This is a genomic window from Paenibacillus sp. J45TS6, assembly GCF_018403285.1.
In the GTDB taxonomy this organism is placed as follows: Bacteria; Bacillota; Bacilli; order Paenibacillales; family Paenibacillaceae; genus Paenibacillus.
Window position 1 is genome coordinate 57,672 of sequence record NZ_BOSJ01000013.1, and the last position, 57,671, is coordinate 115,342.

A 57,671-nucleotide genomic window follows, 5' to 3' on the forward strand; every position below is an offset into this window, starting at 1 on the left:
CTTAATGGGAAAAACTGGACCGCTAAAACCACTGCAAAGCCAGTTGTCATTAACGGTACGACATACTTGCCGGTTGGTGTAGTAAAGGAAGCGACGAAAACAAACATTACCGTGGATTCGAAGACTGGCAAGATTAATATCGGGGAGAAGGGCGCAAAGACACCGTTCCAACAAGTAAGTTTTGATTATGATGACTTCAGTAATACAAGAAATAAGAGTCATACAAATATCGAGGGCAAAGAATACAAAGAAGTGCTGTATACCAAATTTACTGCTTTTGCTCATGATTACTCCACACCAGATAAGAAATATCAAACTTTGCATCTAGATCTATTTGCTCCAAAAGAAACGGTCGAAGTAACTGTATTCGAAGATTTAATCGATGATAGAAGTTTAGGGAATGTCTCTGTCGAACCAGGAAAGGTAACATCATTAGAAGTTAACGTAACAGATGTTAAAAAGATTATGATTAGCCTCAAGAACTTCGATAACGGTGAACATGAATTTGTAATTTTGCCAACCTCATATTACAAATAAAGTACATAATCATTGAGGTCATTTCTTAGTATAGGTGTATAACGCGTAAGGTCCTATTTTAGCGGCTTTTTTCATTGTAATCTTATGGTATAGCCAGTTAAGCGTGTAGAGATGAGTAAGGTTTGTAGGGGAGTTCAATCCGTACTCTTCGTTACAGTTTTTGCCGAATAATATCCAATATATTGAAGAAAAAGGACAATAGAGTTATAGTCTATACTGTAGAAAGGAAGTGTTAGTATTAATATCAAGAAGGTATTTGTGGCTATTTTATCTCTTGGGCTTATTATTGGACCAACGATAGGATCAACTGGCGTAGCAGAAGCAAAAGAAAAAGTAGTTACATATAAAAACTGCACAGAGCTGAATAAGGTGTATAAAGGCGGCGTAGCTCGTTCATCATCAACCAAAAATAAAGGTGGAAAAACAAAATATAAACCTCATGTTTCTAAAGCTCTATATGAAGCCAATATAAAAAGTGATAGAGACAAAGACGGTATAGCCTGCGAAAAATAAGTAGATTGATTAGTAATAGACTCTTCTCATGTTGAAGGGTCTATTTTATATTGCGGGTTAGCGTTGCAAAATCACTTATAAGCGGCCATGTCAATTTTTAACTTACCTTTTCTTGTGATTTATAGAATAATGACAGGTGCAATAAGTAATTTAAGTATGGGGGATTCTCTACGGGCACCACACGAAATCTAATAGGAGATGAAGAAGCACAGAATTTCCTTTGTGTAGCTGGTAGGGATGTTTTGGAAAGGTATAATTTTATAGAACGGGTGGAATCTTTGGAGACGGAAGTCCCAGAGGATCTACAGAGTGGTGTAATGTGTATCGGGGAGAATATTTACAAAGGTAAATCACAAAAAGCATACCTTAGTAATGATATTGAATTTAGAAATCTCCTCACATTGTTAATAGGACCCAGTAGGGCAGGGAAAAGTACATTAATCAGCAATTTATGTGTTGATGCTATTGAAAATGGAGAATGTTGCATAATTTTTGATTTCATCGAAACATGTCAGATGAGTGATGAGGTTGCAAAGTGTTTTCCCAAAGACAAGGTGTTAGAAATCAGATGTGACAATATAGAAGCTTTACAAGGCTTAGGCTATAACGAAGTGAATTCTGGTAATTCAGACACTCCATTTAAACAATATGAAAATGCAAAACGTCAAACCACTAACTTATTAACCTTGATAAATTCGATCAATGCTGACGACAGCCGATTAAGTCCTAAAATGGAACGATATTTAGAATCAGCTAGTTTAATCGCCTTTATCAACAATGGAAGTATCAAAGACGTGTTTGGAGTGCTCCAAAATCACAAAATACGTGGAAGATTCATACACAATGTTCCAAGGCATCAACTTGAGTTCTTGGAGGAGTATATTGAAAATCTACGTGAATTAGATGATTACAATAAGCAGGATATAGTTGAGGGAACTAAGACTAATCTAATCATAGGAATTCTTGATCGACTAAACGTACTAAAAAGAAATAGCTACACAGAACTAATGCTTAAAAAGGATACATCCAATAACATAGATTTTGTTGAAGAGATGCAGAAGAACCAATTGATTACGATCAAGCTCCCTCAACACATGTTCACTGTGGAGTCAGAAAAGGACACTATGGTCTTATACTTTCTCACGAAAGTATGGTTGGCAGCACAGATTAGAGCTGAACAAATAAAGGATAAATCGAAAAGAGTTAAGGTAAATATCGTTATCGATGAACTTTATCAGTGCAATCATTCTGAAAAGTTTCTTACCAGTAAACTGTCTCAAATGTCTAAATTTATACTCAAATCGATCATCAGTTGCCATTATCTCCTTCAACTCAAAATAATGAGAGATGAGCTCCGCAGTGCCAATGCATCTTATATTATTATCGCAGGTTCCGATAAGAAAAATTTCGATGAATTAAAAAGCGAATTACATCCTTTCACTGAAGAAGATTTGATGAATTTACCTCGTTATCATGCTCTGAATTACGTGAAGAATGTAAATGGCTATGCACGTTTTATAACTAAATTGCCTGGAGATGCCTCCAAAAGAAAAAGACCATCAACTGAATGATGGTCTACTCTTTATTCTTCTGATGCAGATATAATGTCCTTAATATAAATCCATTTCCAATCATCTTCTGCAGTTAAAAATTTAATTTCACGTTTATAAGTGTTTAAAGCAACTACTATACCTGTAATTTCTTTATCCTCGTATGGATCGAATAAGACAAGCTTTATTTTTTCTCTTCTATTATACGAACGCACAATTTCATACTCTATTCGTTGTATTTCCTGATCGTCTAAAGTTGGTTTAAATCTTGCTAATTTAGTGTTCGCCATTCTTATCCAGGCATCTCTGTGTTCAGGCAATATCATACGTGAGCTCTCAAACAATCCATTATCAAATAGTTTTTTCGCCATAATTAATACTCCGTCCAATAATCTATAGTTCCATGTGGAGATGTGTAAGTTCTTGGTCTATTGCTTTCATCTTCCCACTCTTTTAATAAGATAATATTCTCCAGTGTAGATTTATCTTCCCACAATATAAACTCCTCTGATTCAAGCAGAAGTAGCGCTTCTTTTATACGACTAGTACTCTGTCCTGTTTTAATCTCCAGCTCCCGTATAGTTGGAGTTCTTCCACGTTGGCTTATGTAGTTGTATAGAATCCTATGCACTTTCCGTTCATAGTCAGGTAACATGTTGCATCACTCCTATAAGAACATTTGTTTGCTTTGTTTATTATAACCAAACATCCGTTCCTATATCAATGTATTTTATTGCTATTTGATTTCAAATCGTTTTTTTGATAAATCACATCTTCCAAATGCTCACTTATGCTCCCTTATACTCCCGTTTCCTCACTCGTTATTATCATAAAACACGCATTTTATTCAATGAATAATTGAGCAGTGTCATATTTACAAACTAAAAAGACGGCACCGGTTATAGTAACGTCTTTTTGATAGATTAATATTTATTTATTATTATTTACTCTTTATGCTTATAAGCCCCTCCAGTACTTCCGTTCTGTTTTATTTCACCGTCTTCTTCTAATTTGTAAGCATATAATTTGTCAAGTTCATCTGAGAATTCAACAAAGGTTTCATAGCCGGAAGATTTCGGCATCTTTTTAGCTTCAATACTAGCTATATCGCTCTCAGAATAACCTTTGTCCTCAATCAAGTACTTCATTACTCTTTCCTCGTTATATGCGACAATTTCTGGATCACTCTTTGGTGGAGTATTAAGAGAGTACAGAGTAAAAACAACAAAACCAATTGCAATGCATACAAGACCAAAAATGGTCCATGCGCTAATTAATCCTAATTTTTTCAAATAAATTTCCCCTTCAGTTTTTTTATTAATAAAATATTAATCTTTTCCAATAAAAGTATACCAAAATTCATATTAATATAATATACTAATTTAATACAATGTAGAGGAGCAATTATTAATATGAAGAAAATTAAACTATTAACTGGATTTATGGTGTTTATTGTTTTGTTAGGCTCTTATGCACCGCAAAGTTTTGCAGATGAACTTCCAATCGGTAATTACGGATTTACACAAGAAGAAAATAATATGTATTCGCAATTTTACACACCTGAAGAAATTAAAGAGATGGAACAGCAGTTTAACTCTATAATGAAAGATATAGAAAGTAGAGGAGCAGTTGTCACTGCAGATGAATATATTAATGGTGGCTCTCGTGCAGGAAGCTATAATGGAATTGTAGCTCGTTCAGGTGATATCTTGGTAGCTAAGAAGAATGGAGGACCTAAACCTGCTAATTGGGTAGGACATGCAGCAATAGTTACTAATGCTGGATCAAGTATTACACATTTCCCAGGTGTAGGAATTGACCCTAAAGAAGAACCTTTGAAAGTATTCTTTGAACAGAATAGCGAAATTTATGTATTAAGACATAATGACTATAATGCCTCTATAGCTGCAGCTCAATGGGCAAATTGGTACATGGATAAATATCCAAAAGCAGAATACGATGTATTAAGTGGATACTTAGTTTTGGATCCAAATTACTGTTCTAAATTTGTATGGCAGGCTTATTATTTTGGAGCCGATACAACAATTTCACCAATGTTTGCTTGGAAACCTTTAGCACCGATGGAGTTAGTATTATCAGCTAGGGATACTGCCCAAATTACATACGTACCATAATATAAGTTTCATAAAAAGATGATACTGTTAAGAATACAGTTATCATCTTTTTATATTTTCTATCCTCTTATCTTTATTTTTTCTTAATTCAAATTTTTCGTTCTCAAGAAGGTATGTTGGAATTTGTCCCCTCTTGACACAACACTTAGCTTTGGTTTCTTACAAAATTCTCAGATGTTGCCTATCTGTAATAAGCTCTACTCCTTCAATCACTACACCATTCTTCACATCACTCAGCAGTTTCTTACTATCAATCTTAGGTTCTTGTGCAATCTTATATGTATCTGGAACTTTATTGCTATCTAAAACATTGATTGATGGAGGATTCTTCTGTAGTTTTACTTTAAACATTCCTGCATTTACCTTATCAATCTTATTCACTTCTAGGACGCTCTGAGTGTATGACTTAAGTCCATTATTTTTGTTCTCAAGATATTTACGTTTCTTTGCTAGTCGCTTTTCTTCTGCCTTAAATGCTTCGATATCTGATTTTTAGCAAGAATAGTTACTTTGTTTTACTAACGTGTTTAGTGTTTCTTATCCTTAGTGGATGCGGATCAACAACAATAACACCGGTAGACAATAGTAGCACTATTCCACAGACAACAGATCCAGCATTAAGTAAGGACGATAATAACTCTTCCAATAGTACTTCTTCAGATAAAGATTCATCAGAGACAGAAACAACAAAAGATGAAACAACGAAAGATGAAGAAAAAAAAGAGGAAACAACTACACAAGCAGCCAAACCTTCCACAGCTACTCCTACAGGTAAACTAACCGTTCATTACATAGATGTAGGGCAAGGTGCTTCTCAGCTTATACAGACACCAGGTGGTAAAACGATGCTGATCGATGGAGGAAATAATGATGATGAGCAGCGTATGGTTAGCTATCTAAAAAAACAAGGTGTATCGAGAGTCGATGTTCTCATTGGAACGCATCCCGATGCTGACCATGTTGGAGGACTTGATGCGGTAGTAGATGCTTTTGATATCGGTAAGATCTATATGCCAAAAGTGTCTTCCAACACAAAAACATTTGAATCCTTACTTACCTCAATTCAAAATAAAGGTCTTAAAGTTACGACAGCAAAAGCAGGTGTAACGATCGATTTAGATGATCAGCTTGATGTTAAGATGGTTGCTCCCGTTAAAAGCTATGATGATAAAAATGAAATGAGCGCAGTTGTTAAGCTTGCTTTTAGCAAAAACTCGTTTCTATTTACGGGAGATGCGGAGTCTGGAAGCGAAAGCGATATGATAAACAGCGGTGTGAATTTAAAATCAGATGTGCTATTAGTAGGCCATCACGGATCCAATTCATCGACCAGCCAGGCTTTTTTAAATGTGGTTAATCCTACGTATGCTGTCATTCAAGTAGGTGACAATAGTTATGGCCATCCGACGGATAACATTTTAAAGAGACTTCATAATAAGAATGTGAAAATTTATCGTAACGATCTGCAGGGAACGATTGTATTTACGTCCGATGGAACGACCATTAAGCCATCTGTTAGTGAATGGAAATATACTACATCGGTGAAAGATAAAGAAACAAACAGTCAAAAATCAGATACCACTTCAACTAAAAAGGAACCTGCAGCAACGACGAGTAATAAGGACACTGCAGTAACAAAGACGGAAACAAACACGAATGTTTATTATAAGAACTGTACCGAAGTAAGAGAAGCTGGGAAGGCACCGCTTTACGAAGGTGATCCTGGTTATAGCACGAAACTCGATCGAGATAAAGACGGTATCGCTTGTGAAAGATAAGAAGGAGGCAGGTACATTTGAGGGGAATCGTTGATCGGTTTGAAGGTGACTTTGCGGTAATTGAAATCGATGGCCAGACACATGATGTTCCTATGTCTGCTGTTGATGCTTCTGTGAGTTCGGGGGATGTCGTTACTTTAGTAGAGGGAGTATGGAAGCCAGATCATACGGAAACAGAGGATCGTAAGAAGCAGATTAAGAAGCTTATGGACGATGTTTGGGAAGATTGATTGGTAATTTATTTCTACATGTATAGTTTGCTTATAAAAACCCGATTTCGTTTGTAGAAGTCGGGTTTATTTTATTTCATAGTATTTGGACTAAACCCTTGGATACGCTTGTCATCTTCAGTTCGTTTCCTAAGTAGGAGGGTTACAGGCTCTGGATTAAACTAGTATTCCCTAAGCTGAATGAAGCTATGTTTTTGTTTTACGTCACACTGGCCATCTACTTCTTCTAATCTTTCATTTTTATCATTTTGATTATCTAGTTGGCAGACTTATAATTGAATTAAAATGTAAAATATGAGATAATATGACAAATGATAAGGGGATAGGTCGAATAATAAGGACTTAAAGGTATATCAATATGCTGGTCTAAAGGAGTTTTGGACACAAACCATGTAGAGGGACAACAGTAATCCTATTAAGATAAAAAGACATGTCTCTAAATTAATTCCTCAGCTATTTCATTAAGATCCGCTCGATATAATCAAATTTTTCAGTAACGGGTAACGATAGCTCCCAATAGAACAAGTAAGCATGTTGTTTGCTCATTGTTAAGTAGCAGGCTTTTATGTACTGAGTTACCTATAATGAAAAAAGAGAGGTGTTTTCTTGCATACTTTAGGGAATTTATTAGACAGTTTTATTGATGAATCCGTTTTTAAATTGAATGGGGTACAGATTGTGAATCAGTATCCTAATTTGGTGGACATTGTTGCAAATTATAAGAATGAACTGGCAAGTGCAGATAATAGTCAGCCATACCTTTTAAACAGCCATCATATGTTTGAAGAGACAATGTACTTTCCTCACTGTAACGGTGAATACACAGTGACGTGGGATATCAATAGAGCGAGGCACCTTATTAACCAAATGATACAAAATAGAAGATTGATTGCAAACGAAGTCAGCGTGGAACTGATACATCTTTTTTATTGAAAAAATTCAAGTGCTGGTTTATTTGTTTCTTATTTAGGGAAGAATTACATTTATAGACCAAAAACCACACCATAATTTTATATAAATAATGTGCACTCAACTCAACTAACTGGCTAAAGCCGGAAATAGGATTACAAGTTATAAATCTTAACATGTGTACAAAATCCTAATTTTATGAATATATATTTTATGCTTTTTTCATTATCCTTGAACTTTTTGTTTTAGAATACATCCATCACAACAGCGAAACCTCTTTCTCATTTTGAATTTTAACCATGTCAGAGCTTGATCAAATACTCTCGATCAGATTGGGTATCCGGGTGTACCTTCCGCACAACCTAATTATTTTATCTTAGTAAAATCCTTTATATCATTTAGCAACTAAGTATTGCCTTATTTTCTGTCCGATCGAATTAGCAATGTCATATGAACCTCTTTTGCCTGCTTGTAATTTTTCCTCTACAGTATATTTAGCCATAAAAAACTACACTCCTATTGTTAGGAGTGTAGTTTTTTTAGAACGTCTATCTACGGGGTTTTAGTTCACAATAAGCATTAATTTTCTTTATATTTTCATTGGGGCATCTTAGCATTAACTGCTCTTACTCCAGAAATAATTTCAGTTGCTAAAGATTGGGAGTTACTGGTATAACTTTGTAAATTCCCTGTTGGATTTATTGCAAGATCAACATAGCTTTCATAATTTTTATAAAGTTGAAAAAGTTCATCATAAAGACTTTCATATTCTGTAGGTGGAGAGGCTAATTCTTTTATTAGCGATTGAATATCCTTTCTTAATGTGTTTAACGTTTTAATCTCACCAGTATTTTCGTAGTACTTCCCTGCTACGATAATTGCTTCATTAAAGTTTGTAACTTTCGAATAGGTATTATTTTCAAGAAGTCCAATACCGTTGTGAAACTCACTATATGCAGAGTTAACTTCAGAAGTTGTCGTTTCCAATATATCAGCAAAATCTTCTACTGTAATACCGTTCTCAATCGTTTTAAGCCAGAGTCTTGAGTAACTATTAATTATTTTTTCGGAAGTTGCAGAGGAGACAGTAATTTTTTGAGTCAAAAATGAGACATTAGCAATATATTCCTCCCTCTCCACTTTTGAATTACACCCTACCAATAATGTTAGTATCAAAGTTATAAAGATCAATAGTTTGCGTTTCATTATTGTCTCCTTCATAAGTGTACTCACTAACCCGCTATCGTTTATTCTCTACAATTATATTGGTATTATAGAATGACTGAACAAACTTTTAGCAAAACTTGAACGGCTAACATCAATATGAAAAAGTGAATTTTAGCCAACTAATCATAGTGCCTGAGTTAATACTGAAATTATGGATTGTCAATCCGAGTGCCACACTCTTTCTATTCATAAAAGAGCCAAACAAATCGGGTTCATTGACGCTCTTGTGGTTAGCGTCAAAATGCAAAGTGGTTAGTAATAATAACTTACCGATTTCTAAATACAGAAGACTGCCTATGAGTATAACTTATCCAGCAGATCACTAAAAGAATTACAAACAAACAGCACATTTGCTCTTCCGTCAACTAATTGTTCATGATCCCAAAATACAATAGAGGGATTGTTTCCTTCACGGTAATCAAAACACAGATAGTTACCAAACGGGTCATCAGCAAACGGAAAGACGTTTCCAGGAAGGCGGTTCTTCAAATTATTATGTACCTCTAGAACGTTTCGTTTCTCCCTTACGTTAAGATCAATTAAAGAATTGAACACGGCTTCCTTTCTATCTTTAAAATCAAAGGTATCCGGTACTGGTTGTCCGCCATTCCTCAGTAACACGCATTCGACATAATCAGACGGAAAAGAAATGCCTAGTGCTTCCTCCACTTTCAATACATCCGCTCGAGAAAGCTCACTCTTTGCAAGAATCCACTTTACATTATTCATTTATAAGCCTCCTTTTTATCTATTATCGGAACCGCCGCCCCAAATGGACCTTCCACCTGTGTGTGCAGTATTTTCATGAAGTGAACGTTCTACCAATTGCATCATCCCTGGCTCCTCATTATGATGCCAGACATAGCCTTCCGGCACTTTGCCGTTATTGATTTGCTCGATTTGCCGTTCATCAAAATTTGCCTTCAAGTCAGGGTTGCTGCTAATTGCTTCATTCAGCGATTGTGTTGCTATTTTAAATTGCTTAGCATCCGATTCAAGATATAATGACTCATCTAATTCCATCTCATATGTAACAGGAAACTCAGGAAAGACACCGGTAAAGGTACCCTCCGAGGTCAGTATTACTTTTTCTTGGAAGGGGATATTCGTCTCAGGATGCCTCTCTCCATCCAACCCCTCATTTCTGGTCTTCAAATAAAGTGGTTCATTGGCCTCGTCAAAGGTTGTAATGGAACTTGGTTTTAGATCTTTTGCGAAGCTAGGAACATCAGAGGAAACCTTACTTACCTCTTCCTTCATTGTCTCCCAGTTCATACTTATAGAAGAAAGCGTCTCTAACATACGCGAACCTCTCCTTCCTTCTGCTCTTCAATCCATAGATAATAAAAATCTTTAAATCTTGGGTCCTCCTGGGCTTTATCTTGAAGCAGACACTGCATTACTGCTGAATCATAGGCTTCCGGATTCGAGAACGAAGTATACTTTCTGAGTCCTTCAATAAATCTTCTATTCCATTCCGTAAGATTTTCGGAGGTTTTGGCATATTGAATGAGGCCTATTCTTTGCGGAATCAGTGAGGATACAATTCGTGACAATTCCTCAAAGTTTTTCTGTTCCCATAACTTCATTTTATGATTCAGTTCAAAATACTCTAGATCATGGAGAAGGTATTTCCGGATAGAGTGATCTATAGAACAACCCATTAGCCATTTTTTCAGGCGGTCAGTTTCAAAGGAGGCGAGATTACTTCGGTTGTTCTCTGGGACCCTTTCCAGTAGCAGTAATTCGAGCAACTGGCTTAACATTTCCCGATTTGAAGTCTGAATTGAAACATCTAATCTTTTTTCTAGCAAATACGGCTGAAAATTGTTAAATTCACTCACTTCACATAGTACCGGCTGCAGCCAGTTGTTTTGATACACAGCAGCAACGCCGGTGCGTAATTTAGGAAGCTCATTAATCTGATGTTCATTTAGATTGGCAGTTTTACCGACCTCCGATCGGTCCAATTCATCTGGCAGTCTTAAAATGATTTTTGTATTGGTGTTCCTGATGACCGACCTGTCCAATAAATTAGGTGCTTGATCTGCAATGATAAACCCTTCCCCATAGGTTCTCATTTCGGCAATTGCATTAGCAATCATTTCAACCGACTTGCCTTGCAGATTGGCTCCTTCCTGGCTTTGCTCAGAAGTAACGCGTCGTAGCAGGTGATGCGCTTCTTCAATAACGGTCACATGCTGCAGTTCACTGTTGATAGGACTGTCATTTGACATTCTGTACTCTTGAAGCCTCATAAACAGAATCCCCATAATTAGTGCTTTCGTCTCAACCGAACCCACCCTGCTTAAGTCGATAATGCAGTTCTGGTCAAATAAAACTTCGCTCGCGACTTCATTATCAGTGAATATTTTACCGAATAAGCCGTTGGTCATTGATTTCACTCTAGTCACGAGTGCACCGGTGTAGTTGCTCTTTACCTCTTCGGAATATGCAGACTCGCGAATGATGACTGGCAGAATTGTTAATAGATCATAGAATGTCGGGTATTGAGCCTCTTCTCCAAAATAAAAGGATTCTTCTAAATCCCACCCGATGGAGATGTATGTCCGTTCAATTGCTTCTTTCAACACCGCTGGCATAGCCGCATACATTGGCCAGCAAGCATTAAAGATCTCAATTATCCGGTCTATATGCTCCAACACATGCACCTGAGAGGGAAATCGGAATGGATTAATCCGGAGCAGCTCCGTGAAATTTGCATTGGTGCCAAATACAGATACGTCCTTTCGGCCGCCAAATATTTTTTTGTATTCACCTTTAGCCGGTTCGATGACTAGAAAATGAATGTTTTTTCTGACAAGCTCATTTAGCATCTGGTAGATCGTATTCGATTTCCCGGAACCTGTAGAACCGGTAACAAAAGTATGCAACGCAAGGCTATTAACATCAATCTCGATGTTTGTACTTTCCGGCCTCCCCATGTGAAACACGTTACCCAGCTTAATCGTATTTTGATATTCTTTAGCCTCGTTATAGGTAATGATGTCTCTTCCGAATTCAGCAGTTTCAATGACAGGAAGCCCACTTAGCGATTTCTGGGGAAATCCCATTTGAAGCGCTAACTCCTTGCCATTGATTAACGATCCTGGGGAGATATGTGGTAATTGCAGGCCAGTATTAACTTTCATCTCAATTAGTGGATGATTGAATTTCTTTAGGTACTTTCCAACTTCCAATAGATTAGCTTTATTGTTGTTGTCCCATGTATTAATAAATGAGTTCTCAACCGCTGAGTTTTCACCACGCATAATAGCTTTATATGTACTTGCTGCTACTCGAGAAGTTTGAACACTTGGTGCAATGAAATAACAGGCACAACTCCACATACCGAAATCTTCGGAGCTTTTCAGCCGGAGTAATTGTTCATCGATCTTTTGCAGCAAATTGGTTACCGTCTTATTTTCAAATTGTATTTGCAGGTTTCTAGAGTTACCGAAGGTCTGTGTCTCAGATGAGCTTTCCTGGGTAGAGGTGGAGTCGGATTTTCCACGCGTATCAGATTCTCCCTCATTCTTCGACTGATTGGTAGTTTTGGACTGCGAATGAGATGTGCCGTCTGTCGAACTGCCTATTAATGATCCGGCCGCACCAGATATTCCGCCTGCTATCACAGCCCCGGCCGGTCCACCAAGTAAAAATCCTCCCGCTGCGCCTAATCCTCCAAGCGCCCCCCCCCAATTGGTTGTCTTGGTGTCAGACTCTGTTTGGTTCTCCGTTTCAGATGATCCCTGGGTATAGCTCTGCGTTTTGGTCAGACTCTCGTTGATTGTTGCCGTAACACCTTTGCTCATCCCTTCTGAAATCGCCATACTGTCGCTTGAATTAAAGCTCAGATCACATTTTGCGAAGGGGACTAATTGTGAGTATAAATTTTCGTAACCGAGTTTAATTTCATCAATGTTCCTGTGTAGGACTGGGTCTGCTATAAAAACGGCGGAGAATTCTTCGCCCTTCATCGCATCGACAAGTTTCTCAAGCCCCTGAACAAACTTGGTTTTATCCTGATCCTTCAGCGAAGGAATACCTGAGACAGAAGAGATGATGTTCTCATTCTGTGACAACTCCGAAGTGAATATGGAAGATATTATTTTCTCAATTTCACTATTATTTAAGTTCTCAATATCACTTCCCGGAAAGTTTCCTTCAAAGCTTTTCTTAAGAGCTTCTTTCGCTGAATTCACATCCTGTTCCTTGGAACTCGTCCGGGTACCTAGGTAAAGATTGGTGTGGTTACCGTCGCTATTGATAATCATAACTAGCGAACCGGAAACATTCCCAAGTGTGTTGTACACAGTCATAATCTTATCGAGATTGTTCTCCTGTCTGTCAAAGGTCAGTTTATTCATCTTGAACAGCCGGATATTGTTTCGAGTCGTTAATTCGCTAATATGCTTGGGAACAGGAACAACGTTGCGTAGATGCAGTTCATCCAAATAATTCTTCTGTACTAAATCGAGGGAAACCTCAAATGCCTCTTCTAAATCTTTGAAGTTCCTACCGTCTATTTCTACCATATCAGAAATATTGTTCATCCCATTCACCTTCTATTTTAAGTTACGGTTTGATGTTTTCGATTTCTGGCTTTGTGAGTTGTAATTTTTTCTGTTTTTCTCTGTCCAAATTTTGGACAGATTGAATCGGTTTTTCTTTTTAATTACAACATTAAGTAAGGCGTGCCCGCTATTTTCATTATAGCTGTGGTTAGTAGTTGTATTACTGGCAGGATCGTGGTTGCCTGGCGCAGGCACAGACTCTGTTCCTAATTGTGATTTCTGGTATACAGGAACAGAGCTACTCCCAGTATCGCTATTCCTCCAAGTCCCGCTATCACTAGCCATTTTGTATTCGGCTTTCCCATGTCGGTAACCCTTACAGGTATATTTGTTGTATTTATTGTTTCGGGTGATGATGAAGCTTGTGAGAAGTTTCGTTTTAAGGGTCTGACCTTTTTCCCGACTTCAAGGATGAATTTGAACCGTTCCTTAGAGAAATTATAGCCAAGGTCGCTCTTCAATTGACCCAGATAATCTGTGGTCCACTTGCTGGAGTCCGGTTCGATATACAGACCGTCATGCTCTACCCAAAGCGGATCAGACAGTCGGCTTTCAGCATATTCTGCTGCCTGCATGACTTCATTTTGCTCATTCGTCGGATTTTTGGATAGATATGTGCTTAGGGCAATTTTTACTTGTTCTATATCACGTTTTTTTACAGCATCTACTAGATAACTTTGCGGTTCAAACACTATTCCAGTCACATCCTTTTCTAAATTTCTAAAATTTTCTCTAGACGTTCAACAAAGCTATGAAGCCACTTTCTTTTTTCTCGGTCCTCTTTGATCCTGGCATTCAGCACTTCACTGTCATTTGACAGTTCCTCCATTTCATTTACCTTCAGTAATAACAATTCTTCCAGACGGTGAATCTCTATATTAAAAAACACCTTTAACTTGGTAACTTCATTGTCTAGGTAAGCCTGTGCTTCATTAATGTTATCTAACAAATCCTGTTTTGCTGGATTAATTACTTCTTCTGCGATCCGGTCTACATTTACAAAAGTTTTGGTGGCATATTTAGGCACACTGTATCCTGAGCCCCAGGTTAAGGGATTCCACCAAGTTGATGTCTTCACCCACCTTTTCCCATCAGCAACTGTTTCCTCATATTTCAGATTTTCTACCAACGTTTCTGCGTCAGGAATATCAGCAGCAAAAATTCGGAACTCATCTCGCTGGAGGCTATCACCACTTACTTCAATTAGGTCCTTTACATAATTACGATACTCTTCTAGCAATTGTTCTGCGTCATTTTGCATGGTTGCTAGAATGATAATCTCTAGATCAGTCTTAATGTCGCTTTGTAGGGAGGAGATGTCCTCTTTTAATTTAGTAATAATTTTGTTGGCTTTGGATACCTCGATGCTCCCTTCGTTATTAAATAGCGACGCAAAATCATCAATTTTGGTATGTACCTTGCCCTCGATCCTTCTCGTTACAGATCGAATATCATATTTCTTATTGTTGATCCGTTCTTTAAAGGCACTTGCATTCTGTCCTTTAGAAATTTCTTCTTGAATGCGTTTCATTTGTGCATTAATTGTCTTCCGTAATCCCTCGTTGCTGGACATTTGTTCCTGTAACTGCTGCTCTATTTTTTTACCTTCAACAACATCTTTGAAGGAGTTCACAGCCGCTGTAATTTTTGAAGTTTCCGCATACTTGTCTAAATACTCATTGATTGCTTCTTCAATGGACGGAATCCCGGAATGGATCAAAGCTTCGGCGTAAGTATCATTTTCACTTTGTGCATGTTCGATTTGACTTAAAAGTTTTCGTTTCTTTGTATTGCTCAACGGAGCATATTTAACTAGGTGCATCTGAGGCTCTTCAATAAAAAAGTCATGCGCATTAAGTGTCTGCTGCTGCTTGCGCGTCAGAGTATCCCCGTTTTGTTCCATCCGGATCAGCTTTGCTGTCTCTGCGGAGACTGGAAAGATATTAGGATTTATGATCCCATTATCTTGCAGGTAGTCTCTGACTTCCTTTAAGGTATCCTCGATAGTTTCTCGTTCAGGATCGAACAAATCGATTTTGTTAACTGCAAAAATAAATCGGTCCTTTGATTGTTTTCCCCCGCTTTTCATCTGCTCCGCCACAGTAGAAAGCAAATTATTATCATCATCTGTGCTTAGCTGGGTGGAATTCAGCACGTAAAGTACTAATGGTTTGGACTCATTTTTGATAACCCGGTAAGTATGATCTTTGTGAGCACTGTTTCTGGAATTGTTGGGACCAGGAGTATCTACTAGAATCAGATTCATACTATTAGAAGATATATATGGAATAGTCCCTTCTATTTCAATATGCGAGACCTCTTCATTGTTATTGAAATCCTTCATGAGGTTACTGTCCAAAGTCTGTAGCGGAATAATCTCGTTCCCTTCTATATCACTACAACGTCCGATAAATTCATTGCAACCGGGAACGTTTTTAATGCTTGCAATTGTTGCAGTACAGGCTGCCTGTTTAGAGGGCATCAATTCTTTACCGAGCAAGGAGTTAATTAGTGTCGACTTACCCGAGCTCATTGTTGCAATTACTGCAATTTCAAAATCTGAGCTGAGAGCCTTTTCAAAGTTATTCTTAATGGCATTACTGCGAAGCTCTTCGAACGGTCCATGCTGCATATCATTCACAAGTTGCGTTAGTTGGCTGATTTTATCGTCATTGTTCTCAGCTGGAATATGTGCTAACTGAATATTGATATCCTTGCTCTGATTATATTTCTCACAGGCCTCGATTACATCATCATAATCAGGTAGTGTTCCATGGAACACTACCTGGAATTCTGTCTCGTTAAGCTCGTATATCAATATATCAATAAGTTGGTCCAACCAAACCTGCAACCTCTCATTTTTGAACTTGAACAGTTGACTTTCTTGGCTAATCTCCTCATTGTCGTACATTATTTGTGTTTCAACTTTATAAGGGTTGTAGCGGATAAATACTTCAGTCATTTATATGAACACCTTCCATTATCGGATATACTTGATTCTTTGATGCTTTGTAGCAGCAAACGTTCCACAATATGAATACCTGTCTTCTTAATTGCTTCATCTATTACTTTTGAATTTATATAATTGTTTCCTATTTGAATATTCCGATGCAATTTAAAACGAACCACGGATGGCGGTAACGATTTTGTTAGGTTTCTATCAATGTATTGATTCATATCATATAGCGGAATCCGGAACAGCTCTAACAGGGTAAGAGCATCTCTCGTTTCCCTCTTTGTTAAAGCTCTGTTATCGAGGATGTCCCTGAATAATCCGGCAGCATACGAGGATATTGGAACAATGACTGGAGAAGCGACACCTAACTCCATCAAATGGCTTTTGGCAATATTTAAAGACTCAGCAATACTGTCTTCTGCCTCTAGATCAAGTTGATCGGTCTTATTCAATAAAAAGATGATTTGTTGGTCTCCTAAATGTTTTATTACTTGCTGAAGTAGGATTTTATCATCTTCTGGAGCCAAATTTGCAGCATTCAGGACATACAAGATAACGTTACTTTTCTTTTGTTCAAGAATTTCTTGCGTAATTTCTTCGTGATGGCGGTTTCTTGAATTATTTGTACCTGGTGTATCAATAAAAGATATGTTGAATTTTTTCAACATTGAAATGCTGTTCATATTTCCTTCTACTTCGATCTGCTCGATACCAGAATCGCCATTCCATCTCGCAATATCATCATATGTAAGATTCCATCGGGTATCTGTATGTTGACCTGTAGCCAAACCTATCTCTCTGACTTGTTTAGGTCTGTTCGTAAATTTCAAACAAGTTGATGTGCAAGCTTTATTTTCAGAAGGGAAGATCTTCTTGCCAAGCAGTGCGTTCAGAAGAGTCGATTTACCTGAACTCATGGTGGCAATCACTGTAACATTAAAGGATTTCACCTGTTCTTGTAACAAATATGCGTTGACTGCATTCTGAAGATACTTAAACACTTTTAATCGTTTTAATTTAAATAATCCCTCAACTTCTTCGCCTGCAATCATTTTAATCAGCAATGATTTGATTTCTACTTCCATTGACTGAGGAAATTTACAATAATCAGCATACAAACGAATGATAGAATTAAAGTTAAATTCATCGTTACCATTCAATTCAAAGAACAGCATCTCTCCGAAGAGCAACTTACTATAAACAGATTGTGTAAATTTTTCATCTTCTATGAGACTTCTCAAATAGTCAAAGAGTTTCTCATTTCCTTCATCTATAAAAGTTTGTATTTGGTAATAATCACTGTCCTTAATAATAAAGTACTTTCTGTATGTATTTAATATATCCTTAACTTGCTCTTCATTCCTGGCCCCCGCTTGCAAAGCAGCATACAAGAGTGTGAAGTATGTCACTCTGAATTTATAATTCTTTCTTCTTACCGGATGATTCTCCAAATTTAAAAATCCGCTGATTCTCTCAGCTCTATTGGTCAATGCACCTAAATTCATTTATGAAATTACCTCCAGTTTGCAACTTTAGGTTTAAACTCACTTTCTGGCCTACTTGGTACTTTTAAAGTGAACCAACTTCTTCTCTCTTTCTCTGAGTTGCTCTTTTGCAAAATTTAAAAAGCTGTATTGCTATCATTTTTGCATCTGAAATCTTTAATTTCTCCATTTCTTATATCTCTTCTATTTATATCGGTTATAATTCCTTAAATTTGTTGGTTTTTCTTGTAATTTTCAAAGTCTATGTTCCCCAATCAATACAAAATGTTAATGAGTTTATAGAAATATAATACTAAGTACATAAATAACAAGACTCCTAGCCGTCAAGAATTATTGTTCTTGAGAAAAGGAGTCTAAATATGTCTTATTCTTTTTAAATTACTTAAGAATCAAAAGTTTTTTCAATGTCTAATTCAAATCCTGGAACTGCCAAGGAGCGAATCGTTCCGCTTTTCTCATTTGCCAAAATCTCATATTGACCATCTTCATTTAAAGTAAACACCTGTACATACTTTTGTAGAGGATTAACAATCCAATATTCTTGAACTTTATATTTTTGATAAAGATTCAGCTTAAATACTAAATCGTGAGCTTGATTAGATGGGCTAATGATCTCAATGATCAGTTTAGGAACGCCAACATATCGCTGTTCGTCAAACCCAGAAGGATCACAAATAACAGATAAATCAGGAATTACGACTTTCTGATTGTTTTCTTCGTCAGACAGAACAACATCAAATGGGGCTGCTAGTACTTCACATTCTTTGCCCATTAATAAACTACCTAACTGAACACTTAATTTCATGGAAATACGCTGGTGACTCGTACTAGGAGATGGCGACATGTAAACAACGCCATCGATATATTCTAACAATTTATTTGATGCACTTTTCAACTCTAAATATTCTTTATATGTGATGGGTGATTCATTTGGAATCTTCATTTTATTCACCATCCTTGTAAATATCTCGCTACTTACAGTATATCATTTAACATTCACATGTTGACGTCAATATTCATAGACTTACTAGTCAATAAATGAAAGAACCTCAATTTAAATTGCAGTTCTTTTCGTTTCTTTTCGTAATAATTCTGTAGTTTTTAGCACAATCTTTTTAAGAGCTTCTAAGTTCTCTAGATCTATATTATTACTAGGTAGAAGTATTTCAGCTTCCTTTATCTCTTTTATTTCATTGTCAATGCTATCTATTTTATCTCTCAGATCCTTTATCGACCAAAGCATCTGCTCATATTCATCGTTCAAGGAGATTACAGAATAAATAATCTGATTTAATTGCAATTGATCTGTATTAATTTCTTTAGTCTCATTAAGAATGTTTCTTTGAACTGATAATATTTTTTTGTTATTTTTCGCCTCTCTTATTTGATTATCAAACTTAGCACGTAGTTTTCCATTCCACCTGAAGCCAACTGCAGCAGCCGATCGATTTAACTTTTCACCTACATATTCAAACGCATCTAATTGTGTTTTACCCTTAGATATATTTTATTACTGTTTGTAAAAGTAATATGTCCTCTTCGGTTTTCCAGGCATCTCTTCTCTTCATCCGGCATCCTCCAAATATACGTTCTTAATCTCATATATATCCTATTGCATATCATTTTATTCTGCTGCCCACTAGTTTGATTAAAATACTTCAAATAGTGAGTTTTGTTTTGGTTTATTTCATTTACTTTCTTTCGTTCGGTATATTGAAATCATGAATGTCGAAGAAGGGAGTAAAAAATCTGCTTGCTCTTTTCATTGTAGTAAAGACCAGTGTTGAGATTCTCGTTAGATTTAGTGAATCGATCAATTAATACACTTTGACATGCTAAAAATTTTTAAGACGGGAAAAATCAGCTAAGTACGGATGAAAAATCTATTTCTAATTTTTCATATACTGTAAAAATATAATTAGTGATCAATAACGATTTTAGTTCCGTCATTGTTGTACTTAGTGAGTAAACCAAAGCTAATTGATATCAACAGAAGCACCTAAACGCCACTTTTTGTTGTGGATTCGTAAAATGGAAGCTAGATCTAGCATGGCTAAAATAAGGTCAAATGGTCTCGATCCAATTAATATCAATCTTGCTGGGAAAACAGACTCTAACATCAAACAAACCTTGTCACAGTTGGAATCTTTGATAGATTAACCAGGATCTCCTCCTTTACAATAATCAATTAAATATATACGCTCTCAATTTTCTTTTTGTGATTTATACAATTTAAAATAATATAAAAAAAAAGAAACGACATTGAAAAATCAGATGCCGTTGCTCCTCTATATCAAATACCGATTGTTCTCCTACCGTTGTTTATATACTTAAGACTACAGACTACCAAATACTGTTTGTTTTTATAATGAGTTATGAAACTTAATCGAATAACATTAGAAGCTAAATAAACTAATAGGTTCCATATTTATCTATATCGTTTATTAATGTTATACTAAATTGCATTAAATAAGAATTTAACGCAATTTCATTTTAAATCGATTTTTAAGGTGGTGGGCTGATGGATTATGCAGAAGTCTTTGAGCAATATGACCATGAAATTAGGCTTTTTATTGCCTATATGAAAGATCGTGAATATTCGAAAGAAACTCAGAAAGGTTACCTACATGATGTAAAACACTTTTTAATAAGTTTGGATGGAAAGTCTGTAAAAGAGGTAACTGATATCGATGTCATGTATTATCTGACTGAGGTCCGTGAAAAAGGTGCTGGCCCGCGTTACCGTAACCGTTGTCTATCAGCTATTCGGCTTTTCTATAAAGTGATGGTAAAGTTTAAAGTTGCTATGAGCAATCCAGCAGTGGAAATCGAAAAAGCAAAAGTGGAGAAAAATCGGCAGCCTACGTATCTTCAAAAGGAAGCTTTAGATGTGTGTTTAGAACTTGTCCATGGTAGACACATTATCCGTGATATAACCATCATTGCTCTTATGGCTTATGCGGGGCTTCGAGTAAGTGAAATTGTGAAACTAAACGTTACGGATTTTGATAAAGATAATTCTAGGATTGCAGTTTTAGGAAAAGGCGATAAATGGAGATACATTCCCCTTCCAATTGAATTAAATCAGTTATTACAAGCCTATTTAGCAAGTCGCTTAGAACCTTGGTATAGTAAAGAAACTGCATTTTTTATATCACAGCGCCGGGGTAGAATCAGTAAGCGTATGGTGCAAACGATCGCCGAAAAAACTTTCACAGCATTATTGGAACAATATCCTCAATTTGCTGGAAAGAGGCTTTCTGCCCACAAACTAAGACATTCATTCGCAACTAGTTTAATGCAAAGCGGTACAGATTTACGCACTGTTCAAGAGCTTCTAGGTCACGAAGATATCTCTACCACTCAAATTTACACACATGTAACTGATGAAGTTAAAGAGCTTGCAATGAGTAAGATTCATCCTGCTATTCCCTTATTATTAAAATCTGTTAAATGTTAATGTTGAAAATTATTAAATTAATTTTAAGATAGAAAAATTTATGATTTTTATAAAAGGTGTGAGTGATTTTGCGTTTCTTTTTAACTTTTTTATATTTTGTTATTAGTTGCATGATCTTAGCATTTGTAGACGCTGTTTGGGCACTAGGTTACGCACCAAAATCGTTTATTAAGATTTTTCTTTTCGGTCTAGTCCCTTTCGTTTTATTGTGGAAATGTAAAAAAGTGGAATTGCTTGGTCTATTTAAGTTTTCGAAGAGTTCTTTTAGAAAATCCTTGAGCTACGGGGGACTTGTGTACGGGATCATCGTAGGTGGATATTTTTTATTAAAGCCTTTCATCGATTTTTCTAATATCACAACCAGTTTAAATGATTCGGTTGGCGTAAGTGCATCTAATTTTATAATAGTAGCTTTGTACATTTCGTTGATTAATTCGTTTTTAGAAGAATTTTTCTTTCGAGGATTCGGGACCGTATTCTTCAATGTAAGCAACAAGTGGTTAACATATATAACAAGCGCCGCCTTATTTGCTCTCTATCATGTAGCGATGATGATTGGTTGGTATGACTGGTGGGTCTTTGTATTAGCTATAATCGGATTGTTTGTTTCTGGTATTGTATTTCACTTATTAAACCAAGCATCGCGTTCTTTATATACTTCTTGGTTTGTACATATGTGTAGTAACTTGGGTATTAATACCGTAGGGTTAATCCTTTTTGGCATTTTATAATAATTGGCGCGAAAAAATCAGCATCCCCTTCAATAGTGGTTATTTAAAAAATGGAATACAGAGATTTAATTCTCAACATTAATCTTTAATAGAGCCCATTATTATTCAAAAATTGAAATAGCCACTTTTGATTGAATAATCAAAAGTGGCTATTTCTCAGCTGCTTTTACATTATTATTCTATTAAAGTTTTTTTAAAATATGCCTATTTTATTCGTAAAATTTAAAGTGGTTATATGAATTATCTAACTTCAATAACCAGTGACAAAACGATAGCTCAGTTTTGGTTGTAATAAATAATAAAATGGCTTTTGTTTGTTCTTATACATCGAGTTTTATTTGTGATTGTAATATGTATAAAACAATAACTCTTTGAACATACTTTTAATAAGATGATCAAGCCGTAACAGATAGCAATTATTTCGTAACTAATTAAATTGATAGACTTGATGTCATAAATGAGATATGAGATTATTGGATCTATTTATTTACTATGAAGTAAAGCTTCTAAATTTATAGATACACTATAATGAAGTCATTAAATATTATTTAGAACTGGTAACTTAAACTCTTAAGAAATCTTTCATTTACTAATATCAATATTTTCTTCCATAACCTCTTCAATCCATTCTAAATCTGTAAGCACTTCGTACACATCTTTTTTCACTAATATCTTTTCCTTGTTATCATAATCAATACTCAAAAGAAGTCGCCCGTCAAATTCAGTAAGAACGAGGTACATTAAGTCTCCAATCTCCTTCAATATTCCACGATGGTCTTTGAAATTTGCTTCTCTAAAACATGTGAGGTTGTAACTATAAAGTGTATTAATAACCAGTTCATGGTCCCATACACCTTCAAAAACAAAAAAATAACCTTCTTCAGTTATCTTGTTCGTAACCGAGATAAGAAAATGATTACTTTCTCCAACATGAAGTGCGTACATTGTAATTCCAACCTGAATACCGCCATACTTCATAAAAGTAACAGTAGAAGTTCTTCCTACTTCTCCAATTAACAGTCTTTGAATAGAATCAGAGTATCTTTGTATCTCGATAAGCATATCAGACTTCTTTCCATCAAAATTCAGTATTTTTTTCATAATATAAATTTCTCCTTTAGAAGCATGCTCAGTTAGTTAGAAACATTTCCTACTATTATATATCGGTTCATACGATCCTATTTGACTAGTCTTTGAAAAAGAAAATTCCACTCATATGTCTTTAAGAAGCTAAATTAACAATGTATATAACGATTACACGTACGTACACGTATACGTATACGTACGTGTAAATTATTTGAATAAAATATGAGTTGAAACTCTCATTGGTTCTACTCATATCAATATTGCTTCACTCTTTTTGACCTAACGTCTGACAACAAACTTTATCCTGTTATCTATGCCTAGCTATGGTAGTGATATAACCAGTCAAAACTCAGCACATGTACCTTTCGATCAGTGTTCTGAGGAGAGGGGCTTCTTCCATTACCATTTCTAAACAAATTGGTTGTGAATAGAGGTATGATTTATAGCTAAAAAGCGAATTATTGACTATGTTGATTCTACTTGAGCATTTTGGACACGTACATGTAAGAGATTGATCAGATAATTATTTGATCTCTTACACGTGAATTATCTTTTTGTGCTTCCTTGTACGAAGAGGGAGCTAGGTTAGACACATTCCCAGCAATAAATTCATAGTTGTATCGTCCATAACAATATCTTGCTTATGATCTATAGCTAACTTAATTTAGAACACGTACGTACGTGTAAAATGTATAAACCGAGAGGACTTTCGTTATTTGAATTATAGAATATCGTTTTTTAAAAAGTTAAATATGTTTCTTACCTTTTCATTATTTCACTTATGTCACCCAGGAGATTTCGTTCTACCTGCTTAATGTCTAATACTTATACCTCAACGTTTACCGCTTAGAGAAGGCATTTCTGGTGATAACTAGAGAACAGTTAACTAGTAGGTAGGTTTTTTATAGCATCCTGCTAATAACTGAACCTAATTTCATAGCTGTATAACCTATGACAAAAAACTCAGCCAATATATGTCCCTTTCTATAATAATGATCTAGTTCACTTCTTCTAATCCTGCACGTACGAATACGTACGTGTTAGTTTTTTTAAAATTATTAGTGGAATTATCTTTGTCGGTTCTCATCAATATCACTTAGAGCAGATGTCACTTCCCTGATAATCTTAGAGAACAGTTAGAACAGTTAACTAATGGGTAGTCCTTTTAGCTTCTATAGCTTCTATAGCTACCACGGCTGCTTTCTGAATCTTGCATATCTAACCAGTGAAAATAGACCAGCTTTTGTCTTATCTCTATAATAATGATCTAATTTTATTTACATCATCTACACGTACGTATACGTGTACGTACGTGCTAATTAATTTGCAGATATGAAAAGAGTCCTTTTCGTTGGTTCAGCTCTTATCAATATCGCTTAGAGCGTAGCAATCACTGCGCCTGATTTTACAGTTTGCTAGTGGTTAGTTTCTATAGCCTCTACAGCGTCCCTAGCTGTAGTAAGCATGTAATTCAGTCCATCTGCTACTACACGTACGTATACGTGTACGTACGTGTGATTTATTTGAAGGATGTTAGTATAATTTCTTCATTTGTTCTGCTCAATTTTATGGCTACCCCATCTGCTATCTGAATCTTGCTATATTTTTTGAATTGAATAGCAATGATGTCGCGATATGACCTTTGAACCGCTCGATGCAAACTTTCATACCGTATCGTCCATGACAACAAACCCAGCTCTTGTGTTCTTCCTAATGATGATCTAATTTAGTTTATCTTCTAATACACATACGTATACGTGTACGTACGTGTAGATTATTTTAAGGCTATAGTGGAACCTCCTCGTTGGTTCTGAACTTATCACTATTGCTTAGAGCAGGTATCACTTCGCCTGATTACCTAAAGAACAGTTAACTAGTGTGTAGTCCTTTTAGCTTCTATAGCTACCATGGCTGCTATCTGAATCTTGCTATATCGTTTTAAATTTACTAGCAATGATGTCGCGATTATGACCTTTGAACTGCTCGATCGTTTACTCTACAAACCTTCATACCGTATCGTCCATGACAACAAACTCAGTTCATGTGTCTATCCCTATGATAAGCCTCTAATTCTGTTCACCTCCAACTACACGTACGTATACGTGTACGTACGTGTAGATTTGTTTCATGGATATCAGTAGAGTGTCTCGTCGTTGGTTCTGCTCTCATCTATATTGCTTAGAGCAGGTTTAACTTTTCCTGATTACCTAGAGAACAGTTAACTAGTGGTAATCCTTAAAGCCTCTGAAGCGTCCCCAGCTGTTACCTAAATCATACAGCAATGATATGGCCCTTCGAACTGCTCGAATGTTTATTCTGCAGACATTCATAATCGTATCGTATGACAACAAACTCAGCTCATGAGTTTATTCCCTATGTTAATGATCTAATTCTGTTCATCTTCTACTACACGTACGTATACGTGTACGTACGTGTAAATTATTTCAATGAGTTAACTAGTGGGTAATCCTTTTAGCTTCTATAGCTACCACAGCTGCTATCTGAATCTTGTTATATTGTTTTGAATTTACTAGCAATGATGTCGCAATACGACCCTTTAAACTGCTCGATACTTTAGTCTGCAAACATTCATAGTCGTATCCTCTATGACTACAAACTCAACTCATTCGTCTACTCTAGCTTTAATAATGATCTAGTTCTGTTCATCTTCTATTACACGTACACGTAATTTATTTTCAAGGATTTGAGCAGAATTCTCTTCGTGCTGCTCTCATCAATATTGCTTGAGCAAGTATCACTTCTCCTGATTTACCTAGAGAACAGTTAATTAGTTGGTAGTCTTCTATAGCCTCTATAGTGTCCTAAGCTAGTATCAGATTCACACATCCATGGTTATATCGTCTATGACAATCAACCCAGCTCATAGATCTATCCCTAGTTATGATAGTGATCCAATTCAGTTCATTTTCTATTACACGTACGTGTACGTGTACGTACGTGTAATTTATTTCAGGGATATCAGTAGAATGCTCGTCGTTGGTTCGGCTCTCTTCAATATTGCTTAGTGTAGCTATTACTTCGTAGCTTGTATAGCATCCACAGTTGCTGTCTGAATCTTTCTATATTGTTTTGAATTTACTTGCAATGATGTCGCGATATGACCCTTTAAACTGCTCGATACTTTACTCTGCAAACCATTCATAGTCGTATCCTCTATGACTACAAACTCAACTCATTCGTCTATTCTAGATTTGATAATGATATGATCCATTTCATCTTCTAATACACGTACGTATACGTGTACGTACGTGTAAATTAATTCAAGGAGGTGAGAAGAATACTCTTCGTTGGTTCGGCTCTCATCAATATTGCCTACTTCGCCTGATTTACCTAGAACAGCTAACTAGTAATTAGTTTCTATAGCCTCTATAGCGTCCACAGCTGCTATCTGAATCATACTAAGCAATGTGTCGTCATATGACCCTCAGCAAACATTCATAGTCGCATCCTCTATGACTACAAACTCAGCTCATTCGTCTATTCTAGCTTTGATAATGATCTGATTCAGTTCATCTTCTACTACACGTACGTATACGTGTACGTACGTGTAAATCAATTCAAGGAGATGAGTAGAATACTATTGGTTGGTTCTGCTCTCATCAATATTCTAAAGTAAGTATCACTTCGCCTGATTTACCTAGAGAACAGCTACTAGTAGGTAGTTTCTACAGCCTCATAGCGTCCACAGCTGCTATCTGAATCATACTAAGCAATGTGTCGTGATATGATCCTGTGAACTGCTCGATCGTTACTCTGTAAACATTCATTAGATTTATCATCCATGACAACAAACTCAGTTCAAGTATCTATCCCTATGATAATGATCTAATTCTGTTCATCTTCAACTACACGTACGTATACGTGTACGTACGTGTAAATTATTTCAAGGGTGTGAGCAGTATTCTCTTCGTGCTGGTCTCATCAGTATTGCTTAGAGCAAGTATCACTTCTCTTGAGTTACCTAAAGAACAACAGTTAATTAGTAAGCAGGGGTTCTATAGCCTCTATAGCGTCCTATGCTAGTATCAGATTCACACATTCATGGTTATATCGTCTATGAAAACCAACCCAGCTCATAGATCTATCCCTAGCTATGATAGCGATCCAATTCAGTTAACTTTCCATTACACGTACGTATACGTGTACGTACGTGTAATTTATTTCAAGGATGTGAGTAGAATTCTCTTCGTTCAGTTCTCTTCAATATTGCTTAGAGCAGGTATCACTTCTTATTGCTACCTAGAGAACAGTTAACTAGCCAGTAGTCTTTTATAGCCTCTATAGCGACCACAGTTGATATCTGTCATATTCGATTGTATAAATTGATTAGCTTGATTAGAGGTTATGGTTTTGAGATGTTCGGCATCAAACACACGGTGTACATGACTACAAACTTAGCTTAGTACACGTACGTACACGTGTACGTACGTGTGCTTTATTTGAATAATATACTAGTTTAAAGCTCTATTGGTTCTGTTCAACTTAATATTAGCTTATAAGTAGCTATCAATTTGATCTAGAGTGGGTAGCTGTTATATCGGTACTAAGCTGCTTTTTGAAGCATACAAGATTGTTTTGTATTGACTAACAATGATCGAGATACGACCTTTTGAACTGGTCGATACTTTACTCTGCAAAACATTCATAATCGTATCGTCCATGACAACAACCCTAGCTCATATGTCCATCCCATGATAATGTTCTTATTTAGTTCATCTTCAACTACACGTACGTACACGTATACGTGTACGTACGTGTAGCTTATTTCTATACTATTAGTAGAATTCTCATCATTGATTCATCAATTTTGCTTAGTGTAGCTATCAGTTCTCCTGATCAAGTAGAGGACAGTTTACTAGTGAGAGGTTATGGTTAGAGAATACTCTTCATCGGTTCTGCTCTCATCAATATGCTTAGTGTAGCTATCCCTAGAGAACTATAAATTACTAGATAGTTTCTATAGCTTCTATAGCGTCCTAAGCTAGGAACTGAATACACAAACTCAGCACATACGTCTGTTCTAGCTATACTAATGATCTAATTCTGTTCATCTTCTGTTACACATACGTATACGTGTACGTACGTGTGAATTACTTCAAAGAGATGAATAGAATTCTCTTCGTTCGTTCCGCTCTCATCAATACTACTTAGTGCAGCATCACTTCTCTTGTTTACCTAGAGAACAGTTAACTAGCGGGTAGTCCTTATAGCTTCTATAGCTTTAGCTACCACAGCTGCTATCTGACTCTTGCTACATTGCTATATAGCAAGGATGTCGCAATATGACCCTTTGAACTGCTAAATCGATTTTTTACTCTGCAAACAATTTCGTCCGTGACAACAAACTCAGGTCAGATATCTATCCCTATGATAATAATCTAATTCTGTTCATCTTCAACTACACGTACGTATACGTATACGTGTACGTACGCGTAAATTATTTCAAGAGTATGAGTAGAAAAACTTCGTTGATTCTATTCTCATCAATATTGCTTAGAATAGCTATTAGCTATCTACCTAGAAAACAGTTAACTAGTGGGTAGTTTCTATAGCCTTTATAGCGTCCTAAGTGTGACATGCACATTCATAGTTGTATCGTCTATGACAACCGACCCAGTTCAGATATCTATCCGTAGCTATGATAATGATCCAATTCAGTTCACCTTTTACTACACGTACGTATACGTGTACGTACGTGTTAATTATTTCAAGGAGATGAGTTGAATTCTCTTCGTTGGTTCAGTTTTCATCCATATTGCGCTAGAGCAGCTATCACTTCTCTTGGTTACCTAGAGAACAGTTAACTGGTGGGTAGTTCTTATAGCTTCTATAGCGACCAATCTTGCTATATTGTTTTGAATTTACTAGCAATGATGTCGCGATATGACCCTTTGAACTGCTTGATCGTTTACTATGCAAAACGTTCATAGTTTTAACGTCCATGACAACAATCTCAGTTCATGTATCTTTCCCTATGATAATGATCTTACTCTTGACAACTACACGTAATACGTACGTATAAATTACTTCAAAATTCTTAGTGAAATACTCGTCGTTGATTCTGCACTTATCAATATCCCTGAGTGTAGCTATAAATTCTCCTGAACTATTTACAGAACAGTTAGCTCGCGGGGTGATCTTTATACATTTATAGTTGTATCGTCTATGACAACACTCAGCTCATATGTCTATCCCTAGCTATGATAGTGATCTAATTCTGTTCATCTTTAACTACACGTACGTATACGTGTACGTACGTGTAAATTATCTCAAGGATACCATTATCCAGCTGCTAACTGAAGTATATTAGATTGTTTTGTATTGACTAGCAATGATGTCGCGTATGATCTTTTGATCTGCTTAATCGTTTACTCTGCAGACATTCATAATCATATTGTCTATGACAAACCTAGCTAAAGTGTGTATCCCATGATAATGATCATATTTAGTTCATCTCTGACTACACGTACGTACACGTATACGTGTACGTACGTGTAAATCATTTCAAGGGTATGAGTAGAATAATCTTCGTTGATTCTGTTCTCATCAATATTGCTTTGAGCGCCATCACTTCTCCCCTTAAATAACAGTTTACTAGTGGGTAGTTTATAGCGTATACAAATACTGTTTGACTCATACAAGATGGTTTTAATTTGAATAAAGCAATGATGTAGAGACATAACACTATGAATGTTCGACATCATTTACTCTGCAAACATTTGTTGTTGGATCGTCTATGACAATAAATCAGTTAAACAATCTACTACACATACGTACACGTATACGTATACGTGTACGTATGTGTAACTGTTTGTAAAATAAAAGAACCCGCCCCGTAGGACTGGCTCCACTTTAATCTTCTTCATATTTATAATTACTAAGTTCTTCAAGTAATTGCTTGAAACCCGATGGACTGAGTGTAACTGTACCGTGACCAAAAGCAAACGTATGATTTGATTTAGTGGATTCCCCCGTTACTATACAGGGTTCAAGGTTATCATACTTCTCTAGTATAATTCTCTCACCATCACTGTACACTTCAAACATTTGTTTTTCTCCCAAGTGAAGTTCATTACGAATCTTCTTAGGAAGTACAATTCTCCCTATATCATCAAGACTCCGAATATACTTTTTTTGCAAATGATCAACCCCTGCCCTTAGTCAGATTCTGTTTATGTTAGTTTTAATCTGATTGATTTTCTGCTTCAGCTCCTTCACCTCTTTTTCATCACCCTTGTCTTGAGCAGTATCTAAAGAGTTATTCAAATCTTTAATTTTTTGGCTACTTGATTCAAATTGACTCACTTTTTTTATCATTTTTGAGTCATCCCCTGCTAATTCTCGAGCTTCTTCAAGGAGTCCTGACCAAAGATAGGAAACTAACAGCTGACTTTTTCTTCTTTCTGCCAGTTCACTATCTGTTAAATCAATATCACTTGCTAGACTAATTACCGTATCGTATTTAGCCGTCATATAGGCAACCTCATAGTTAATTGGTGCATATGCTGGGAAACGTGACTGAAGCTCCTTTAGTTGCTTTATCTCTTTTTTCTCTATCATTTTCTTTACAACCATATCAATATCGGCCTGACTTGGATCCAACTGCAAAATCTTATGATACTGTCCTTCTTTTTCGTATAACTGAACTAATTGCTTCCTTTCTGTATCAGCTAAGTGTTCAAATCCCGCTGTCTCAAGTATGGTTATAGCAGCTTCATTTTCACCGTTTATTACCTTACGGTAAATATCAGCAACCTCATCTGAGCTTAGAACCGATTTCTCTTCTTTTTCAACCTGAGAATTGTTCAACGCTGAAGCATTTACATTTGGATCGGTAGGGGAGAGTATGTTCACTGTAAGTAGAACAGCAGCTACTCCGGCAGATCCTAAGAAAAAATATTTTGAATTGAAGAAACCTTGTTTTTCTTCATGATTGGCCTGCTTCTTTGGATTTGAATTTTCTTTAGATCGTAGACCAAGGTTTGGCTTCTCAACAAAATCAGATATAGTTGCAGCTGTTAATTTGCCGGCAGCTTTAGCTTTTTTAATCTCTCTACGTCTTTCAAAGAACTTCATTTGCTTTAAGCTCTCTTCATATTCAAGGCGGATCTCTTGCTGTCGTTCTATATTTACAATGGTCTCTTCCAAAACACGCTCGATTTCCTGGACTGAATCGGCTCTAAGAACCTGTTCAGCAAATCGAATAACCATATCCCTTTGGTCAATAAAGTCGGTCAGCCGAGGCTTACCTAAAACCCGGAAAAGCGTAGTTAAAGATAACAAGATCACCTCTTTGAGTCCATCAAGCGTTGGAGGAATATTGTAAAGACTATGACCACTAAATTCAAATACTAAAGCCTTTACTTTACTATCTGTTAGATCTACAAAAAGGTTATTTTTATCCCACAAGATTGCTGTATTATGATTGTTTTTAGCCAGTTCGATAAAAGAACGGAAATAATAAACTTGGTCTTCAAAATATAATTGACGCAAATAATAAAATGATTTCATATTCTCTAGATAATAAGTAAACACAAGCCTGTTAGTTACAAGCGTTATATCATGTGCAAACAGGTAGTGGCTGTAAACAGCCAGGGAAGTCCCTTTTTGTTTATATACCATTTCCAGTTCATCAAGGCTATCAAAGTCCGTGTAGGATAGCGGTATACTGTAGTGGACTTCATTACCAATGACTTCAATTTCACCATATTTATTAATGGTTGACTGCATTTAAACTCTCACTCCTTTCACTGTATTTTAAGATCATTTTTAAGTTTCTCTGCGTTGTAAGGGTCAACTTCCTCCTGATCCTTCTTTTCAAGGTCTGGTCCTCCTACAAAAAATCCATCTATGAGCTGAATTTGATTGTTGTTATTTTTAACAAAGTGTAATTTATATGTTTTAGGATCTCCACTTGAATTTTTGCCTGGTATTATATATGTCATAGGTATTATTAGTTCACTAACAGTGAGGTTTGGATAATAGACTTCCTTTGCTTCTTCTAGAAACAACTCAAAGCGTGAAGCACTTAGATCTAAATTATTTGCTTCGTTTCTTCTTGTCCCACTCTCTTGATAGATTCGTGAATCTTTATGAATAGAAATTGCGGATTTTATTTTCTCAGACATTTCTCTTTGTAAACCTTCTATATCTGACGTTGTGTGAGCTTTACGCCCATGAAATTCAGTAAGCACAGCAACGTATTGTTGTGCCATTTTCTTCGCCTGATCAATGTCCTCATTTTTAAATACCGCTTCTCTTTCAGGTTCTTCTATCTGCTTAGCCGGTTCCTGAACCTGTTTTTCGGCACCTAGTGGAACTGTAGATGGTGTGTTTTCTTCTTTGCCGCATCCTGACAAAACGATCATAAATGAAGCTGCCAATAAGATAAGTTTTTTCATCTATTAAACCCTCCTTTTATCTGCGTTTCATAACCATCATTTTAACTGCAGTCTTTGCACCTGAAGACACAGATCGAGCCGATCCGGTGCTAAATCCCCATTGTCCTAACAGTCCTGGAAGCGTCATCGAAAGAATAAAGAATGCTGAGCCTAGGAACAAATGATACGTATCCCCAAAATATTCAGGTGGTATAAGGAATTGATTTAGGCCGACTGCTATTGATATCAGCTGCAAAGCTAATGTGATAAACGCAATGATGAAGTTTTTAAGCCAGAAGTCAAAAAAGTTGTAAGTATCATTTATTTTAGTTGCAATTGCAATGGGGCCGGCTATGTATAAAACAGCCACAAAGGCCGTGCGATAAAATAGCTGTAACATTAAAACGATTAGCAGAACGCCAATAATTAAAATGACGACTATTGAAAATAAACCTGGGCCCATTAAAATATTACTGATCATATTGATAATCATATTGTCACTACTTATCGTATCAATTATTTCTTTCATCAATAGCTCCTGTGCATGTAAGATCCATTCAATAATTGAATCATACACAAACAAAAAGAATGCACTGACAACAAGAGATACTATCTTTTCGTTCCATACCGCTGCGCTGTCCTCCGCGTCAGCCATCCGTAAACTCACTATTTTTGCGGCATTAAAGGCAATGAATATCGCAAGTACGATCTTGGATAAAGCAAAGATTCCGTCTTTATATGCTTCATAGGATGGGTTACCGACTACATCTGTTGGAGAGATAATTGTCTTTTTCATCAGATCCTTGATAAAGTCCATAGCGGAAATCCCCGAATCTAAAGCTATCTTATATACGTGACAAGAAACATCAAACCGTCCGCAGCTTACTGTACGTTCATCGGGGTCATATTTCTTTATAAAATCTTTATAACTTTCCGGGGCGTTTTCAAAAAAAGATTCGTTTTCCTCGTAAAAATCTCCTTCGTCGGCAAAACTCAACGTTGGAAATACCGTTACTGCTAACGTTAAAAACAGGATCCAAGTTAACCATTTCGTTTTCACCGTCCTGACCTCCAAATAAAGAAAATTAGGAAAAGGACAACAAAAACAGCAACACTCCACCTTAATGTGATTTGATATCTTAGTTCTCTAAGTTCATCTTCTGTCATGTCCGTCTTGAATTCTAAATAAAAGTCTCGCTTCGCTTTTTCGACCGGCTTCTCATATATTTTGACTAAAAGCACGAAAAGCTTATCCAGGACAATAAGCGTCTTCTGAGAGAATTTTAGCAGCTTTGCCTTATGGCCAGGAGACAGCTTCATTCTACTCCCCTCGCCTTCGTCGCATTATCCAAAGCTTCTTTTGCTTCTCTTCTCAGTACATCATCACGGGTATCGCCTTGAAGTGAAATAATTACATCATCTGCTTTCCATATTCCATCCTCTTTCATCCATACGGAGTGAATAAAGAATGTCTGAATATAATCATCTGCCGGGCTAGTGGAGCCGCCCATTTCATACTGCATGCGAACAGTAGCATAAGACTCTGCCTGATCATCCCGATCCTTTACCTTTTTTGTAAATAGCTGTTTTACTTCAACATTTGAGAGTCCCGCATCTTCAGACATGTGTGTATCTTCATAATCCTTTTCCCGGTTATCTTGCCTTGCAAAACGCTCGGCTGCAGCAGCTGTTAAAAATTCCTGGTGTTTACCCTTTGCATATGCACGTACAAAGTCTTCAGAGCGCTGATTTAGTGTTTCAATATCTTGAAACTCTGCGATCGTTTGCCGTGCTTTATTCAGCTCTGTAAATAGTTTCAATCCCCAACCAAGTGATACTGCAAGGCTTATACCTAAGAGGAGCTTAATAAAACCTTTTTTCATTTGTATTCATCCTCTCTGCCGGTAGATTCATCAGCTTCACTGTGCAGATCAGACTCTTCCTTACGGCTTCCTATGTTTTGAAGGAAAGGCCAAGGATCTTCTCTTGTACCGTATATATCGCCTGTTTGTATCTCAAAGTGCAGATGGGGGCCGGTCACTCGTCCAGTTTTCCCGCATGTTCCTATCTGCTCACCCTTAATTACATTGTGGTTAAGCCGGACAGATACAGCGGTTAAATGCCCGTATAAGGTAAAGCGATTTCCGTGATTTATGATGATGTGATGCCCATAGTTGCCACCGCCTGATTTCACGGCCACTGCGATCGTGCCGCTGTCTACAGCATAGATCGGATCCCCAATACTACACGCAAGGTCCGTCCCTTGATGCATAGTAGAGGGCTTCCCCGTTAAGGGATGTGTCCGCATGCCATAGGATGATGTCACGATTAAAGGAGGAGCAGTAGGGTAGGCATAGTCTCCAGATGCTATCTGATCGCAGTTTGCCGATAACCCACCAAATGAGTTTACGATACGTGTCACAGTAGGTATCCAGTGTGTATTGAGGTTATTAGGGTCGTTCTTTGCACCGACTGGGGCATATTTATTTCCGATTTGCTCTATTGTTACGAGTCCTTGTGATATATATAGACGCTGTAAATTTGCCGCCATAAACTGTATACCTTCATCCAAGCTTGCAAAGGTCATAAGACCTTTTCCGTCCGCTCTCATGAGGCCGCCAGGGTTGTTCTTATTTACTACGGCAGGAGATTTTCCGTACGTGGTTTCATGCATAGCGATGGACATGAGCAGTACCGGATCAATGCCGCTAGTTGTAGCAGATTCAATAAATACATTTTGTTTCCCCGTAAATACTCCAAGATCGGCAAATTTACTATCGATATATTCCATGTTAAGTTCTCCAGGGGTACAGAGCAGCGGTCCAGATCCTCCAGGGCCTGATCCACCGCTATTGTCATCTACAATAGCGTTCATAATCGCAGCTATTATGGCTACTATCCCGGCTAGAAGAAAAAATACTGCGATATAGTACCTAGCCTTATAAATCAGCGCTTCTTTCAGCAGCTCCTTCATTACCCAATCACTTCGCTCAGCGGCTTTCGCTCAAACCATAGCTGCTTCTCAACATCAGTAAGCACAACTTGCAGTCTGATTTTTTTAGAACCTACAAAGTAGAGACCCTTTCCTGCTTCTTCTTCTTTTCGTCCTTCAACGACGGTAATAGCGGTCTTTTCTTCTTCACTAAACTGCATATTCATTTCCCGCTCCAAGAAATCCACTTCCGTATCCGCCATAGGCAGATAAAACCGCTGCGTTGCTTGGTTGATAACAGCTTCCCCGTAGTTACGCTGCTCATCTTTAGCCGATAAAAAGTCTTTAATAGACTGACTAGCAGGGGTAATACCGCAGTTAAAAGAGCGCAGCATTTTCATTGCTGTGTACAGATATTCCATAGCAAGCGGTACCTTCGGATCGGCAATAATGTGGGCTTCATCGATATATAGCTGTGACTCTGACTTATCGCCGTTAACGACCTCGTACTGAATGTGAGACAAAAGCAAAAAGTAAACGACACGCTGCAGTTTAGGTTTGTGCTGTAGCTCTAAAATATCAAAATCACAAAGCGGGTTTTTGATATCCACATTTGTGTGTCCATTAAGAATTTTTGCGAAAAGTCCTTCAGCGTACGCATACAAAATGGTATGGAAATCAGTGATTTTGCTGAACTCTTCTTCGCCGCTATCTTTTTTCTCTGCAAGGAAATCGTATAGGTCTTTCATGATGGGAAAATCAGTGTTCTTGAGCTTACCGATGTCCGTTTTCTCGTTGATATTAAATTTCTTGTACAGCTCGATCAGGTATTTAGATAAGATGTCTTCTTGCAAGTCATTCATATCTGGATACATGAGCTTAAACATCGTTAATAAGGTGCTGATCTTAGCAAGCAGCGGGTTTCCTTCCGACAATCCTTGCCTTTCCATCTCTTGCTGAGCTTCTGCGCTAATCACTGGTATATCAAACGGGTTGATTATACTGCCACCATTAAAACTGAACTTCACCCATTCGCCGCCAAGACTTTTGTAAATCGCTCCGAATTCACCTTTTGGGTCAATCGTCCGTATGATGCTACCAAGCATCCATTTGCGCATCATATTAGCAAAGAGCGTACTTGTTTTACCGGTTCCGCTCATTCCGATTAAAAACTCATGTTTATTGTGGAGCTTCGTATCATCTACGATCACAACATTTCCGGTAGTGATATTACGCCCCTTAATGATCCCGTGTTGATCAAAGATTTCGTTCTCATGAAAAGGAAAAAAGAAGCTTACTGCTTCCGCATTCATCGGCCGGTAGGTTAGGTCGTAGACCTTATTGTGACCAATAGGTAAAAAGCTATCGAATGCATCTTTTAGCTTCATCATTGGCGTTACAGTCTTAGCAAACGGACCAACTACAGACTTTACGAGCTGGGTTAACCTCTCTAGCTGCTTTAGATCGGCTGCTACAATATGAATCAGCATTTGGAACATATACATTCGCTCGTTCTTGTAGCTCAGCTGATTCAGTGTCATCCGGGCGCTATCAATCTGCGCTTCCGCTTCCGCTTTTCCAGCATCGTTTACATACTTAGAATCTGCCTTTTGTCTGTTCTGCCTAATACTTTCAGATAGCTGCTTTCTTACTTCCCCTGAATCGTATTCGGTTAAAAACTGGACAACGCTGATATTCTCGCTTAGGTCGTTTAGGTTCATGATGTGCTCTTGGTTCAAAATAGCGCTATACTCGGCTGCTACCAGAGTGCGGGTAAAGTTAGCTCCAGAGCGCACAAAGGATTCTTCCTCTTCAATAGAATCAGGTGACAACAAATTCAGTATATTTTCACTAAAGCCAATGTAAGAAGACTCGAGCGTTTCTCTTTTCTTTTTGGAGAAGATACCCATGAAGTTGCTCTCCTTTTTTTACATGATATGATTCGCTTTCATCTGCTTCCAGCTTCCGCTCATTTCTTCATATGTCCGCTCACCCACCGTAAGAGGCGAGAAGAGCGCTGTTTTAAAGCTGAAATTGACCTGAGCATTTTCATAGTCGATGCATGCAAACATGAGATGAAACAGTTCCTCATTGTCTAAAATTTTTGTTTTCATTTCATAGCGTCCACCAAGCATATTCTCAATTTGAGAGCTTACAATCTTAACGTCTCTTTCAAGTTCACTAAGCACTTTCTTTCGGTTTGCATTCGTAAATGGACGTGCCAATATAACGTACCTATTTCTTGAAACCATATTTTTACTCTTCTGTATATCATCGATATAATTCAGGTAACTCTTAGTAAGGATCGCCTTCGCATGAGATTCTTCTTTCGCTGTTTTCTCCTCGATATAACTGCCGTAATTCGTAAGGTTAATGGGCTGGGCAATTTGGCTGACCTGAAGAGGTAACATACTCCTTGGTAAATCATTCAAAAAGGTCTCATAGGCTTGAAAGATCTTTGTTTTTTCCTTTTTATTAAGCAGCGATAAGTTCACACTTGAAACACGGATCACCTTTACGAACCGGTTATCAGTCGTTTCATAGCACTCGGAGTAGATATTTTTTATGCCCAGCTGTTCACGTATATCTTTGACCGCATTCTTTTTTTGTTTACTGCTCATCAGATCACCTTTCATATAGACAAATATTTTTTGTCTTTTATTGAACTGAATTCTCCAAATCACCCGGTGAGTAAAGAAGTTTATGTTTTTACGGTCTGGATGGTGGATCGTCAGAATCAGTAAAAATGTACCCCAAGGTGACAAGCAAATGAGAAGTAGTTGTGCACTAAACGAGTAACCTAACTGAGTGAGATACCAGAGGGCTAAAATTCCAATAGCCATCAGCGGCAATGAGATAAGTAAATCCCGGTACTTGATTAAGGAGAGAATATACTTCTTGGTATCTACATTGAGAGGAAGTTCAATTTTCCCTTCCTCCCTCAGACGGTCCCTGCGTTCTACCGCTGACTGATTATCAAACATCATAAAATCAGCCCCTTAGCCTCCAAGATTGGTTTGGAAATAGTCAACAACCTGTTTTGCCAGTAAGAAAGCAACCAGTCCAGTTACGCAAGTGATCAGTCCTTTTTTAAATCTTGGCTGATTCTCTTCTCCGCCGAACGCTGCCAGCAAACCACATACGAGAATACCAATAGAAAAAAGCGTAATGAACGTCTTAGTGATATCACCAAACAGTGTATTGAATAACCCTTGCAAAGACTCAAACATCCACCATTCCTCCCTTATCATTTGCAATTTCCCTTCTAATAGGAATTTTACTAGACTTCTTCTAACAGTGATATTAGTCAAACCTCCCATGAGAAACTAGCACAATATTACCAATTACTTCCTTATTTTGAATCTGATTAGACTTTTTTTGATTAATTCGGGGATAAAAATAAGAGATCACCTTTTACAAAAGGTGATCCCTTATGTCGATATATTACTGATTATCTGCTCTGCTACTAAATTCAAATAAAATCGGTATGTTCTATTAGTGCTTTTTGCCTTGTTTTTAAGTTCACTTTTCACATTTTCACTCAGAATCAAATTCAAATGAGCCTTTACGCTTATTACATAAGCGTAAGTTTTTATTTCCTCATTCAATATATAATGGGAAAAAAGAGAGCTCACTGTCATCGCGTTTTTCTCACAGTAAGATATAATCTTATCTTTTGTTGCTTTATCAATTGTAATCTCAATATGACTTTTGGACTTCATCTCTTCCTCTAGCTCATCTTGTTCCAGCCTAAATTTATCGCGGTTATTCAGGAAATAGTCTGAAATAAGTAGCCCAAAGAACACACGCCTTGAATATCCGTGTCTATCAATATCTTCTATTTTTGTTTGTACCTGCTCACTGATCGTGGTCGCTGTAGAAACAGTCGTAGTAATGTCACTTGCCAGCGAATCGATGAATCTTTTATCATACACATTCTTTAATATCTCAACTAATGCCAAGGAGATTATATTTCGTTTACTTGTTCCCATCTTATTAGCAGCTAAAGAAATGATCATACCTGCATCCTTATTCAGTGCTAGATTCAGTTTAGGACTAGCCAAGTTATCCCCCCTTAGTTTAATTGGAAAATATTGTTTATTTATCTAAGATATCATCCAGCTCATTCGTAATCAAACAAGTTTTTCCTATAATTACATTGTTGTTTATATCAATAGGTATGTACACATGATCAGTTGCAATATTAATGATGGGTAAATAAAAATATAAAACCAAGAAGGTTTTTTCGGTGAATTTTTAATTAGCAGTAGATTTCTCAGTACTCCTGTGATGTGCTCCGCATACTCTTTTTTATTTCACCTGAATTATGGCTGAAAGGACGTTTCTACGCTCACAAACATGCGAAGTAAGGGATAATTTCCTAATCTTAATTTGTTATATTTATGATAAACTGTAGGTTATATGGAGGTGTAAATATGATTCAACAACATGTGCCTCATTATTTTCTTAATCAAGTTGTATCTGAATTAGGAGAACCGTGTGAAGCGATATATAACGAATTAAAAGAAGGAAATATACGAGAGTTTCTTAAAGACATTATCTCGACAGAATTCACGCCTGCCAATACAAAAGAAATACGGCGTGGTACTAATAAATTAGCTCAAGCTACAAAGAAGAGATGGTACAAATCTTTAGCAGATAGTGTTAAGAAAACAAAAAAATCAAAAAAAACGGAAATATTAAAAGAGATTGCATTACTTGAATCTTTAATTGATATGTATGGTTTCTCTGAATTTAAGAAGCTGCATAACGTAGAAACCATGGATGAATTAATTAAGAAAAGATTAGATGAAGTTGCGAAATGGTGTAGTGATAAGGAATCGAGGCTTATGGATTACAAATACATAAGAGATAAAACTCCTACACAAATAAAGAAAGCACTTCGGTATGATGCGATTATTGCAATTGCTGATGTCCTAATAAAAAACTTTGATGGAAATCTAAATAAAATCATTATCGACCAGCCTTTAAAATATGCTGATCACCCGGTTGGAAATACAAGTCTAACCAAGATGAAATTAACGGATAAGAGCGTTCTCATCGATAATAAACTGCATTACATTAGTGAATATCGTCCTGGCGAAGATTATTCTCTTCATACATTAGTAAGCCAAGAACTTCTTAGCGAAGAGAAGATACTAAGGTCTGTAGATAATACAGATTTAGAGATTTTTCGCTCCGTAATATCCCTACGGGACAATAAACAGTTTTTTGAGAACCGAAAAGTGTATGTTACGATTGGCGACTTAGTTAGAGCAACCTATGGATCCGATAACAAAAAAAACTATAATGCTGTTAAAGAACGACTTATGAAGATGGCTAACGTAACTTTCAATGTCATTGAGCCGAATAGGACATTAGTGTTTGGTATATTTGATCGCTTGGATATTCAGCCACTTGGTAATGGTGAAATTGCAGAGATCACGATTAATGAAGAAATTCATCAGAACTATGTAAAAGGGCAGGTAATACGAGCTTATAGCGATAGACTCGCTTCATTTCAAAATAAAGCTTCTCAGACACTAATTTTCCCTTTACAAAAAGAGCGTTTCCTTTGTTACTTTAGACAGACGGGATACTCTGCAACCTTTGATTACACTTACTTCATTCATAAGGTGCAATTCCGGAGTAAACGAAAAGATGTAAACCTAGCCCTGATAGAGCAATGTTTACAGGACTTTGTCACCCAAAAGGTAACCGTAGAGTCTTATGAACGTAAACGAGATTCATTTCTCATCAATTTCTTCCCTGTGGAAACCTATGAAGTAGAAGACTTACTAGGGAACCAGCAATTAACTCATTTTATTGAAGAAGTTCCCGAACAAATTAATTTAAAGTAAATATAGACGTTTCATGAAGAGAGCTAGCTTGTAATGGCTCTCTTTTTTCTCTTCCAATTTTCCGCTCTTTTTTATCATCCTCTAGACAGCATAATACTAACCCAATTTTAAATACATAAATTTAATGATTTAAAGGTAAAAAATTCAGCCAATTTTCCGCTCTTTTATAAAAACTAGGCCAAATCTCCGCTCCTTTTAAAAACTCAGCCAATTTTCCGCTCTTTTTTCTTCATTTCGATACTTTTTGCTATATATATTAAAATATTTTACGAAATTCTCATTTATAACATGAGCCAAAAAGGACTATAAAAATAAAAAACTCTTCCAAAGTTCCGCTCTTTTTATTATTTTACGCTACTTTCTAGTGATCTTGAGTCTATTTGAGTCTATTTTTAATAGTGCTTCTCATTTTTTCAGCCAATTTTCCGCTCTTTTTTTTCTAAAAAAATTTTAATTAAGATTTATAGTACAAAGAACCCTTGATACTCAAGGGTTCTTTGTAAATTCAGCCAAATCTCCGCTACTTATGTACATATCAAATCTCTATATACTTCAAGGGATTTCAGTTTTTTGAGCCAAATTTCCGCTCTTTTCTCATCTATTTACCGACTAAATCTGCAATGATATAATAACTTCTAGGTTAAGAAATCGACCAATTATTTCCTTTTACATAATTAAGTACTTTATAAAAATACATTAAACTTCAATATAGTGAATGATATAAAGATATTCGTCAGTGTATTGTCTCAAAAAGCGATTAATTTCGAATTTTCGCTGAATCCAATGCTGAATGTTTGAAACAATTTCTACCAAAAGAAAAGAACCCAACCTTTTAAAGTCTAAAAGTGTCGAGTTTGGCGACCTGCACTTATAAGACTTGGAGAGAAAAGTCGGGATCTTGGTTTTGCTTTATGAAACTGTGACTCAATTATATCACGGGTTGAATAAAAGAGAAAGCCGAGGCCCTTAATTTTTCTATGCCTTTTTGGGTTGGATTAAGGAGAGGCTATTTATGAAACACCACCCTGATTTATTCGATGCAAGAACCCTTCAAAATGATACTCGTCTTCTCTTTAAACTCAAACTACTCCTAGGAACAGTTTGTGCGTATGGAGGCGAAATCCCTCTTTCCAAATCAGAACTCGCTAAAAGAATGAAAACATCCGGATACCGGATCAATGTTCTCCTCCAAAAATTAGTTTGTGAAGGTATTGTTCATTCTGATGACAATGGCAAACTATTCTTTAATAAATTTATTTTTATTCAAGAGAAGGAGTCTACTAATAAAGAAGACTTATACTCCAAAAATTTCAACTTCTTCAATTCCGATGAATTTCTAAGTGAAGAACGCAATGTGCAGCGTCTTGTTCTGCATTATGTGGGTAAAGAGCTAGTTTATATCCCTGGGAATTTCAGATGGGGTTATATTAGTGATCTTTATGGTCCTTTAGGACTGTTAAATATACGTACTAGAAAAGAAGCTTTACGCATTTTAGAGAAAGCTTCCAAATACTTAAAAATGAAAATCTATAAAGATAACTTTCAAGTACTAAGCGTTCATCAGGAATGGTTAGATATGGGTGAAGTATATTCTGAAGGTGCTGAGCTGTGGGTTTTAAAACAGCTTAAAAAGCATCGTTTTTGCTGTGACTTTCTATCTCGTAAAGCAGTATGGCAAATAGCTAAAGTAATGGAAGATTACTATGCAAAATTTGGCTATGAGTATGCAACAGAAATTTTTGATACGGCTCTTTTCAATATTCAAAAAGACAAAATGCGTTCTCATCATTTTTTCAAGATGATTTATAAGGAAGAAAATGAGTTCACCGTGAATGAAGAGAAAAATGAACTGGATGAAATAAGTGCTTACTTTCGGGCCGTTATGGAATCGGCCGAAATCAATTATGCAGTACAATTATCCATTGATTTAGAAGGAATCAACAATAAGAAAAAAGCAGCTGAAAGTAATCTATTTGAAGATGGTAAACTTTCACAAAAGAACAATGAAATTGTGGAAGAAGCTAGCAAGCAGCGTGAAAGCATTATCAGTAGACTTAATCATATTCACTATTGCTGGTTAAGTAGAGTTCATCAAGATCCTGAGTGGTTTATACAGAATTACTACCGAATTAAATCTCTTCCAGCGCCTATCTTAGAAATAAAACAAGAGATTGAAAGACTGATAGCGGCTAAAAATAAAAAAGACCGACGTTATGCTATATAGTTTTTAAAATCTTATCTAAGTAGGCTTTTTTCCTGTGTCTTTTTCTAGCTTCCTTGTTAAAAGCACACATACATTACGCAGTGGGATTCTACTACATAGAAGCGACTGCTTTTTGGTGTGTCGTTTTTTACTATCGCTATCCTACTTTATATGTTTAGCAAGCTTAAGAGTAGCATCCAGAAGGGGAGGATACGATCTACTAGTAATTATTCTATCCAGTAAAAGGATTTTTTAATCATAATGTTGTGGATAAGTATTTTTATATCGTGGCTATTTTAATTTTGTTTGTTCATTACTACTTCTTATACTGTTTACTACTAGATTATGATTATGAATAATCTGTTCATTCTTAGGGAATAAGCTTATTTCTATGTGTAAGCTTCTAATAGGGGAGTGTTTAAACAAAGTATCTTTCTTTTTCTCAATCTTCGGAATCGTAGGAACCCAGTCGTACCAAGGGTTTTTTAGCAATTTTTTATGCTCTAAAAAGGTATTAACTAAATGTTTTGACTTATGATATTAAAGAAAGGTTTTAAGAAATGATTTTAAGAAATGGTGTTGTAGAATAGCTTTAATGATGCTTATCTCCACCTATAAAATATATATTTCAAAGGGATTTGAATATGAAAGGCATAAAAGAGAGTCATGACTGAATCATATAGACTGAAGTTGCTTTTGGTGTAATCAGAGCATAACTAAACTCATAATCGTACGTAGTCCACTAGAAATATAGTTTGGTTTAGAACAGATCAACCGTAAAGATCGGTAGAAACTTGAGAAGTGCTCTAGAAAGAGAAAGAAAAGCGTGGAAGCAAATATTTGATCTAGATAGTAAGTTATATAGAAAGCTTATAAGATATGCCGAGTAGAAAGTGACTACCCTTAAAGATATCAGAATTATGATTAACACTATAAGGTATAGATGACTAATACAAATAACAATAGGCATTAGTATTTTATATGAATGATAAAAAAACAAAAAACCTCTTCTCAGAGGTCACCATTAAGCTTTTTGAGAAATTTTCTTAATATTCTTATAACGACGAAATGCAAGTAAGAGTGAGGTTAGAGTACACATGATTGATACAAAAAAATCTTGAGCTTTAATTAGGTCTTCAATCAGCGAATAGGTTCCAAGGAAGAACAAAGTTAATATCATGATGTCATCAAATGTAGGTTTCATATTTAAAAATTTCTTGAACGACCAATTAATAATTAAGCTACTAATGATACCAAAGCCAATTACCCAATAGAAAAACATCGATACACCTCCAAAATTAAACCAAATATTCGGCTGATTGAAATATTACATAATTTTTTGAATTGCCACTCTCATAAATATCATCCCAATAAAAATCTTTCTCAATCTCATCAATTAGATTCCTATCTGTTGTGTAGTAATGTTCTTCAGGCATAAGAACAATAGCTATAAGGTTTTCGTTGAATAGTTTCAATAATGGTCTGATAAATTTCTCGCCTGAATTAATGGCTTTGATTTCATTTAATATAATAAAGAACGAATCGTGCGCTAAAAGCTGAGGAGAGTCATCATAATTTACAAATTCAGATAGTTTAATGAATAGTTGATCTTGAGATGAAGAAATAATCGTAATTTCTAGAGACATATTCAGCAGATTATAACTGATTAGAGATGTTGGATCGACTGACTTCACTTTATTTGTAAAATCTTCTTTTGATTTGTAGACACGTTGAATATTCATAAGATGGCAACCTCTTTCTTATCATTCTCTTTACTATAACCTGAACCTTGGTAATTCTATAGATGTAAATAACCCTCTACATATCTATCTAAATTACTAGAATAGTTAACTTAGAATGTGAAGATGATACCAATGATAGGACTGTAAACTTGCTGCTACATATTTAACTGAAGGATATAGGTATTTAAAAATTACATTTCTCTGACGAGAACGTATAAATAGATTTAGAAAAAGTGGCATTTAAAAATATATCCCTTTATCTACTAGGATCAATTCAAACCCGCTCTATAGCTGTTAGAATGCCTTAGGATAATCTAATCGTAGAATTAGATACTTAACTAATACCGATAGCGGAAACAGATGTTCTAAACAAGCTTCAATTTTGCTTCAGAGGTTCTATTTTTTAAACGCATAGTTTTATTGCAAAAGCTCTACGCTGAATTTCATTATAAATATGCTCCTGAGTATTCGTAAAAACCGGTAAGAGAAAGTGTCTCTCTAACCGGTTGAAATTAATCACTTATTTATATGCGGTAGCTCATTGAGCAGTAATCTATAAGATGTCGAAAGATGCTTCATTTATCTCCCATCGATCGTTATTATCTATAAAATCTAAAATAAGAAGTGTTGGAGGAGACTCAGATTCGCCATCTAAGTATACATAATTTTCTACTATGTATACTGTGTATGTATTATCTTTACTATCATAATCATAGAAATGAAAACGGAAACTATCCAACGTTTTATCTTTAAAAAAGATTTCATAATAATCATCTATTAATATTTCGTTATCTTTTTCAACGATCATGTCTTCGGGTAACAATTTACGGAGTTTGTCTTTATCTTCTGTTATTTGTGCTTGAATAAAATCCAATGAAATTTTACTTATAGAAGAAATATCTTCTTTCTCTTTGTTAAGATTCTTTATATGTATATTAAGTTGGTTTATTTCCTGATTTAATTCTTTTATATTCTCTTCTTTCTCATTTATTTTCTCGTTTATTTCCTTACTTATTTCTTCAGTGAAATTTAATTTTCTTTCTTCTAACCGACTATCATATAAGTCGGATTTTTGAGAACATGCTGTAAGTAGTGTCAAACTGCAAATAGCTAATAACAATAATTTCTTCACGATTTTCCCCCAATATTTAATTCACTCATAACACACTAATTGATGAGTTAGTCGCAGAATTGCTTATTCAACAAACATATCCAGTGAGCTTAAGTATTCTACATTAAATATATAGAGAGTGCAAGGATGGAGTTCAAGTAATCGCAATTCAATAAATGTTAATAACACTACAAGTTTTGTCCTAAGTCAACGACTAGAACAAGACCAGACTTGTAGTAATACAAAAACTATTTTGTTGATATCCACTCTATAGTCTAATTTTGTTTTTAAAACCGAAAAATATCTTAAGATATATGAAAAAAGATAGTTTTAACGTAACGATTCCAATTGAGTACTAGTTGTTTCTTGTTTTTGATTCTTCCCGGTATCCTTGTCTTTCTGTAAATCTTTTTGTTTAACTGGATCTAAAGCTTTGTTTAGAGTTCTCTCTTTTTCTCTATAGTGATCCATCTCCTTCTGATACGTTTTCGGATTTTTTGAATATGATTGATTACTGTTACTAATCTTTCCTTTTGAGGAATATCGATTTTTTAGCAAATAGTTTCTCTATCTTGTCTACCTCTTCTGAGTACTTTTTATATAAAAGCGAACTATTTTCAAGTTTAGTTTTAAGTGAGTCAATTTTGCTTTTTGTTTCTGCTAGATGCAGTACATACCTTCTGGGTTCAAGTTTTAAATAATACATGGCAAGTAAGATTTCTTTTTTCTTTGTATTACTGATATTACTGTTAAGTTTAACCTCAACGAGATAAAGCTTTTTGAGTTCTTCCTTATTGTTGTCAGGATCTTTATTTAGTTTCTCTTTTAGTGAATTCAGATATGTTTTGCTGCTACGAGGGTTTTTAACGAAAACCGTCCAGATCCCATTCCTAGATCTGGACGGAATGAAGTAAATCTTGTCAGATGTTTGTTCATTTTGGTTTAATTTTTCTTCCTCGTATTTCTGCAGTTTACTTCTCTGCCTATAAACAAGTTCCTCAATAACTTCGATGACCTGATCAATACTTAATCATGGTATGATTAAGATTTAAATGAATCTCTTGCATCCAACACAGTACCCTCCTTACGAAACAAGAGTAGTTAATCTTTGTTCCTATATTTAGTAGGGGTGTTTTTTGAAATGAAATCAGAGAATATTTTAAATAATTCTTCGCGCTGTTTTATAGTTAAATGTTCAATTCCAAAATACTTCTCTGCTAAAGCACCGGTCTGTATTAAACGATTTGCTCTTTGTTTTCTTTCTTTTTCAGAGCTTAGCTTCATTAATCGGTGTTGTCTCTCTTTTAGCTGCTGGATTTTTAGATCTATGTCTGTTATGGGTGTCTTCTTTGTTTCATCATGACTCATCCTAAGCACTCGTTGAACCTGCTTGGCTATAGATACTTTCGTCAGTCAAATCCTCCTTTAAACCTTTATTATTTCCTCCCATGTTCCTAAATGCGTTTTTAGCTTCAGATTGAAACTGATCTATCAATTTTTTTGCCTGCTCTATATCCTCTACTTCCCATGAATCCATTACATATTCCCCGATCTCCTTTTGGGCCTGCTCTATGATCTTCTTCTGTTTTTCTCTTAGTTCCTTGATTTGTTCTTCTAGTTTTTGTACTTGTCCTAACTTACTTTTCTTCGCCATTTTCATTTCCTCCTCATGAATAACAATCGATTTATTGATCCCTATTTTACTGGTAAATAAGAAGGAAGTTTACTAATAAATGGTAATTTGTGATACGATAGGTCACAAGAGCGAAGCGAGAGTGCCCATTTATACCCCTGCGATGCAGGGAATGGGACTCGCCTTCTGCTCGATCTCATTCACTAACCGTGAATGACTTTCCCTTAGGAAAGTAAATTTACCTAACGGCAAATAACCCGCAGGGGCTTTTGGAAGGTGGTGAAGACATGGGTTACTTTTACTTTAGCTCACAGATCTTAAACCGAGCGAGTCATTCCGCTGTCGCGGCCGCAGCTTATCGCAGCGGAGAGACGCTCTATTCAGAGCGCGATGGATTGACTAAAAACTATGGTGAAAGAATTGTCCAGCCGCAGTGCTTTATTTTAAAACCAAAGCATGCTCCTGATTGGGTTATGGACCGGGAACGTCTATGGAACGAAGTTGAGAAAATTGAGAAACAAAAGAATGCACAAATGGTTAGGGAGATTCGCTTAGCCCTTCCTACTGTGTTAAGTGAGGAAGATCAGAAGGAGTTGCTTCTCGAATTTTGTAAAAAGAATTTTTCAGATGAAGGTATGGTAGCAGATATTGCAATTCATAGAGACAAAGAAAAGAATCCTCATGCCCATGTCATGCTTACTATGCGTCCTTTTAATGAAGATGGTTCTTGGGGGAACAAGCGTAAAAAGATTAACCAGGAAGTCAGTGGGGTGATCAAAAAGGTAAGTGTTCACCTTACAGATTGGAATGAGAAAGAAACGTTATCTCGCTGGCGTAAAAATTATGCAGAAATAATTAATGAGAAGCTGAACATACGCGGTATAGATGATCAGGTTTCTCATGAGAGTTATAAGAAGCAGGGCCTTGATCGGATTCCGGAGATAAGGCTAGAGAGAACAGCTTATCGTTATGAAATGCAGTTAAAAGATAAAGCAGCTAGGAACAAAACTCTATATGAACCTGCCACTTTTTACGGGAAAATTAATGAAGAAATAAGGCAGCTGAATGCACAACTCGGTAAACTGAGTGATGATAGAAGGAAACAAGTTATCTCGATTTCTGAGTACCAAAACGAAAAAACACTTAAAGAGCAAATCAAGCTGGTTCGCACAAGCAGACAGCTTAGTGTAGAAGAAAAATCAGCTTTACAGATGGTTGCCCAAAGATCTAAAAGCTATGTAGACTTCCGAATCGCTAAGCATATTAAAGATGAAATTGAACAAGGAAGCTGGAAGAAAAAAATTGAAAGTGATAGAGTGAAAATCCTTTCAGAAAAAAATCTCCTCAGTAAAGCGTATAAAGCGTTTCAGGAAGATCCAAAACAGGTACTGAAATTTGGTTTCACACCTACTCATTTTTTAGCTCAGATGAAAAATAAAGTTACTAGCATAAAAGTAATGGAACAAAAAAATAGTGAAGATCTTAGGAAATACAGCTTACTGCTTGATAAATCTGTAAAAGCATTAGAGGTGCAGAGAGAACTCACGGAAAAAGAATTTTTAGTTTTATATCAAGTGAATTATAAGATTCCAGTAGATGAGATGTACCATGCAGTTCAGTATTTTAAGGATACTAGTCAGGTTTTAAACAAAGAAGAGATATCTAAGTATGCCAAGTCTAAGGGAAATGAGATTCATAAGAATGTACCTTCTCTTTCTGATCAAACTAAAAATATCTCAAAGAGTATTTTCATTTTAGATCGCGCAATTCAAAAACAAAGAAAAGTAATCTTAAACTCTTTACAAGAACAAAAGTATGATCTTGTTTATGAGGCTAATAAAAAAGTAGAGCAGTATAAACTCCAAAGAGAGAGACACGAAAAAGACCTAGCTGGTAATGTTGGGCTGATTAAAGTGGAGTTACAAAGTCATTATTCGGATTCCCTTGAATCAATTAAAAATGCTGAATTGATATTGCAGCTTAAAGATCGTCATGAGAAGGGACTTAGTACAGGAAGAGTTGATCAAGATTTGCATCTTATTATCAGTAAATTTGAAAAGGAAAATGCGAATACTTCAGATCAAACCTTAACACCAGAGAAGCAAATAGAAAAAGCATATTCGCAACATATTGTTTCTGGATTACTTCAAGTTTTAGATCAGGTAGAGCGGGCAAACAAAAACAAAAAACGAGGAAAAGATCCTACGGAGAAAAAGCAACGCAGAAGATATAGAGGTCAGCATTTGGATCATTAAGGGGGAAATATGGTATTTAAGAAAAAAGCATGGAAACCCATTTTTGTAAGTATTCTTTTAAGCCTAATATTTTCATATCTGCTCATGGTTGGCTTTTATTTCATTGGTCCAGGGGGGGATATTACAGAACTCATATTAGATCCATCTACCGTTATTCCATTTAGCTATACGCAGGAAAATTTGAAAGTGATATTCTCTTTTACACCGTTCATTATCTTAGGTGCGCTGCTTTACAGTATGAAGACGTCAATTTTAGTTCCAAAACTTATTGATGCCAGTGATTTTGGACTCCACGGGACATCGAAGTGGGGACAGCCATCTGATGTTATTAATGGAAAAACCTTTTCAAAAAGAAATTCATATCAGAGTGATCCAATGAGTGCGTTTAAGATGGAACCGGGAATTATTTTGGGTAAAGTCCCCAGTAAAAAAGAACTTATTATCATGCCCAAAGGGACCAATGTTGATAATCGTAACGTCCTTGTAATTGGTTCATCCGGTTCAGGGAAAGGGCAAGCGTATGTGTTTCCTAACATGCTAAATCATATAGATGAAACCATTATAGTAACAGACCCTAAAGGGGAAATTTATGAAGCTACCCATCAGCTCAAACGAGATCAAGGGTATAACGTATATCAAATCGATTTCGTAAACTTTTCTGAAGATGTAGGCTATAATCCGCTGGATTATGTAGAAGATGACGAGGATGCACGTGCCGTGGCAAATACGATCGCATCGAATGCGGTTGATGATGGTAAACGGGATTTTTGGAGTGAATCTGCTATCGCATATTTTGCAGCAATCATTCTGTACATCAAAACAGAATATGGTACTGAGGCAACAATGACTCATGTAGTGCATTTCACAGCGAAAGCTGGGAAGAACGAAGAATTCCTTGAACAGTTACTTGAAAATTTGCCAAAAGACCATCCAGCATATGACATGTTTACGCTTGCTAATATGAGCGCTGGGAATACCAGAACCGGGATAATGTCAACCTTGGCACAGCAGATCGGAATCTTTGCCATGCATAAGATAGCTAAATTTACAGCAAAAAGTGCATTTAACTTTAGGGATCTACAGCAGCAGAAGACGATTCTCTATATCAAAGTACGTATGAAGAGTAATCCATTTAAGCAGCTTACGGCTATTTTTATGGAACAGCTTATCGACACATTTTATAATATCGCAGACGAAAACCATTCACGGCTTCCGATTGATTCTATTTTTTTACTAGATGAATTTGCAAACATTGGGAGAATCAATGGGTATCCAAATATTCTGGCCACTTGCCGCGGACTCGGGATGTCATTGCACACTGTTATTCAAGATATTGGGCAATTAGAAGATAAACGCATGTATGGTCCAGACATGGCACGTTCTATTATTAACAACCATGACACTACGCTGTTTCTTCGCACCAAGGATACAAAGACTGCTAAGTATTTTAGTGATGTTGCGGGGGAGACAACGATTAAACATAGACAGAGAAGTACTTCATTTGGAGAAAAAAATGCATCGAAAAGTGTGTCAGAACAGTATGTAAAGCGGCCACTCATTACGCAAGGGGAGCTACTCAATGTAAATCCTGCAATATGCTATCTATTCGTTAATGGATATTTCCCTTTAAAACTAGAGAAATCTTATCAGTTTAAAATATACGGCGAATTCTTATTTGGTAAGGATCGTAGGCCAAGTTATGAGCAGTTTTACAGAGAAAAATTCCTGAAAATATTTGGTAAGAGTCATAAGAAGGCAGATAAAGAAATTTCAGTAGCTTATACAGCTCAGAATACAATTACAGAGAAATTACAAGAAGATGGTTATGACCAAGAATTAGAGGCTCAAATGATGGCTCTAGAAGCTGAAATGGAAGTCCCACAAGAAGAAGAGCAGCATTATGTAGAAGAACTGAATGAGGGCGAGGAAATCTCAGAAGAAGAATTAAGCATGCTTTTAGGAAATGTTTCTGCAGAACCAGAGTTCAGGAATACGGAGGATCTTTGGAATGAAAATACCACTTCTGAACTGGATACTGACAGTGATGAAGAAGTTCAGGCTGCTTTTCGGGAGCTAGAAGAAGCACTAAGCAAAATTGATGATAGTGATCCTGATGCAGATGCATTAATGGATGTACTTAACGAGCTAACAGTAGAAACAGCTCCAGATCAAAAAGATAATGGAGAAGGAAAAGAGCTTAAAAATACAGATGATGAAGATGATCTACCTATGTAATGAAAGGAGAGACACCGATGAAATGCATCTGTTTCTTATAACAGAGAATTTTGAATATAAGTACCACAGATAAAAGTATGAATCATAACAGAGAGGGGAAGCAGCATGTACTATCAATATTATGAGATCGTTGGTAGCGAAAAACCTATATATCTGGCTAAACCGGCTGGGTATCTAACCTATGAAGAAATTCCAAATGAAGATCTGCTGACCTATGAAGAAATCGCCTATCTCGAAAAAATAGAAAACGGGGTTAAATTATACGAACCTCTATACCTGAAAGAGGGTGAATAAAGTGCCTTTTCCTAAGTCTAAAGAGTATGAAGCGAAGATGGCTGAGATACAAAAACAAGTGGACCAAGCCATAGATCGAATATTTAAAAATAATGAATTTCAGCATTTTCTAGAAGTAGCCTCTAAATTTCCGAAATATAGCTTAAATAACGTAGTGATGATATATTCTCAAAAACCCGATGCTACTATGGTGCAGGGATATAGAAGCTGGGAGGAGATGGGCAGACAGGTCCAGAAGGGGGAATCGGCTATTAAAATTTTTGCTCCTACATTTACGAAAATGGAGGTGACTAAAATAGATCCGGTTTCGCAGCGTCCGCAGCTTGATAACAAGGGAAAAGAGATTACGGAAAAGGTAGAGAAGATTACTGGTTTTAAGGGTGTGAATGTGTTTGACGTGAGCCAAACAAAGGGCAAGGAAATTGTTAATGTCCGGCAGTTCATTCGTGATGATATTAAAGACAGTAATGGAGCAGCTAAAATGTACCTTCAGCTTTCAGAGCACCTTGGTAAGAAAATGGATATAAGGGAAATGGCCGATGATTTTAAAGAAAATCCTAACGCTCGAGGTTATTATGACCGCTCGAACCATGCAATTCGGATTAACCCTGCTATCCCTAATTCAACATTGAAATTCAAAACATTAGTTCATGAGTATGCGCATTCGCAGCTTCACCGAATGGACAGCCCGTTAAAAGACCTACCAAGGGGACATAAGGAAGCACAGGCAGAAGCTACAGCGTTTATGGTTACAAAGTATTACGGTCTTGATACGGAGGCATATAGCGCCGGTTACATTGCAACATGGACCAAGGATATGAAGCTAGCAAAACAAGCACTTGGGGAGATACAGAAAACAGCAAATAATATCATCAGGGAGATCGACCATCTGGATAGAGAACATATTCAAGAAGTCATAAAAAAGCAAACTCTTGGAAGATCTATTTCACCTGGACAACCAAATCCTAATATAGATGCTGCTAGAGAAGTGGCTGTAACACGCTTAGATAAAAGTGAAGAACAGCACTTAAAAGAGCAAGACAAATCCAGTACAGCAGAAAGCGAGAAGACGAGACCAGAATTAGAACGATAACTAAGGTGAAATTAGAATCAAAAAGACAACTCATGCATTTTATGAGTTGTCTTTTTCATTAATATCAACCGTAAATATTGACCGGATTTTTTTGTTTTTATTGTGATTACTAATTCATTGTTTATATTGAATTAGTCTTTGCGCCTCACATGCTATAGCAGCAGTTTTCTCCCGAAAGAATTACGCTGTCCCACTGTTAAACCCTTTGGTATCAAGCAATTTTAGTTTGATCCGGCCTTCCCTCAGTAATATCTAAAAGGTTTAATTTGATAATTATAATCGATATCGATTATAATTGTACTCAATATCGGGTAAAATTATCATTTGGAGGTGTTTCATTTTGTCAATTATTGAAAGTACACAGGAGAAAATTGTAGAGCTAGAGCGGGCTTTAGAGCAATTTTCACTAATTAAAGACACGTTGCCCTTAGATGTAAGATTTACCACTCAAAGACTTATAGATAATCAGCTTAATGAATTAAAATATCGACTTGAAAAACTAACATTCTTACGATCGGATAAAAAGTGTACTGTTTGTGATCATTGGATACGTGAAAATGAAGATCCCATACACTTGTTTTACCAATACAATAACTCTGTCGAGCCAGCAAATGTTACTGTTTGTCCTTCTTGCATTGGTGCCATGAAAAAAGTAATGACAACAAATGAAGCGGAGAAGCTGTGGGGACTAATACCAGGAACAATTAAACAAGATCGCAGGCTTGGTAATCTTCAGGAATTTGAAGAGGTAGGTTTGGTATATCATACGGGTCGTTACATCAAAATTCATGAGATCGTTATGAGGAGTTATTACGAGCCTAAAATACAAGAACGTCAAAGGAAAGAAAAACGTAAAATTAAAGATAGCCAAAAATCTTCTAAATAGGTAAATCTCTAAATCCCTGAAAGAAATAATAGTTCCACTGTTCATTAATTAGTTAGTTTTGTCAGGCCAGATGTGGGCATAGCTGCCTTCTGTAAATGATGTTGAGAAAAAGACAATTCAGATGTTACCTGTAGGTGAAATATATACAATAGGTGGAGTTTCTGTGGGAGAAGATAAACGATATGAGATACATAAGGTTACTGACCGGGAGTATAAGGTAAGTGTATTTGAATTGATGATTCGCTTATATGTTGATTATGTTGAAAGCCCGGAAGAAGTCCTCCGTATTATTGAAACAAATTGAATTAGTGAGTCATCTAAATAATGGATATAGATAACATAATATATCTAGATAATATGCTGCCTCGAATCCATAAACTATTGATAGTGAATACATTACCATTAAAAATCATTCCCGCAAGGATGTATTTTTAATGTATCTGATTTCTCAGTAAGGAGTTCCATCCTTCGGTAAAACCCATCGATTTTGTGTCCACTTCATCTTCCAAGCAGTTATCAAAATTTCTATAGTCCACATTAGGATAATATTCACGGTTATCTTTTTAGTCTTCTCTTTTCTTGATGTTTTTGAAGAGCTGGTTATACTGGGTTCAAAATGATATTTCTATGTAATCGATTATCTCCATAAGGAGATGACAAAGTTGGTATCTAAATACGTAATGATTATAAATTTTCATGAGATTGTAATTTAAAGAAATATCATTTTGTTTAAAAAGTGAGACAGTAAATCTGTGATAGTTAGTTCTTTGGAGGATGGCTGATCATCAATAATGAGATCTATATCAATGAGTAGATCTAGTCACGAAAAGTAATTATTTTTTTATATTTTTTTAGTATTCCTTCCTCTTTCAACAATAAAAAAGCTTCACATAAAATGTCTCGTCCTGTTCCATTTGCCGAAGCAACGTGCGAGCAGACTTACTTATATTATGTTGGAAGATGTCCTACAACATTTATCTGAATTGAAAAAGATATGTAAAATCTCGAGTTATTAGCCCTAATAAAACTCGTGAAATTTAAAAAGCAAGGGCAACTAGGCGCCCTTGCTTTTTGTTTTCGTTTTTTTTCGTACTTTGAGATTATTTCTATGAGCAAAATCTATAATTTCCTTAGATAATTGTTTGGCTTTTTCTTCATTCATCTTTATCTTCATTCTGCACTCTCCCACAAGCTTTTTACATATAGTATCTCCCTTTATATCTGGATATATACTGGCGTTCTAAAGGTCCCCTACCGCTGCATACAATACATTAACTTAGCAACATATCTACAGTGTTGCAGAGATAATGGAGAAAAGAGGAGATAAAATGTTTAAAGGGGAGACGATGAGAAAGGTTAGATCAGATAAAAAAAGAGCAATCGCTGCTCCAATTAGTTTGAGTGCATATGAGATTTTTTCAAAGCTTAGCTATGTCTGTGATGCTCCAATCAAACTCATTGGAGAGTTTATCATTATAGAAGGATATAAATCTGCGTCTCTTATTGATGAACTGCAGCCATACTTCAAAAGAGATCTTCAGTATGAGAACAGATACATATTTGGAAACTCAGAGCGGGAATCATTTAAAATGAAACTCAATTCTAAGAAACGTCTATATATGAGGTTCCTGGATCGGGACCATGAAAAGATGGCTTCTTTGGCTTATAGCTTAGATAGTTCCATCCAAGTGGCAGCATCTTTAATTTTGACAAAAGTTATTTATAGAGCAGATCTGATGTATCCTATTATGTCCAGGCTTATAAGAAATATACTGAGTGAAAAAGATGAGGCAAAACTTCGAGCAATTACTAAACATCTTAATTCGGTTAGTTCATCTGATCATATAACGATGACTGCGGTGCTTTCCTATTTATTAGAAAAGGGGATAAGGGAACAAAAGCGCATTATAAACATCTTGGAGGAAATAGATCGTTAATAGGGATCTGTGAAGGATCTAGTTGGGTTAATGACACATGTAAGGATCAGGAAGGGGAGCTCTCGATATATGAGGTGTGATGTAAATTTACTTTAACACGTACGTTTACGTATACGTAAACGTACGTGTTAAAAATTACAATCAGTAATTCCCGCTATATAGGAGTTGAATCGGGGTAGATGAATTTAAAAATTTTATAGCGGGTGCTCCTGGATTACTGGGAGGCCTTTATTTGTCCTATGGTTGTAGCTTGGTTTTAACCAAGGCGAGTTCAAAGGAAGTTTCTGAATCCTGATGGGCATCTGCTTCTGAAAATGGTCGGCTGATGGAAGAATAGAGCATCTGTACAAGGTGCTTTACGTTTCTGTCCCTCGTTTTATACCCCGCTACCAGAGAAGTCAAGACTGCCTCCTGTCCGCTCCGCTTTTGGCTTCGCTCCCATCAAGCAGTCAAGCATAAGAGAGCATAATGATTCCGCTTTGGTTTTATCATCATGAAAGGTGCCAAGTGATGGCACCAGTTCTTAAAAAAATTAAAGTAGCTGCCTTAGTAAGTTAAATAAGTCTAATAATTCGTAAAGTGCGCTAGCATAATCTACTAGGAAAGCAAAACGCTTGGATTCCAAATAAAACATCAACAATCTACTTTGCATTTGATCTTTAATTCTTTTTGTCATGTTGGTCACTCCCTTAAGGTAATGACCAACGTAAATCAATCTCTTCAAAAAAAAGATAATCAGCGAACATTTAGTTAAAAAACCTGCGAATTTAGAAAAGAGGGTGACTGTACTCCATTCTCCTCGGACAACCTAAACACCAAGAATTACAATATCAACTCCTATATAAATGAGCCTTCTGAGGATCTACCTAACTAGATGGCGAAATTTTTTATAAG

47 protein-coding genes (1 of these 47 only partly in view) are annotated in these 57,671 nt (G+C 36.2%); 18 read left to right on the forward strand and 29 right to left on the reverse strand.

Going from position 1 to position 57,671, the window contains the following annotated elements; genetic code table 11:
• From KJS58_RS17885 to KJS58_RS17895, 3 genes are all read left to right on the forward strand, one after another.
• Positions 1 to 537 carry the 3' portion of a stalk domain-containing protein gene (locus KJS58_RS17885; RefSeq protein ID WP_160037116.1) on the forward strand. 117 nt of this gene lie to the left of the window's left edge, so the window shows 537 of its 654 coding nt (coding positions 118-654); its start codon lies off the left edge, out of view; it ends in the stop codon at positions 535 to 537.
• Positions 538 to 780: 243 nt separating this feature from the next.
• Positions 781 to 1,050 carry an excalibur calcium-binding domain-containing protein gene (locus KJS58_RS17890; protein ID WP_160037127.1) on the forward strand — a complete coding sequence of 90 codons (270 nt, stop codon included), beginning with the start codon at positions 781 to 783 and terminating at the stop codon, positions 1,048 to 1,050.
• A gap of 278 nt (positions 1,051 to 1,328) precedes the next feature.
• Positions 1,329 to 2,621: a type IV secretory system conjugative DNA transfer family protein gene (locus KJS58_RS17895; RefSeq protein WP_160037115.1), complete on the forward strand. Its 1,293-nt coding sequence runs from the start codon at positions 1,329 to 1,331 to the stop codon at positions 2,619 to 2,621.
• An 11-nt stretch (positions 2,622 to 2,632) separates the two neighbouring features.
• On the opposite strand, the gene KJS58_RS17900 is transcribed toward KJS58_RS17895, so the two are convergent.
• The 3 genes from KJS58_RS17900 to KJS58_RS17910 all read right to left on the reverse strand — a co-directional run bounded on the left by KJS58_RS17900 (position 2,633) and on the right by KJS58_RS17910 (position 3,892).
• Positions 2,633 to 2,971: a YolD-like family protein gene (locus tag KJS58_RS17900; RefSeq protein WP_160037114.1), complete on the reverse strand. Its 339-nt coding sequence runs from the start codon at positions 2,969 to 2,971 to the stop codon at positions 2,633 to 2,635.
• A 2-nt stretch (positions 2,972 to 2,973) separates the two neighbouring features.
• Positions 2,974 to 3,255 (reverse strand): hypothetical protein, encoded by a 282-nt coding sequence (locus KJS58_RS17905; RefSeq protein ID WP_201450770.1) that lies wholly within the window; start codon positions 3,253 to 3,255, stop codon positions 2,974 to 2,976.
• A 289-nt stretch (positions 3,256 to 3,544) separates the two neighbouring features.
• Positions 3,545 to 3,892, reverse strand: a complete 348-nt coding sequence (locus KJS58_RS17910) for a DUF3139 domain-containing protein (protein WP_160037113.1) — start codon at positions 3,890 to 3,892, stop codon at positions 3,545 to 3,547.
• Positions 3,893 to 4,012: 120 nt separating this feature from the next.
• Here KJS58_RS17910 and KJS58_RS17915 point away from each other — a divergent pair, with 120 nt between their 5' ends.
• Positions 4,013 to 4,735: a C40 family peptidase gene (locus KJS58_RS17915; protein ID WP_191805021.1), complete on the forward strand. Its 723-nt coding sequence runs from the start codon at positions 4,013 to 4,015 to the stop codon at positions 4,733 to 4,735.
• Positions 4,736 to 4,894: 159 nt separating this feature from the next.
• Here the strand turns inward: KJS58_RS17915 and KJS58_RS17920 are convergent, their stop codons facing one another.
• Positions 4,895 to 5,218 (reverse strand): siphovirus Gp157 family protein, encoded by a 324-nt coding sequence (locus KJS58_RS17920; protein ID WP_160037205.1) that lies wholly within the window; start codon positions 5,216 to 5,218, stop codon positions 4,895 to 4,897.
• A 47-nt stretch (positions 5,219 to 5,265) separates the two neighbouring features.
• On the opposite strand from KJS58_RS17920, the gene KJS58_RS17925 reads away from it, so the two are divergent.
• The 3 genes from KJS58_RS17925 to KJS58_RS17935 all read left to right on the forward strand — a co-directional run bounded on the left by KJS58_RS17925 (position 5,266) and on the right by KJS58_RS17935 (position 7,676).
• On the forward strand, positions 5,266 to 6,513 hold the full coding sequence (locus tag KJS58_RS17925; protein WP_249717592.1) for an MBL fold metallo-hydrolase: 1,248 nt from the start codon (positions 5,266 to 5,268) through the stop codon (positions 6,511 to 6,513).
• Between the two features lie 17 nt (positions 6,514 to 6,530).
• Positions 6,531 to 6,743: a DUF3006 domain-containing protein gene (locus KJS58_RS17930; protein WP_213534498.1), complete on the forward strand. Its 213-nt coding sequence runs from the start codon at positions 6,531 to 6,533 to the stop codon at positions 6,741 to 6,743.
• Positions 6,744 to 7,349: 606 nt separating this feature from the next.
• The gene (locus KJS58_RS17935) at positions 7,350 to 7,676 is read left to right on the forward strand and encodes a hypothetical protein (RefSeq protein WP_213534499.1); all 327 of its coding nucleotides are present in this window, start codon (positions 7,350 to 7,352) and stop codon (positions 7,674 to 7,676) included.
• Between the two features lie 573 nt (positions 7,677 to 8,249).
• Here the strand turns inward: KJS58_RS17935 and KJS58_RS17940 are convergent.
• From KJS58_RS17940 to KJS58_RS17980, 9 genes are all read right to left on the reverse strand, one after another.
• Entirely contained in the window at positions 8,250 to 8,858 is a 609-nt protein-coding gene (locus tag KJS58_RS17940) for a hypothetical protein (protein ID WP_213534501.1), read from the reverse strand.
• A 315-nt stretch (positions 8,859 to 9,173) separates the two neighbouring features.
• Positions 9,174 to 9,608, reverse strand: a complete 435-nt coding sequence (locus tag KJS58_RS17945; protein ID WP_213534503.1) for an SMI1/KNR4 family protein — start codon at positions 9,606 to 9,608, stop codon at positions 9,174 to 9,176.
• Between the two features lie 15 nt (positions 9,609 to 9,623).
• A complete protein-coding gene (locus KJS58_RS17950) occupies positions 9,624 to 10,181 on the reverse strand; it encodes an HNH endonuclease (protein WP_213534505.1) in 558 nt (185 codons plus the stop codon).
• Positions 10,175 to 13,435 carry an ATP-binding protein gene (locus KJS58_RS17955; protein ID WP_249717595.1) on the reverse strand — a complete coding sequence of 1,087 codons (3,261 nt, stop codon included), beginning with the start codon at positions 13,433 to 13,435 and terminating at the stop codon, positions 10,175 to 10,177. Before KJS58_RS17955 ends, KJS58_RS17950 begins: the two co-directional genes overlap by 7 nt.
• Positions 13,436 to 13,662: 227 nt before the next feature.
• Positions 13,663 to 14,148 (reverse strand): COG1361 family protein, encoded by a 486-nt coding sequence (locus KJS58_RS17960; protein WP_213534507.1) that lies wholly within the window; start codon positions 14,146 to 14,148, stop codon positions 13,663 to 13,665.
• 20 nt (positions 14,149 to 14,168) lie between these two features.
• A complete protein-coding gene (locus KJS58_RS17965) occupies positions 14,169 to 16,418 on the reverse strand; it encodes a dynamin family protein (protein WP_213534508.1) in 2,250 nt (749 codons plus the stop codon).
• Positions 16,415 to 17,917 (reverse strand): dynamin family protein, encoded by a 1,503-nt coding sequence (locus KJS58_RS17970; protein WP_213534510.1) that lies wholly within the window; start codon positions 17,915 to 17,917, stop codon positions 16,415 to 16,417. Before KJS58_RS17970 ends, KJS58_RS17965 begins: the two co-directional genes overlap by 4 nt.
• Before the next feature lie 382 nt (positions 17,918 to 18,299).
• Positions 18,300 to 18,860 (reverse strand): Uma2 family endonuclease, encoded by a 561-nt coding sequence (locus KJS58_RS17975; RefSeq protein ID WP_213534512.1) that lies wholly within the window; start codon positions 18,858 to 18,860, stop codon positions 18,300 to 18,302.
• Positions 18,861 to 18,971: 111 nt separating this feature from the next.
• Entirely contained in the window at positions 18,972 to 19,181 is a 210-nt protein-coding gene (locus tag KJS58_RS17980) for a hypothetical protein (RefSeq protein WP_213534514.1), read from the reverse strand.
• 1,257 nt (positions 19,182 to 20,438) lie between these two features.
• Between KJS58_RS17980 and KJS58_RS17985 the strand changes: the two genes are divergently transcribed.
• Together KJS58_RS17985 and KJS58_RS17990 are read left to right on the forward strand one after the other, a co-directional pair.
• Positions 20,439 to 21,377: a tyrosine-type recombinase/integrase gene (locus KJS58_RS17985; protein ID WP_213534515.1), complete on the forward strand. Its 939-nt coding sequence runs from the start codon at positions 20,439 to 20,441 to the stop codon at positions 21,375 to 21,377.
• A 62-nt stretch (positions 21,378 to 21,439) separates the two neighbouring features.
• Positions 21,440 to 22,108, forward strand: a complete 669-nt coding sequence (locus KJS58_RS17990; RefSeq protein ID WP_213534517.1) for a type II CAAX endopeptidase family protein — start codon at positions 21,440 to 21,442, stop codon at positions 22,106 to 22,108.
• Positions 22,109 to 22,690: 582 nt separating this feature from the next.
• Here KJS58_RS17990 and KJS58_RS17995 read toward each other — a convergent pair.
• From KJS58_RS17995 to KJS58_RS18050, 12 genes are all read right to left on the reverse strand, one after another.
• Positions 22,691 to 23,209, reverse strand: a complete 519-nt coding sequence (locus KJS58_RS17995; protein WP_213534519.1) for a hypothetical protein — start codon at positions 23,207 to 23,209, stop codon at positions 22,691 to 22,693.
• Between the two features lie 6,858 nt (positions 23,210 to 30,067).
• Positions 30,068 to 30,355 (reverse strand): AbrB/MazE/SpoVT family DNA-binding domain-containing protein, encoded by a 288-nt coding sequence (locus tag KJS58_RS18000; protein WP_213534521.1) that lies wholly within the window; start codon positions 30,353 to 30,355, stop codon positions 30,068 to 30,070.
• Between the two features lie 21 nt (positions 30,356 to 30,376).
• Positions 30,377 to 31,945, reverse strand: a complete 1,569-nt coding sequence (locus KJS58_RS18005) for a hypothetical protein (protein ID WP_213534523.1) — start codon at positions 31,943 to 31,945, stop codon at positions 30,377 to 30,379.
• A gap of 17 nt (positions 31,946 to 31,962) precedes the next feature.
• Positions 31,963 to 32,616 carry a hypothetical protein gene (locus KJS58_RS18010; protein WP_213534525.1) on the reverse strand — a complete coding sequence of 218 codons (654 nt, stop codon included), beginning with the start codon at positions 32,614 to 32,616 and terminating at the stop codon, positions 31,963 to 31,965.
• Between the two features lie 16 nt (positions 32,617 to 32,632).
• Positions 32,633 to 33,655 carry a conjugal transfer protein TrbL family protein gene (locus tag KJS58_RS18015; protein WP_213534527.1) on the reverse strand — a complete coding sequence of 341 codons (1,023 nt, stop codon included), beginning with the start codon at positions 33,653 to 33,655 and terminating at the stop codon, positions 32,633 to 32,635.
• The gene (locus KJS58_RS18020; RefSeq protein ID WP_213534529.1) at positions 33,652 to 33,915 is read right to left on the reverse strand and encodes a hypothetical protein; all 264 of its coding nucleotides are present in this window, start codon (positions 33,913 to 33,915) and stop codon (positions 33,652 to 33,654) included. Before KJS58_RS18020 ends, KJS58_RS18015 begins: the two co-directional genes overlap by 4 nt.
• Positions 33,912 to 34,478, reverse strand: a complete 567-nt coding sequence (locus tag KJS58_RS18025; RefSeq protein ID WP_213534531.1) for a hypothetical protein — start codon at positions 34,476 to 34,478, stop codon at positions 33,912 to 33,914. The genes KJS58_RS18020 and KJS58_RS18025 overlap by 4 nt, the downstream gene beginning before the upstream one ends.
• Positions 34,475 to 35,569, reverse strand: coding sequence for a peptidoglycan DD-metalloendopeptidase family protein (locus KJS58_RS18030; protein WP_213534533.1), 1,095 nt, complete (start codon positions 35,567 to 35,569; stop codon positions 34,475 to 34,477). The genes KJS58_RS18025 and KJS58_RS18030 overlap by 4 nt, the downstream gene beginning before the upstream one ends.
• Positions 35,569 to 37,437 (reverse strand): VirB4 family type IV secretion system protein, encoded by a 1,869-nt coding sequence (locus tag KJS58_RS18035; RefSeq protein WP_213534535.1) that lies wholly within the window; start codon positions 37,435 to 37,437, stop codon positions 35,569 to 35,571. Before KJS58_RS18035 ends, KJS58_RS18030 begins: the two co-directional genes overlap by 1 nt.
• A gap of 18 nt (positions 37,438 to 37,455) precedes the next feature.
• A complete protein-coding gene (locus tag KJS58_RS18040) occupies positions 37,456 to 38,514 on the reverse strand; it encodes a hypothetical protein (RefSeq protein ID WP_213534537.1) in 1,059 nt (352 codons plus the stop codon).
• Positions 38,515 to 38,526: 12 nt separating this feature from the next.
• The gene (locus KJS58_RS18045; RefSeq protein WP_191803643.1) at positions 38,527 to 38,757 is read right to left on the reverse strand and encodes a hypothetical protein; all 231 of its coding nucleotides are present in this window, start codon (positions 38,755 to 38,757) and stop codon (positions 38,527 to 38,529) included.
• 201 nt (positions 38,758 to 38,958) lie between these two features.
• Complete coding sequence (locus KJS58_RS18050) at positions 38,959 to 39,591, reverse strand: hypothetical protein (RefSeq protein ID WP_213534538.1); 633 nt, start codon at positions 39,589 to 39,591, stop codon at positions 38,959 to 38,961.
• 372 nt (positions 39,592 to 39,963) lie between these two features.
• Between KJS58_RS18050 and KJS58_RS18055 the strand changes: the two genes are divergently transcribed.
• Both KJS58_RS18055 and KJS58_RS18060 read left to right on the forward strand, forming a co-directional pair.
• Positions 39,964 to 41,388: a hypothetical protein gene (locus tag KJS58_RS18055; protein ID WP_191803594.1), complete on the forward strand. Its 1,425-nt coding sequence runs from the start codon at positions 39,964 to 39,966 to the stop codon at positions 41,386 to 41,388.
• Positions 41,389 to 42,400: 1,012 nt separating this feature from the next.
• Positions 42,401 to 43,612, forward strand: coding sequence for a hypothetical protein (locus KJS58_RS18060; RefSeq protein ID WP_213534541.1), 1,212 nt, complete (start codon positions 42,401 to 42,403; stop codon positions 43,610 to 43,612).
• Between the two features lie 1,277 nt (positions 43,613 to 44,889).
• Here the strand turns inward: KJS58_RS18060 and KJS58_RS18065 are convergent.
• From KJS58_RS18065 to KJS58_RS18080, 4 genes are all read right to left on the reverse strand, one after another.
• The gene (locus KJS58_RS18065) at positions 44,890 to 45,333 is read right to left on the reverse strand and encodes a hypothetical protein (protein WP_213534542.1); all 444 of its coding nucleotides are present in this window, start codon (positions 45,331 to 45,333) and stop codon (positions 44,890 to 44,892) included.
• A 553-nt stretch (positions 45,334 to 45,886) separates the two neighbouring features.
• Positions 45,887 to 46,465, reverse strand: coding sequence for a hypothetical protein (locus KJS58_RS18070; protein ID WP_213534544.1), 579 nt, complete (start codon positions 46,463 to 46,465; stop codon positions 45,887 to 45,889).
• Between the two features lie 1,080 nt (positions 46,466 to 47,545).
• Positions 47,546 to 47,812 (reverse strand): hypothetical protein, encoded by a 267-nt coding sequence (locus tag KJS58_RS18075; RefSeq protein WP_160036877.1) that lies wholly within the window; start codon positions 47,810 to 47,812, stop codon positions 47,546 to 47,548.
• A 1-nt stretch (position 47,813) separates the two neighbouring features.
• The gene (locus tag KJS58_RS18080) at positions 47,814 to 48,098 is read right to left on the reverse strand and encodes a hypothetical protein (protein WP_213534546.1); all 285 of its coding nucleotides are present in this window, start codon (positions 48,096 to 48,098) and stop codon (positions 47,814 to 47,816) included.
• Positions 48,099 to 48,364: 266 nt separating this feature from the next.
• Between KJS58_RS18080 and mobQ the strand changes: the two genes are divergently transcribed.
• The 7 genes from mobQ to KJS58_RS18115 all read left to right on the forward strand — a co-directional run bounded on the left by mobQ (position 48,365) and on the right by KJS58_RS18115 (position 56,777).
• Positions 48,365 to 50,332 (forward strand): MobQ family relaxase, encoded by a 1,968-nt coding sequence (gene mobQ, locus KJS58_RS18085; protein ID WP_213534548.1) that lies wholly within the window; start codon positions 48,365 to 48,367, stop codon positions 50,330 to 50,332.
• A 9-nt stretch (positions 50,333 to 50,341) separates the two neighbouring features.
• The gene (locus KJS58_RS18090; protein WP_213534550.1) at positions 50,342 to 52,567 is read left to right on the forward strand and encodes a VirD4-like conjugal transfer protein, CD1115 family; all 2,226 of its coding nucleotides are present in this window, start codon (positions 50,342 to 50,344) and stop codon (positions 52,565 to 52,567) included.
• Positions 52,568 to 52,672: 105 nt separating this feature from the next.
• The gene (locus KJS58_RS18095) at positions 52,673 to 52,861 is read left to right on the forward strand and encodes a hypothetical protein (RefSeq protein ID WP_160036882.1); all 189 of its coding nucleotides are present in this window, start codon (positions 52,673 to 52,675) and stop codon (positions 52,859 to 52,861) included.
• 1 nt (position 52,862) lies between these two features.
• On the forward strand, positions 52,863 to 53,954 hold the full coding sequence (locus KJS58_RS18100; protein WP_213534552.1) for an ArdC family protein: 1,092 nt from the start codon (positions 52,863 to 52,865) through the stop codon (positions 53,952 to 53,954).
• Between the two features lie 340 nt (positions 53,955 to 54,294).
• The gene (locus KJS58_RS18105; RefSeq protein ID WP_213534554.1) at positions 54,295 to 54,840 is read left to right on the forward strand and encodes a hypothetical protein; all 546 of its coding nucleotides are present in this window, start codon (positions 54,295 to 54,297) and stop codon (positions 54,838 to 54,840) included.
• Positions 54,841 to 55,003: 163 nt separating this feature from the next.
• Positions 55,004 to 55,144 (forward strand): hypothetical protein, encoded by a 141-nt coding sequence (locus KJS58_RS18110; protein WP_249717601.1) that lies wholly within the window; start codon positions 55,004 to 55,006, stop codon positions 55,142 to 55,144.
• Between the two features lie 1,042 nt (positions 55,145 to 56,186).
• The gene (locus KJS58_RS18115; protein ID WP_213534558.1) at positions 56,187 to 56,777 is read left to right on the forward strand and encodes a hypothetical protein; all 591 of its coding nucleotides are present in this window, start codon (positions 56,187 to 56,189) and stop codon (positions 56,775 to 56,777) included.
• The last annotated feature ends 894 nt before the right edge of the window (positions 56,778 to 57,671 follow it).

What these genes read in the sequence shown, in the direction of transcription:
- KJS58_RS17900 (WP_160037114.1), bottom strand. Translation starts at nt 2,971, where the DNA reads ATGGCGAAAAAACTATTTGATAATGGATTGTTTGAGAGCTCACGTATG.
- KJS58_RS17905 (WP_201450770.1), bottom strand. Translation starts at nt 3,255, where the DNA reads ATGTTACCTGACTATGAACGGAAAGTGCATAGGATTCTATACAACTAC.
- KJS58_RS17915 (WP_191805021.1), top strand. Translation starts at nt 4,013, where the DNA reads ATGAAGAAAATTAAACTATTAACTGGATTTATGGTGTTTATTGTTTTG.
- KJS58_RS17940 (WP_213534501.1), bottom strand. Translation starts at nt 8,858, where the DNA reads ATGAAACGCAAACTATTGATCTTTATAACTTTGATACTAACATTATTG.
- KJS58_RS17945 (WP_213534503.1), bottom strand. Translation starts at nt 9,608, where the DNA reads ATGAATAATGTAAAGTGGATTCTTGCAAAGAGTGAGCTTTCTCGAGCG.
- KJS58_RS17950 (WP_213534505.1), bottom strand. Translation starts at nt 10,181, where the DNA reads ATGTTAGAGACGCTTTCTTCTATAAGTATGAACTGGGAGACAATGAAG.
- KJS58_RS17955 (WP_249717595.1), bottom strand. Translation starts at nt 13,435, where the DNA reads ATGAACAATATTTCTGATATGGTAGAAATAGACGGTAGGAACTTCAAA.
- KJS58_RS17965 (WP_213534508.1), bottom strand. Translation starts at nt 16,418, where the DNA reads ATGACTGAAGTATTTATCCGCTACAACCCTTATAAAGTTGAAACACAA.
- KJS58_RS17970 (WP_213534510.1), bottom strand. Translation starts at nt 17,917, where the DNA reads ATGAATTTAGGTGCATTGACCAATAGAGCTGAGAGAATCAGCGGATTT.
- KJS58_RS17975 (WP_213534512.1), bottom strand. Translation starts at nt 18,860, where the DNA reads ATGAAGATTCCAAATGAATCACCCATCACATATAAAGAATATTTAGAG.
- KJS58_RS17985 (WP_213534515.1), top strand. Translation starts at nt 20,439, where the DNA reads ATGGATTATGCAGAAGTCTTTGAGCAATATGACCATGAAATTAGGCTT.
- KJS58_RS17995 (WP_213534519.1), bottom strand. Translation starts at nt 23,209, where the DNA reads ATGAAAAAAATACTGAATTTTGATGGAAAGAAGTCTGATATGCTTATC.
- KJS58_RS18005 (WP_213534523.1), bottom strand. Translation starts at nt 31,945, where the DNA reads ATGCAGTCAACCATTAATAAATATGGTGAAATTGAAGTCATTGGTAAT.
- KJS58_RS18010 (WP_213534525.1), bottom strand. Translation starts at nt 32,616, where the DNA reads ATGAAAAAACTTATCTTATTGGCAGCTTCATTTATGATCGTTTTGTCA.
- KJS58_RS18020 (WP_213534529.1), bottom strand. Translation starts at nt 33,915, where the DNA reads ATGAAGCTGTCTCCTGGCCATAAGGCAAAGCTGCTAAAATTCTCTCAG.
- KJS58_RS18025 (WP_213534531.1), bottom strand. Translation starts at nt 34,478, where the DNA reads ATGAAAAAAGGTTTTATTAAGCTCCTCTTAGGTATAAGCCTTGCAGTA.
- KJS58_RS18030 (WP_213534533.1), bottom strand. Translation starts at nt 35,569, where the DNA reads ATGAAGGAGCTGCTGAAAGAAGCGCTGATTTATAAGGCTAGGTACTAT.
- KJS58_RS18035 (WP_213534535.1), bottom strand. Translation starts at nt 37,437, where the DNA reads ATGGGTATCTTCTCCAAAAAGAAAAGAGAAACGCTCGAGTCTTCTTAC.
- KJS58_RS18040 (WP_213534537.1), bottom strand. Translation starts at nt 38,514, where the DNA reads ATGATGTTTGATAATCAGTCAGCGGTAGAACGCAGGGACCGTCTGAGG.
- KJS58_RS18045 (WP_191803643.1), bottom strand. Translation starts at nt 38,757, where the DNA reads ATGTTTGAGTCTTTGCAAGGGTTATTCAATACACTGTTTGGTGATATC.
- KJS58_RS18055 (WP_191803594.1), top strand. Translation starts at nt 39,964, where the DNA reads ATGATTCAACAACATGTGCCTCATTATTTTCTTAATCAAGTTGTATCT.
- KJS58_RS18060 (WP_213534541.1), top strand. Translation starts at nt 42,401, where the DNA reads ATGAAACACCACCCTGATTTATTCGATGCAAGAACCCTTCAAAATGAT.
- KJS58_RS18065 (WP_213534542.1), bottom strand. Translation starts at nt 45,333, where the DNA reads ATGAATATTCAACGTGTCTACAAATCAAAAGAAGATTTTACAAATAAA.
- KJS58_RS18075 (WP_160036877.1), bottom strand. Translation starts at nt 47,812, where the DNA reads ATGAGTCATGATGAAACAAAGAAGACACCCATAACAGACATAGATCTA.
- KJS58_RS18080 (WP_213534546.1), bottom strand. Translation starts at nt 48,098, where the DNA reads ATGGCGAAGAAAAGTAAGTTAGGACAAGTACAAAAACTAGAAGAACAA.
- mobQ (WP_213534548.1), top strand. Translation starts at nt 48,365, where the DNA reads ATGGGTTACTTTTACTTTAGCTCACAGATCTTAAACCGAGCGAGTCAT.
- KJS58_RS18090 (WP_213534550.1), top strand. Translation starts at nt 50,342, where the DNA reads ATGGTATTTAAGAAAAAAGCATGGAAACCCATTTTTGTAAGTATTCTT.
- KJS58_RS18095 (WP_160036882.1), top strand. Translation starts at nt 52,673, where the DNA reads ATGTACTATCAATATTATGAGATCGTTGGTAGCGAAAAACCTATATAT.
- KJS58_RS18115 (WP_213534558.1), top strand. Translation starts at nt 56,187, where the DNA reads ATGAGAAAGGTTAGATCAGATAAAAAAAGAGCAATCGCTGCTCCAATT.